A 57671-nucleotide genomic window follows, 5' to 3' on the forward strand; every position below is an offset into this window, starting at 1 on the left:
ACTGCGGCATACGGGACAGGGTCAGCAGGAAATTGCCCGTCCAGCGGTAGTCGATTTTGACGCCTGCCAGCTGAGGGAAGGTTTTCAGCAGCTTTGGCATCACCAGGCGCTCGACATCGTCCGGATCGCGCGCGCCATAGACGACGCCACCGCCGTACAGCAGGCGGTTGTCGGCGGTGAGGCGGTAGTAATCCAGCAGATAATTGCAATCTTCCACGCAGTAGTTATTGGGGATCAGCGTGCGGGCGACCTCTTCCGACAGCGGGGCGGTGGTCACCACCTGGGTGCCGCAGGGCATGCTGCGTTTTGCCAGCTCCGGTTCTATCTTATCGCCCAGATAGGCATTCCCGGCGACGATCACGTAGCGGGCCGTGACCTGGCCATGCTGCGTGCTTACTACTGCCGGGCTGGTATGCTGAATGGCGGTCACCGGAGACTGTTCATATACACGCCCACCGTTCAGGCGAATGGCGTCCGCTTCGCCGATCGCCAGGTTTAGCGGATGAATGTGCCCCCCGCTGCGGTCCAGCAGCGCACCGGTATAGCGGTCGCTGTCGACTTCCCGGCGGATGGCGCTGGCGTCCAGCAACTCCAGCTGGGTGTTGCCGTAGCGTTCCCAGTTGGACTTTTGCTCCTCCAGCGTCTCCAGTTGCTTATGGTTTAGCGCCACAAACAGCCCGCCGGGACGATAGTCGCACTGGATCTGATAGCGCTGGATACGCTCCCGAATAATTTCCCCGCCTTCAAACATCATGCTCCCGAGCACTTTGGCGGCATCGGGCCCGTAGTTTTTCTCGATCACGTCGATATCGCGGCTGTAGGAGTTAACCAGCTGGCCGCCGTTGCGTCCGCTGGCGCCGAAGCCGATGCGCGCACCTTCAAGGAGTACCACGTCGTAGCCCATTTCGGCGAGATGTAGCGCGGAGGAGAGGCCGGTATAGCCGCCGCCCACCACGCACACGTCACAGCTGATCGACTCGTTAAGCGTCGGGAAAGGTTCATAAGCGTTCGCGCTGGCCGCGTAGTAGCTGGTGGTATGTTCGGTCATGATTGAGGCTCCAGGGCAATCCAGATGGTTTTCAGTTCGGTAAATTTTTCCAGCGCGTGCAGGGACTTATCGCGACCGTTGCCGCTCTGCTTATAGCCGCCAAAGGGTACGGTCATGTCACCGTCGTTGTAGTTATTGACGAAGACCGAGCCGGCTTTCAGGCGGCGGCTCATGCGGTGCGCCCGGGAGAGATCGCGGGTCCATACCGCCGCGCCAAGCCCGTATTCACTGTCGTTAGCCAGCGTTAAGGCTTCCTCTTCGGTTTTAAAACGGGTGACAACCAGCACCGGCCCGAAAATCTCTTCCCGGCACAGCGGGGAGGCAGGGTCGATGTCGACAAAAATGGTGGGACCGACTGCGGAAGGCCATGATTGTTCCCGCCCGTCCAGCAGCAGCGTACCTTTCCGGGTTCCCTCGCGAATAAACGTGTGGACGGTATCGGCGTGCGCAGCGTCGATGAGCATGCCCATCGTGCTGTCGGGGTCGAGCGGATCGCCAGGCTGCCAGTGACGGGCCTGCGCTTTCAGCCTTGCCAGAAAATCATCGGCGATGTTGTCTTCGAGCAGCAGGCGGGTACCGGCGATACAGACTTGCCCCTGGTTGTAAAAAATCCCGGCGGCGGTCGCGCTCACGGCCTTGTCCATGTCCGGACAGTCGGCAAAGATAATGTTGGCGCTCTTGCCGCCTGCCTCCAGCCAGACGCGCTTCATGTTGCTTTCTCCCGCGTCCTTCAACAGCTGCTTGCCGGTACGGGTAGAGCCGGTAAACGTCAGCACTTCGACCTCCGGATGCAGTGCCAGCGCCTGGCCCGCTTCGTGGCCGTAACCGCTTATCACATTCAGCACGCCGTCCGGCAGGCCCGCCTCTTTCGCCAGCCCGGCCAGGCGCAGGGCGGTGAGCGGTGATTTCTCCGACGGTTTTAATACCACGCTATTGCCCGCGATCAGCGCCGGGCCCAGCTTCCAGCAGGCCAGCAGCAGCGGGAAATTCCAGGGGACGATGGCCGCGACAACCCCGATCGGCTCGCGCACGATCATCGCCAGCTCGCCCGGACCCGTAGGCGCCACTTCGCCGTAGACTTTATCCGCCGCTTCGGCGTACCAGCGAATGGCGCGCGCCGCGCCGGGAATATCGTCGCGCAGGCTGTGGCGGATGGGTTTACCGGTGTCCAGCGTTTCCAGTAAGGCCAGCTCTTCGCCGTGGCGTTCCATTAAATCGGCGAGCTTATTCAGCACGGCCTTGCGCTGCGCCGGAGACGCCTGTGACCAGTCGCCGCGCTCAAATACCTCACGTGCGGCCTGAACCGCGCGGTCCACGTCCGCCTGCTTGCCCCGGGCCACGTTCGCCAGCGTCTGTTGGGTAGCGGGATTGACGGTTTCAAATGTGGCATTATCGGCGGCGTCACAATAGGCACCGTTAATAAATAACCGGGTCTCAATGGCGCTGTTTTTTGCTTTATCCTGCCAGTAAGTCAGGTGCTGAAAATGCATATTCACTCCTTTCTTTCGCAATCAGATAAATAAAGGCATGGCCGTTTCAGGCAATACGAAGCCGTGGGGCATCCCGGGAATTAACCCGTTGAATGCCGACATTGATCGTTTTTATTTGTCCCGGCGTAAGCGCGCTTACGCCGGGACTGAGTGGTAATTAGAACGTGGTGGGGGTGTGGGCACTGATAATGCGGCAGATGCCTGCCGAGGTATTGCTGAAGCTGTGCGGTATGCCGGTATTGATGGCATAGCTCTGCCCTGCAACCAGGTGATAAGGCTGGCCATTAATGGTCAGCACTATTTCACCTTCCAGTATCGTACCGATCTCCTCACCCTGATGTTTGATCCTCTCTCCGGTCGTGGTTCCAGGCTGGTAAGTTTCAAAAATCATCGCCAGCGTACGGTTCGGATTTCCGTTATGAACCAGCTTCATCGAAACCCCCTGACTGCCTATTTCGATAAGGTCTTCCTGATTAATAACCACCTGCGGTTCATCAGGTTTTTCCGGTTCCGAAAAGAATTCCGAGAGCGACAGCCCATAGACTTTCAGCAGCTTTTGCAGCGTACTGATGGCAGGACTCACTTTGTCCTGCTCAATGGTGCTGATGGCACTGTGTGTTAACCCAGACAGTTCGGCGGCACGCCGCTGCGAGAGACCCAATTGCTGGCGGATCTCAGACAGACGTTTCCCTGGCGCCAGTCCGTCATCGCTCATAGTTGCATTTCCTTTACGGTAGTGGTCAAAGCCGTTGCTTCTCGGCAATGTGGCTTTGACAGGCGGTGATAAAACCATCAAACAACATACGTGAGAGGGCGTACTCGCTGCTGTTCCATTCGGGGTGCCATTGCACGCCGAGGGCAAAAGGGTGGTCATGAACGCTGACCGCTTCCACCAGCCCGTCCGTCGAACGGGCCTCCACGCGAAGCCGTGGTCCTAACGTTCGTGCACCTTGTCCGTGTAACGAGTTTACCCAAAATGTGTTACAGCCTGGTATTAATTGAGACAGCAGTCCTCCCTCCTGAACCTGAACCTCATGAGAAGGGGCGTATTGTAGCTCAACCGGCAGTTCAGGATCTTCCCGGTGTTCAAGCAGGTCGTTCTGCTCGAACAGGCGGCGATACAGCGTTCCTCCCGTCGCAACAACCAGTTCCTGCAGCCCCCGGCAGATGGCGAAAATGGGGATGCGCCTTTCGAGCGCGGCGGCAATCAGCGCCATACTCAGAAGATCTCGCCCGGGATCGGCGTCAGGCTCATCGCCGTTTTCACCATAAAGGTGCGGCTGCACGTTACTTGGGCTGCCCGGCAGGTAAATCCCGTCCAGGGTTGGCAGCAGAGCGGTAAGTAGCTCTGGCTCTGCCAGCGCATGGGGTAAGGCAATCGGTAAGCCCCCCGCGTTAATAATGGCATTCAGGTACTTTTCTTGCAGGGTCTGGGTCTCATGACCCTTAAGCCTGTTTCTGCACATCACTACGCCAATAACTGGCTTGTTCATTATATTTTCCATGATCGCCCTCACAAAGTGGACTAAATTTAGGCCATTCTCGCCTGTAAAACGGCCTTTTCGTTCAATATTTTCTCAATCTAGCAACGAGATCTGCCTTTTGCAAACTTAATTTAACATTTGACAAACAATTTGTTTGCATACAGATTCGATAGGGTGGACATTATATTTGACAGTCCAGAGCAGCGAACGCAAATCCCAAAAACGGTGGTAAATCATGGAAACCAATATCGTAGAAGTTGAGAACTTTGTGCAGCACACGGATGAGAGGCGGGGCAGCGCCTTTACGCAGGAAGTGAAGCGCTATTTAGAAAAGTATCCTGACACCCAGTTTATTGATGTCCTTCTGACCGACCTGAACGGCTGTTTTCGCGGCAAGCGCATCCCGGTTGCCGGACTGAGCAAGCTTGAAAAAGGCTGCTATTTCCCGGCATCGGTTTTCGCTATGGACATTTTGGGTAACGTCGTGGAAGAGGCGGGCCTGGGGCAGGAGCTCGGCGAGCCGGACTGTATCTGCGTGCCGGTGCCGGGTACCCTGACGCCGTCCGCCGCCGACCCGGAATACATTGGTCAGGTGCAGCTCACCATGGTCGATGAAGATGGCGCTCCCTTTGACGTTGAGCCGCGGAACGTACTCAACCGACTCTGGCAGCAGCTGCGCCAGCGCGGTCTGTTCCCCGTGGTAGCGGTAGAGCTGGAGTTCTATTTACTTGACCGTAAGCGCGATGCCGACGGCTATCTGCAGCCACCCTGCGCGCCGGGCACCGACGTACGCAACACGCAGAGTCAGGTCTACTCGGTTGATAACCTGAACCACTTTGCTGACGTGCTGAACGACATTGACGAACTGGCGCAGCTGCAGCTGATCCCCGCCGACGGGGCCGTGGCTGAGGCCTCCCCGGGCCAGTTTGAGATAAACCTGCACCATACGGAAAATGTGCTCGACGCCTGCGATGATGCGCTGGCGCTAAAACGTCTCGTCAGGCAGATGGCGGAAAAACATAAGATGCACGCCACGTTTATGGCAAAGCCGTATGAAGAGCATGCGGGCAGCGGGATGCATATTCACATCAGCATGCAAAACAACCGAGGCGAAAACGTGCTCGCAGACGCCAGCGGCGAGGATTCCGCGCTGCTGAAACGCGCGCTGGCCGGGATGATCGATCTGATGCCCGCGTCCATGGCGCTGCTGGCGCCGAACGTCAACTCCTACCGCCGCTTCCAGCCGGGAATGTACGTACCGACGCAGGCGTCATGGGGACACAATAATCGCACCGTCGCCCTGCGTATCCCCTGCGGCGATCGCCATAACCATCGGGTCGAGTACCGGGTGGCGGGCGCTGACGCGAACCCGTATCTGGTGATGGCGGCGATTTTTGCCGGCATTCTACACGGGCTGGATAACGATTTACCCCTGCAGGAAGAAGTGGAAGGCAACGGTCTGGAGCAGGACGGACTGCCGTTCCCGATTCGTCAGAGCGATGCGCTGTGGGAATTTATGCAAAACGATAGCCTTCGCGAGCGGCTGGGCGAACGTTTCTGCCACGTCTATCACGCCTGCAAAAATGATGAATTACTGCAGTTTGAACGCCTGATTACCGAAACAGAAATTGAGTGGATGCTGAAAAACGCCTGATGACGTGCCCCGGTAAGGGGCCGCTTTGTTTCATCGCATACGTATCACCAAACGGCCTGCGCGGAGCCTGGCCGAAACGTTCGCTGGCACGCCAGCTATCTCCCGGGAGTCGCGTTATGGAGCGCAGGCGGCACAGGGACTTTCTTAACGACACTGTGTGACGAGGTAGGAAATGATGCAGATGTTCAACTATCCGCAGGGCGAAGGGGGCCAGTCAGGCGCCTGCTATGAGTGCGAGCGAGAGACGCTGCGCTGGTACGATCGCGTATGTTCTTTACAACTTCCCCCTTTGCTAAGCAGGTTTGCGTTACGGTCAACGCGATTGCAAACCACGGTAAGCATGGGGGGGATGGTTTATGGCGACTAACACCTCTCTTGACTCGCCGCGCATGGCCGGAAGAACCCGGCTGCGCAGTTCCCTCAAGCTCTGGCAGGTGGTCATGATGGGGCTGGCTTACCTCACTCCCATGACCGTGTTTGATACCTTCGGCATTGTGTCCGGTATCAGCAACGGCCACGTGCCCGCCTCGTATCTCCTGGCGCTGGCGGGCGTCATGTTTACCGCCATCAGCTACGGCAAACTGGTGCGACAGTTCCCGGAAGCGGGCTCCGCGTATACCTACACTCAGAAATCGATCGGCCCCCACTTAGGCTTTATGGTCGGCTGGTCATCGCTGCTGGACTATCTCTTCCTGCCGATGATCAACGTGCTGCTGGCGAAGATCTACCTTTCCGCGTTGTTCCCTGAAGTCCCGCCCTGGGTCTGGGTGGTGGGTTTTGTAACGATCCTGACGCTGGCGAACCTGAAAAGCGTTAACCTGGTCGCCAACTTTAACACCCTGTTTGTGCTGGTGCAGGTCGCCATCATGGTGGTCTTTGTCATACTGGTAGTGCATGGACTGCACAAGGGGGAGGGGGTTGGCACCGTCTGGTCGCTCCAGCCGTTTATCAGCGAGAACGCGCACCTGATTCCGATTATTACCGGCGCGACTATCGTCTGCTTCTCTTTCCTCGGCTTTGACGCGGTCACCACGCTGTCGGAAGAGACGCCAAACGCGGCGCGGGTGATCCCCAAAGCGATTTTCCTGACCGCACTGTATGGCGGGCTGATATTTATTGTTGCCTCGTTTTTCATGCAGCTCTTTTTCCCGACGATCGCGCGCTTCAAGAACCCGGACGCCGCGCTGCCGGAAATCGCGCTGTACGTGGGCGGCAAGCTCTTCCAGTCGGTGTTTCTGTGTACCACGTTTGTGAATACGCTCGCTTCAGGCCTGGCCTCGCACGCCAGCGTCTCTCGCTTACTGTATGTGATGGGGCGTGACAACGTGTTTCCGGAGCGGGTGTTTGGCTACGTGCATCCGAAGTGGCGCACTCCGGCCCTGAACGTCATTATGGTAGGGATAGTGGCGCTGTCGGCCCTGTACTTTGATCTGGTGACCGCGACGGCGCTGATCAACTTTGGCGCGCTGGTGGCGTTTACGTTTGTTAATCTCTCGGTGTACAACCATTTCTGGCGGCGTAAGGGGCTGAACAAAACGTGGAAAGATCGGCTCCACTATTTCCTGCTGCCACTCATTGGTGCCGCAACGGTCGGCGTGCTGTGGATCAACCTCGAAGCGACGTCCCTGACGCTTGGCCTCATCTGGGCGGCACTGGGTGTCCTTTACCTGACCTGGCTCACGCGCCGCTTCCGAAAACCGCCTCCACAGTTTAAAGCCGGTAAGATAGAGCAGGCCTGGGATTCCTGAACGTGAAACGGCACCAGTAAGCTGGTGCCGTTTATCTGGATAGGGCATCAGCCCGCAGGATGATTATCTCAGGCGTTTATGAAGGCTTGCGCCCACCAGCAGTGCGGCACAGAGCATCAGCGCGATAAACCCGCCCACGCCGTTCCAGCCGTAGTTATGCCAGAACACGCCGCCCAGCGTCCCCGCGATGCTTGAGCCCAGATAATAGCTAAACAGATACAGCGACGATGCCTGTCCTTTGGCGCGACGCGCACGCGGGCCAATCCAGCTGCTGGCGACGGAGTGAGCGGCGAAGAACCCTGCGGAGAAGAGCAGCATCCCGGCAAAGATAAGCCACAGAGAGGAGAAGAGCGTCAGCAGCAGGCCGAGCAGCATCACCGCGGTAAACACCAGCATCACCGGCCCGCGGCCAAAGCGTGCCGTCATCGCCCCGGCTTTCGGCGAACTCCACGTACCGGTGAGATAGGCCACGGAAAGCAAACCCACAACAGCCTGATTCAGATGCCACGGCGAGAGCATCAGCCGGTAGCCAATATAGTTAAACAGCGTCACGAAGGAACCCATCAGCAGGAATCCCATCAGAAACAGTCGCGGTAAACCTTTGTCACGCCAGTGAAGGCGGAAGTTGATAAACAGCGTTTTCGGGCGCAGAGACGTCGGGCGAAAATGGCGCGATTCTGGCAGGATTTTCCAGAACATCAGGGCCGATGCCAGCGCAAAACAGCCGATCACCGCCAGCGCAATGCGCCAGCTAAAGAAGTCCGTGAATACCCCGCTCAGCAGACGCCCGCTCATGCCGCCAATCGAGTTCCCGCTGATGTACAGCCCCATCGAAAAGGCAACGAAGCTCGGGTGGATCTCCTCGCTGAGATAGGTCATCCCGACTGCCGCCACGCCGCTGAGCGAGAGCCCGATCAGCGCGCGCATCATCAAAATGCCGTGCCAGCTGGTCATCATTGTCGAGAGTAACGTACAGACCGAGGCCAGCATCAGGGCGGTTACCATCACCTGTTTACGGCCAATGGCGTCGGAGAGCGGGCCGGTAAAAAGCAGGCCAATTGCCAGCATCCCGGTTGAAATGGAAAGCGAAACGCTGCTGCTGGCAGGCGATACGCCAAATTCATGGGAGAGAACGGGCAGGATCGGCTGAACGCAGTAGAGCAGGGCAAACGTTGCCAGACCGGCGGAAAAGAGCGCCAGCGTGACGCGCATAAACTGGGGGGTACCACGTTTGATGAACTGAACCGGCTGCGATGCTACAGGCAAATCATTAATATCTCTGGCCGGCTCGATATCAATGGTAGATGTACGACTCACACAGTTTCCTTGCTTAAACATCCCCGTGATTTCTGGTGACGGGTATGACCACACCTTCAGGGTAGGAAAATGTAAATATTCTGTCTAATATATTAATAATCTCAAATGATACTTTAAAAATATGAATATCGAGCTGCGTCATCTTCGCTACTTTGTCGCCGTCGCTGAGGAACTGCATTTCGGCCGCGCGGCGGCACGGCTGAACATTTCTCAGCCGCCTTTAAGCCAGCAGATTCAAATCCTCGAACAGCAGGTCGGGGCGCGTCTTCTGGCCCGCACCAACCGCAGCGTGAGCCTGACGGCAGCGGGTAAGCAGTTTCTTATCGACAGCCGACAAATTCTGAGCATGGTCGACGACGCCGCAGCCCGGGCGGAACGGCTCTATCTTGGGGAAGCCGGAGAGCTGCGGATCGGGTTTACCTCGTCCGCGCCGTTTATCAGCGCCGTCTCGCAGACGCTTTCGTCCTTCCGCCGTCATTTTCCGGACGTGCATATTCAGACTCGCGAAATTAATACCCGCGAGCAGATTGCGCCGCTTAACGAAGGTGCGCTCGATCTGGGGCTTATGCGTAATACCCAACTGCCGGACACGCTGGCGTGGGAGGTTATCCTGCGCGAACCGCTGATGGCCATGATCCCGAACGATCACCCGCTGGCGTCGCGTCCGGCGGTTTCGCTGGCGGAGCTGGCAAAAGAGCCGTTTGTCTTTTTTGACCCGCAGGTCGGGACGGGCCTGTATGACGATATTCTGGGGCTGATGCGCCGCTACGATCTGGCGCCGATCATTACCCAGGAAGTGGGAGAGGCGATGACCATTATCGGCCTGGTCGCCGCCGGGCTGGGCGTGTCGATACTCCCGGCCTCCTTTAAGCGGGTACAGCTGCGCGAGATGCGCTGGGTTGCTATCGCCGAGGAGGATGCCGTTTCGGAGATGTGGCTGGTGTGGTCAAAACATCGCGAACAGAGTCATGCTGCCCAGCGCTTCAAACAGCGGTTAATCCAGGCTTCCGCGGTCTGATATTTCCCTGGAAAACGGGTAAAAATGTGCGGTAAATCACAAGGCTAAGTAAATATTTGACGACACCCATGGAAGTGCTTCACCATAGCCAACAGTTTATTTCGAAGCTCGAAAATAAGGGAGTACGAGGTGGTTGCTGATAGTCAGCCAGGGCATATTGATCAGATTAAGCAGACCAACGCTGGCGCGGTGTATCGCCTGATTGATCAGCTTGGTCCGGTTTCGCGTATCGATCTGTCGCGCCTGGCACAGCTGGCACCTGCCAGTATCACCAAAATTGTCCGCGAAATGCTGGAAGCGCACCTGGTCCAGGAGACGGAAATTCAGGAGCCGGGCAGCCGTGGTCGTCCGGCGGTCGGCCTGGTGGTCGAGACGGAAGCCTGGCACTACCTCTCGCTGCGCATCAGCCGCGGAGAGATCTTCCTTGCGCTGCGCGATCTGAGCAGCAAGCTGGTGGTGGAAGACCGGCTTGAGCTGCCGCTCAACGCCGAGGAACCGCTTCTCGATGCGATTGTCTCCCATATCGATCGCTTCTTTATTCGCCATCAGCAGCGGCTTGAACGCTTAACGGCGATTGCCATCACCATGCCCGGCATTATTGATACCGAAAATGGTATTGTTCACCGCATGCCGTTTTACGACGATGTTAAAGAGATGCCGCTGGGCGAAGTGCTGGAAAACCATACCGGCGTGCCGGTCTATATTCAGCACGACATTAGCGCCTGGACGATGGCGGAAGCGCTGTTCGGCGCGTCGCGCGGTGCGCGGGATGTCATTCAGGTGGTTATCGACCATAACGTCGGGGCGGGGGTGATCACCGACGGACGGCTTCTCCACGCCGGGAGCAGCAGCCTGGTGGAAATTGGTCATACCCAGGTCGACCCGTACGGTAAACGCTGCTACTGCGGGAACCATGGCTGTCTGGAGACGATCGCCAGCGTGGAAAGCGTGCTAGAACTGGCGCAGGTGAGGCTCAGTCAGTCCATGAGCTCCTCGCTTCACGGCCAACCCTTAACGGTGGATTCCCTTTGCTCCGCCGCGCGTCAGGGGGATCTGCTGGCGAAGGACATTATTACCGGGGTGGGTAGTAACGTAGGCCGCATTCTGGCGATTATGGTGAACCTCTTCAATCCGCAAAAAATCCTGATCGGCTCACCGCTCAGCCAGGCGGCGGAGATCCTTTTTCCGGCGATTACGGCCTGTATTCAGCAGCAGTCGCTTCCTGCCTACAGCAGAAATATTGCGGTAGAAAGTACCCAGTTTTCCAACCAGGGCACAATGGCCGGCGCGGCGCTGGTCAAAGATGCCATGTACAACGGCTCGCTGCTTATCCGCCTGTTACAGGGTTAACTCTTTTCCGCAGATGTAAGAAAAATTGCGCTATCTCAAGCCGGGTAGCGCACGCATCCCGTAGACTTCCTCCACTGAATTATTTACCTGGTTGATATTTTCGAAGCATACCCAAGAGGTGGAGTGAGTCATGCTTAAGCGTTTCTTTGTTACTGGTACAGATACCTCTGTCGGCAAGACCGTTGTATCCCGCGCATTGCTGCAGGCTCTGACAGCAAGCGGTAAACGCGTCGCTGGGTACAAACCGGTCGCAAAAGGGAGTAAAGAGACGCCAGAGGGATTGCGAAATAAAGACGCCCTGGTGCTGCAAAGCGTCTCGTCGCTGGAACTGCCTTACCACGCGGTCAATCCCATTGCGTTAAGCGAAGATGAAAGCAGCGTGGCGCACAGCGGCCCGATCAATTATTCCCTGTTATCCGACGGGCTGGCGAACCTGAGTGAGCAGGTCGATCACGTAGTCGTCGAAGGAACGGGCGGCTGGCGCAGCCTGATGAATGATTTACGCCCGCTGTCTGAATGGGTCGTGCAGGAGCAACTGCCGGTAGTGATGGTGGTGGGGATCCAGGAAGGGTGTATCAACCACGCGTTGCTGACGGCGCAGGCGATTGCTAATGACGGCCTGCCGCTGGCTGGCTGGGTGGCAAACCGTATTAATCCAGGCCTCGCGCACTACGCGGAGATCATCGACGTACTGAGCACCAAACTGCCTGGCCCGCTGGTGGGCGAGCTGCCTTATCTGCCTCGCGCCGAGCAGCGCGAGCTAGCGCAGTACATCGATCTCTCTGCCCTCGGTGGCGTGTTGACCGTAGATCGAGTCGTGGCGTAACGTCCGCGACAGTACGGACGCTATCACGCAGGCGACCAGTAAACCGGGCAGTAAAAAATACTGCCCGGTCATTTCACAGACCATCAGCGCCGACATAATCGGCGCATGCGTGGTCGCAGCGAGCAGCGTTGCCATCCCGGTCAGCCCCAGCAACATGGCCGTCTCAGAACCCGGCAGCCACAGCGCGAAAAGCTGCGCGAACAGCATCCCCGTAGCCATACCGACAAACAGCGTAGGCGTAAATACCCCGCCCGGCGCACCCGAACCGCTGCTTGCCAGCACCGCCAGCAATTTACAGATGAACACGCCGGCAATCACCGACAGCAGCGGCGGGGCGAGCAGAAAAGCCTGAACCACGCTGTAGCCGTTTCCCCAAACCTTCGGCGTCAAAAGTGAAAGCAGCCCGACAATCAAGCCGCCGAGCGCTAATTGCGACGGCGGCGAAAGTTTGAGGCGCAGGAACAGCCCGTGGCTGAACGCCATCAGCCACATCAGCAGCGGTCCGCAGAGACCTGCCAGCAGCCCCATCGCGACCAGCAGGGCATAATCTGCCGCGGTGAGAATGCCGCTCAGATGGACCTCGTAGAGCGTACCGGCACCCGGCGCAAGGAGTTGTGTCGTAAGAAGCGCCACCACCGCCGCAATCACCACGGGGCCGAGCGAGGCCAGCATCAGCGTGCCAAACAGAATCTCTGCAATGAACAGGCTTCCGGCTAACGGAGCATGGTAGGCGCTGGCCATCCCGGCGGCGGCGCCACAGGCGATCCAAAGCTTCCATTCCGATTTGGGCGTAAAGCGCCGGGCAAAAAAGGAGGCGGCGAGGGCGGCAAGCAGGATCATGGCCCCTTCGCGGCCGATGGCGCTTCCGCTGGCAACGACCAGCAGCGAAGCAAGAGATTTAACGAGGCTCGCGCCGTAATCAAACTGACCGTCGCCGGTCTCCAGCGCTTCCATATAATCGGTGGGGGCATGAGGCCGCTGGGCGGTCAGGCGCTGCCATCCCCAGAGCAACAGCCCGGCAGCCAGCCCGCCCAGCGCGGGTGTCAGCGCGCGCCTCCAGGGGGAGAGCGACGCGGCGGCATTCACCAGGCTGCCGCTGTCATTGCTCAGAAGCAGCCACTCCAGCAGGTACATGCTGTGGCGGAACACCGCAACGGCCAGCGCGGCCAGCACGCCGGTGACGGTGGCAATCAGGAGTCGGCGAAACATCGCACGGATGTCGGGGTACGTATGAAGACGTTGCATGGGTCGCGAGTAAACGGGGATGATGTCCTATTGTGGTTGGAACTCAACCAGTATGCAAATGAGCTTTTATAGGGTGTTCTATATATATTATTTATTTTTCTTTGTCATTTATTTGATTATTAAATATTAACCAGAAGTGCTGAATAAATCTGGTGAACTCGTCTTCATAGTAAAATTGCTTTTTTATTTACAGGAAGGAAAAGGAAATTCTTTATGAGTAACGAACTCACTAATTACCGGAGCGTAATGCATGGGTTACCGTACCGATAATTATGGTCGGGGGCAGGCGCTTGAGAATGATAAAACGACTACCGGTGCCAGGTGTATTGCGTCTATAACGGACAGCACCGAATTTGGGCGCAGGATACTCCGGGTAGGTGATAAAACCACTCCCTGCCCCAAATGCGGGAAACAGGGCGTCATTGTATCAGGTGAAGAACGCGTGACATTTCACGGGGTGCCCGCAGCCGTTCACGGTTCAAAAGTACACTGTGATTGCCCGCCGGGTTCGAACCGGGTGATTGCTCCGGCAGGTCAGTGGCTGGGACGGGGACGGGACCCGGTTGAGGTTGCCAGGGAAGAACACGCTGCCAGGCTGGTTGCAGAAAAGCAAGCCGAAGAAAAACGCAGAGAGGAAGAAAGGGAGCGTAACCGGGTATTCGCAAAATCCTGCCTGCGCGGTGAGGGGTGTAATGATGCCGGTGACCAGCGCGAGCCTCACACCAATTTTGCTGATATGGCTTTTTTTCAGGCCATGCCCGCCAGCGACCCTGCAACCGATTCAGACACCCCGCAGCACGCCCGGACCGCAAAAAAGAAAAAGCCAGAGGATATCCCCAAACCGAAGAAGCGCAGCGCCCTTTATCGCTGGTGGAACGGTAACCATGAGGCGATGGATTATCAGGCCGCCGTTGCTGCCGCAGCTGCAGCTTCACGTGCACAGACGGCCACGGCAGGCGCAAGCCTGCTGGAGCTGATAAGCGGCAGGGCGCTGACATACGGCACCTGGGCGGTACGTGGTGCCGCCGGGCTGGGTGAGACAGCCGCCGCCGGAGCGTGTGCATCCGTGGCCGGGCTGCTGGTGGGAATGATGCCCGGCAGGCTGAACGACGGCGAACAGGATTTTATCGACCGTATGCGCCTGGAGCAGATGCGTGAAGCCCCGAGCCGGGTGCGCTATACGTGGGAGAACGACAGCAGGGGGAACCCGGTTCCGTGTGGCTGGCACACACCACCCGGCCGGGACAGTGTTCGCGTCAGAAAAATGGAGTACGACAACAGCGCGCAGGCGTACACGTTCACCACCGAGGAAGAACCGCGCATCACCATTGTGTGGACGCCTGACCGGACAGACGAGAATAAACCCTGGAATACCGGCAACCAGGCGCGTCCGGTGTTGCCGAACCCGGTGATAGTTGACCCGCTGCCGGATAACACCAGCATAACGGCGACCACCAGCCCGGCCCCGGAGGAAAAACGTTTCGCGGATTACATTCTGATCCTGCCGTTCCCCGACCTGCCGCCGATTTATATTTACCTGAGCAAACCGCCGGTGGAGTTTCTGGAGGTTGAGTTATACAGTGACTTCAAACGCCGTTCTCGACAGGGGATTTACGAGGCTGATCACATGCCGTCAAGAGCGGCAGTTGATGCATATCTAAAAGCTAATTATCCGTTGCTAGATGATGACGAGATATTTGCACTGACTGATAAAGTTGCAGCCATCGTGATCCCGAAAGATATTCATCAAAAAATAAGCGAGACATATGGTGGACGTAATACGCCTACACATATTGATCTTGACTCAAGGAACCTCAGGGCAGCAGTGGATCGCAATCTGGATGCCATAAAACCGGCATTGAAAGAGCATGGAGCGACCGAAATCCAGATCGAAGCAGCAAGGGTGAAAATACATACAATTAACAGTGAAGCGGGGCTTTACAAATGACGATAGACGTTGAGGCGCTGATATATAGTCTTGGTAAGTCTTATCAATATATGCTTGGTAAGGACTTAATTCCGTATAAGTCTCCTCCAAAGGGATCTTCTGGAACACCGACCCTCAACCTCGAAATGGCTCAGGAAGGGATTTTTCTTTCTTTTTGGCGAGAGGGGCGGATTTTGAAATCTGTCACACTCAGAATTCAGCACGAACCTGCGTCCAGTTGGACATTTCCTAATGAACTACCAGCACCCTTGCAGGCGTCTATGTCTCGTAAATGGGTTAATGAAACTCTTGGTGAGCCGCTAAGAAGTGCGCCGCCTTACACTGTGATGAATAAGGATTATGGTTGGACAGACCTTTATGAGGTAAAGGATCACGATATTCCTACGAGCATGCAGATTAACTATGACCTAGAGGATCGCGTGAGGTCTGTAACCTTCATGCCAACCTCAGAGCTTCGCTGGTAATGCGCAACACAAGCCCCGGGAGGGGCTTTTTGTGCTCGCGTGCAATAAAGCCACCATTAAAAAAGCATGGTGCGACGGAAAGTCAGATTGAAGCTGCAAAGGTTAAAATTCACGAATTGAATCGTAATGTGGGGTTATACGAATGACCGTAAATGTAGAAGCACTGAGCCGTAATCTGGGCAGGAGCTAAAAAGAATTAGTGGACAATGAAATAATCACTTATAAAACTGACACTAAAGAGGCAGTAAGTTGTGGAAGGGTAACGATGAGGAGGTGGATTATCAGGCTGCCGCAGCTGCGGCTAAAAGGCGAGTAGATGAAGCCTGCCGACCAATCCAGAAAGGTTGAAAAAAGAAGATTGTCTAAGCTATTGATATTTATAGTAAAGAAACAGAAATCTTGCTTTTCGAGATAGAAATTCCATCTGAAAAAGCACATGTAATGGCAGATATTTTGGGATTAAATGCGAGAGACCGAGAAGAATTTATGTGTGGAATTGGAGTGTACAACTTGACAAAAAACCAGGTTCACGAGTTTGAATTATTGGTAGGTAAAACGTTTTATTCAGATGATGTGACCTTGCAAATTTCTGGTGGAGAAATATGAGGGCCGGGTTCTTCAACCCACCAGCGAATTGTTGCTGGTGGGTTGAAATTGCCGGGAAGAAATTACGTTGTCTCTTCAGCGTGATGACGTAAAGGGATGAGGCTTCACGAATGAACTCCCTACACAGCTCTAGCCGAACCTGTCTCGCGCATGGATTCAAAAATATAATTCTCAGCTCTCACTATGAATATTCAGCGCCCGGCGCGTACGCCCTGAGCTCAGGTATTCGGCAATATAATCCTGCGAAATCTCGCCGTTGTAGCGCCCGTCCTCATCCACGATCGGCATCCAGCTGGTGTTGCTCTCATACAGGCGTGACAGCACCACGCGCAGGTTGTCTTCGGCTTTGCCGGTCATGCGGAACGGATGCAGGATGTCGGCGCAGGTCCCGCTGGCGTTACGCGCTTCGCGACGCTTCACAAAGCCCAGCGGCTTGCCGTGCTCGTCAACCACGGTAATCGCGCGAATATCGTTATCGTCCATGGTTGCAAAGGCTTCCGGGAGCGGAGTCGAACCCCGTACGGTAATGGTCGGCTGCTGGTCGGTGACGTCGCCGGCGGAGACCAGCAGCAGACGCTTCAGCGTGCGGTCCTGACCGACAAACGAGCCGACAAACTCGTTCGCCGGTTTCGCCAGCAGCTCGTCCGGGCTGGCACACTGGACGATTTTCCCCTGACGGAAGACCGCGATGCGGTCCCCGAGCTTCAGGGCTTCGTCGATATCGTGGCTCACCAGCATGACGGTTTTTTTCAGCTTGCGCTGCATCTCGAGGAACTGGTTCTGGATCACCTCACGGTTGATCGGGTCCACCGCGCCGAACGGTTCATCCATCAGCAGTACCGGAGGATCCGCCGCCAGGGCGCGAATAACGCCAATACGCTGCTGCTGGCCGCCGGACATCTCGCGCGGATAACGGTGGAGGAACTTGTGCGGATCCATTGCCACCATATCCATCAGCTCTTCGGCGCGGGCTTTGCAGCGCGCTTTATCCCAGCCCAGCATGCGCGGCACGACGGTGATGTTCTCTTCAATGGTCATGTTCGGAAACAGGCCAATCTGCTGGATCACATAGCCGATGTTGCGGCGCAGGGTCACGGTGTCCATCCCGTTGGTGTCTTCGCCGTTGATCAGGATCGTCCCGCTGCTGGGTGTTATGAGACGGTTAATCATCTTCAGGGTGGTGGTCTTTCCGCAGCCAGACGGGCCGAGCAGGACGCACATTTCCCCTTCTGGCACGTTCAGGTTGACGTTATCGACGGCCTTAAAGGTCTGGCCGTGCTTCTGTGAAAATTGTTTGGTGAGGTTTTCCAGTTTTATCATTATCGAATCCCCTTTGGAGTCAGAACCACCTGCAGACGGTGCAGCAGCCAGTCGAGCACAATCGCTAAAAGACAGATCATCAGCGCGCCCGCAATCAACATACGAATATCGCTTCCGCCGATGCCGTTAAGCAGCAGCAGGCCAAGTCCGCCCGCGCCAATCACGGCGGCAATCGCCATCACGCCGATGTTCATCACCACGGCGGTGCGGATCCCGCCGAAAATCACCGGCAGCGCCATCGGAATTTCCACCCAGCGCAGACGCTGCCAGAACGTCATGCCGATGCCGCGTCCGGCTTCGCGCAGGCCCGGCGGCAGGCTGTCGAGCGCCGTGTGGGTGTTACGCACGATCGGCAGCAGCGAGTAGAGAAACACCGCCGTGATTGCGGGCAGGGCGCCAATCCCCTGACCGATCAGCGAAAACAGCGGGATCATCAGGCCAAACAGGGCAATGGACGGGATGGTCAACACGATGGTGGCAATCCCCAGCACCGGCGTCGCCAGCCACTTGTGGCGCACAATCAAAATGCCCAGCGGGACGCCGATGATAATCGCTAAGCCCACGGCCAGCGCCACCAGCCACAGATGCTGCAGCGTGAGGGTTAACAGATAGTCCCAGTTGTCCAGAATGTAGTGAACGGTATCCATAGCGCCTCCTACAGCAGCTGTTTGCTACGCAGGAAATCGCGGGCGACCTGCTGCGGTGACTGATGGTCAATATCCACCTTCTTGTTCAGCTCGGTGATAACGTCGTTGTTGAGCTGGGCCGAGAGGGTATTAAGCGCCTCTTCCAGACCGGGATTGGCCTCCAGGGTGTCCTTGCGCACCACCGGGGTGACCGCGTAGCTCGGGAAGAAGCCTTTATCATCTTCCAGCACTTTGAGATCAAAGCCCTTCACGCGCCCGTCGGTGGTATAAACCAGCCCGGCGTCGACGAAGCCGTCGCGCACGGCGTTATAGACCAGACCCGGGTCCATCTGGCGGATTTGCGGACGGTCCAGATCCATCTTATAGGCCTCCTGCAGTGGCTTCATGCCGTCGCTGCGCCCGGCAAATTCAAGGTCTAAGCCCAGCAGCCAGTTTTTGTCCGGGTTGGTTTTGCGAACCTGTTCAATTTTCGCCACCATCTCCGACATGGTGTTGATATGCTCCGCTTCGGCGCGCTTGCGCTGCATGGCGAAAGCGTAGGTGTTGTTCATATCGGCGGGTTTGAGCCACACCAGACCGTGCTTCGCATCCAGGCGCTTCACCGTCTCCCAGGACTCCTGCGGCGACATGCGCTTGTTGATGTGGTTGAAGATGATCAGCGACGTGCCGGTGTACTCCCAGGTCATATCAATCTGCTTGTTGATCATCGCGTTGCGGGAGATCACCGTGGCGATATTGGTTTTTGGCTGAACCTGAAAACCTTTCTTTTGCAGGTACTGTACGGTCATCGCCGAGAGAATGTGCTGTTCGGTAAAGCTCTTGGTCGCCAGAATCAGCGGGGCTGCCATCGCCTGGCCGGTGAACAGCGCCGCGGCACACAGCGCCGCAAGGCTGGATATCAGTCTCATAAAAGCTCCTTGTTATTGTTATCGAGCGAGATGGGGACTCATCACGCGACCCAGCGCCGCCAGCAGGGTGTCGAGGATCAGGGCGAACAGGGCGGTGGCCGCCGCGCCGAGGATCAGGGTTGGGAAATCGTTCAGGTAAATGCCCGGGAAAATCAGCTCGCCGTAGCTGCTGGCGCCAATCAGAAACGCCAGCGGCGCGGTACCGACGTTAATGGCGGTGGCGATGCGGATCCCCGAGAGCATAACCGGCCAGGCGTTGGGCAGCTCAACCTGGCACAGGCGCTGCCATTTGGTCATCCCAATCCCGTTTGCCGCTTCCAGCAGCGACGACGGGACCGAGCACAGCCCGGCGTAGGTATTGCGCACAATCGGCAGCAGCGAGGCGAGGAACAGGGCGATGATGGCGGGCGTATCGCCGATACCAATCACCACCATCGCCAGCGCCAGCACGGCCAGCGGCGGCAGGGTGTTGCCGACATTAAAGATTTGCATCACGTATTCGGCGACGCCCCGCGCGGCCGGACGGCTCAGCAGAATACCGGCCGGAATGCCCACCAGCAGGGCAAAAAACATCGACGAGAAAACCAGAATCATGTGCTGTTGCCCGAGGTAGACCAGGTCAACCTGACGCGCCTTGATTGTCTCAAGCCCGATTCCCCAGACGAGGAGGGCGAGGACCACGAGAATGGCGCCGACAAATAGCAGCGAGCGTTTGAGTAATGGGTGCATTGCGGTGTGTCTCCCTGTGCGCATGCGTTATAGCAACCACCGGTTGCCTGTTGTTATGCCATGTTTCGGCAGGGGTAATTGACCTATAGCAAGCGTTTGGGAAGGGTTCCAGCGAAGGGGGGAAATCAGTAACCCTATGAAATTAGTGACAACCTTAATTAAAGCCTTATGGCGTAAGGGCTGGTTGCGTGCCGGGCAGAATAGTCCTAAAGCGAATTTTCAATAGTGACAGTGTCACATATCAAAGGGCGCCCTTACGCCGAGAGTCGTTCGTTATTTAGATAGAGGCACGAACCCGGCGAACGCGAACCGAGATGCTAATGATAGAAAAAATGGCAACAATCGCGAGCAGCAGCCCAAGCGCCAGCATGGCGTTAAACCCAATCCATCTGAACAGCAGCAGACCAGCAATCCCTCCGCTCATAAACGAGAAAATGGTGGTTAAGTGAGTTTTCAGCTGACTTTTTTGTGCCGCGGTATCCTTCGAGTAATCCCTGCGAAGCATCGCCACCAGCACGGAGGCCAGCGATATGCCTGCATCCGTTAGCGTGCCGGTAATGTGCGTCGATCTCACCCGCCCTCCGGAGAGCTGCGTGGAGGTTGAATTATGAATGCCCATCAGGCCGCACAGAAAAATAATAATCTCGCGGTTGCTCGTGAGGGCGTGGAAATACATCTCGTAGAGAGAGATGCCGGTCAATAGTACCCCCTCGACAAAAAGGATTTGGCAAAAAACCAGCCTGATATTGTGGATAATGCCCCAGAGTACAATAAGACGGGCAAGGATGGCGCCGGTGACAAAAGAGAGAATAATCGAGCCAAAGAAAATCATATCGCTCAGATCGGTGGAGGAGACTTCGCTGGATAATTGTGAGGTATTGCCGGTCATGTGAGAGGGGAAAAAGCCAAATGCCCCAAGGGCGATGGCGTTAAGCAAACCTGCCGAGGTCGCCAGCCAGAGGGCAAGCCGACGATCCTCCTTATGCGTTCGTTCTTTCTTGAGTCTAATCAGCAAGAATACCTCCGGGTTGAGCTTTGCCTGAATAGTCAGGCTAGCAAAGCGGTGCAACGGGCTGTCCAGGATATGGCTTAATTATTATTCCCTCTGACGCCAATCAGGGTTTAGTAATTAAATAAAATATCCTTACTCAAGGTGTGGGCGTAAATAATTTATATCATGCCGTTATTGCCGTGACGCAAAAACGCGGGGCGCTGGTTAAGGCGCTCATACCAGGCCTCAATCGCCGGCACGTGGGGCTTGTCAAACGGCGTCATCTTCCAGCGATTCACCGACAGCCCAAGCACCACGTCCGCAAGGGTAAACGTCTCGCCCGCCGCAAAGGCCCCGGTGCGCTGCAGCTGGTTTTCCAGAATGGTGATGCAGTGGTTCCACTCTTTTATTCCCGCCGCAATGCGCGCAGGGTCGTTAAAGTCCGGGTTTTTTCGTCCCAGCGCCGGGAAGACATAGCGCCAGGCGTTATTGAATTCAGTTGCCTGCCAGTCCATCCAGCGCTCAACGTTGGCGCAGGCCTGCGGCTCTGCAGGCAGCAGATCGTGACGTCCGGCCTTGCGCACCAGATAGCGGCAGATGGCGTTGGACTCCCACAGCACGAAATCGTCATCCATCAGCACCGGCACCATGGCGTTGGGGTTCAGCGCGCGGAAGTCATCCGTTTCTGTTGAGGCAAAACCGCTGCCGTAGTCTTCCTGCAGGTAAGGTATGCCCGCTTCTTCACAGGTCCAGAGCACTTTACGAACGTTGATGGAGGTGGTTTTACCAAGGATGTTAATCATGACGCTGTTTCTCTTCAGGGGGATTAATCATTTAAAAACAATACACCCTTTGCGCGAAGAGGGAGGGATAATATTGAGTGAGGAGTGCTTTGTACGGGCAGGTCAGCGCGTTTTAAGCGGAAACGTTACGTCTTCAGGGTGCGTAATGGCGGTTATTCCGCGCCGTTTTCTCCAGAGGCGCCTGCTTGCTTAATGCCTGGAAAAAATTTAGGCTAACCTCAGAGATATGCTTGCTCATTAAAGGCTTAGAAATGGAAAAAATAACCCCTGAATATACGTCCGTTGACTTATCTCGTTGGGCAAGGAAGGAACATTTTGAGATTTTTCAGGGGTTCGCTCAGTCGACGTTTAACCAGACGGTTTTAATCGATATTACTGCGTTGTTAAAACATATCAAAGCGGTCGGCTGGAAATTTTACCCGACTATTATTTTTCTCATTTCTAAGATCGTCAACAGTCATCCTGAGTTCCGTATGGCCATGAAAGACAATGAGCTTATTATATGGAACGAAGTTCATCCAAACTATACCATTTTCCATAATGAAACAGAGACCTTTTCATCATTATGGAGCCATTATGATGGCAATATTCAGCACTTCCAGAAGACCTACGCTGAAGACATTGCGCGCTACGGTAATAATTTTGCTTATTGGCCTAAGGACGAATCCCGGGAAAATATTTTTTTCATATCGGGTATCCCCTGGGTGAGTTTTACCAGCTTTAACGTCAACGTTGCGCACATGAAGAACTTTTTTGCCCCTATGTTTACGCTTGGAAAATACTATGAACAAGATGGCAAAGTATTATTGCCCCTTGCCGTTCAGGTTCATCATTCCGTGTGCGATGGTTTCCATGTGGCAAGACTGTACAATGAACTACAAGAGATGATTGATGCCTTGCCGCAATCCGGCGCGTGACGTTAATAAAAAAGCCGCAAGCAGCATGCTGCTTGCGGCGTCAGGCTCGGTGACGATGTGGCAATCAGGCAGCTTTTACCGCTCTGATTTTTTTACTGTCAGCCGCAGGGGCATCGAGAGCAGGGAGCTTGCTGGTGCGCAGAATATGCTGCACGGTCTCTTTCTGCTCGGCGAGATACAGACCAAGATTTTCAGCCTGCGTTTCATCCATCTGCATTCCGCTTTGCAACAGCCAGTCGGTGAACGCGTCTGCCATATCGAGCAGCTTGTCGTGAGCGTCAGCCTCTTTCTTACTGGCAAATGTCATTTTCTCTTCACCTTTTCTTACGACAACATATTTTATTTCAACAGCCATCACGCACCTCTCATACTGTATTTATATACAGTATAACAGCTTCGGGATGATGTTGCAGTAAAAAGTGAGCTACTGGTGCATCGGTTGCGTTTCACGGCCGCCGATACTGCGTCGCCATGCGCCAGGTGCCTGACCGAATTGGCGCTTAAAGCTGCGGTTGAACGACTGCTGAGAGTCAAACCCGAGCGCGATTGCCACGTTCAGGATGGGCTCATCGCTGTGGGCTAAGCGCTCAACTGATTTTTGCAGCTTTTGCGCGCGAATATAGCCGGCGAGGGGATAGCCCGTATGCTCTTTAAACAGGCGCTGGAGGTGCCATTTCGAGTAGCCGGAGCGCCTGGAGACGGTCTCAATGTCCAGGCGACTGTCGAGGTTGTTATCAATCCAGTCGAGTAAATCATGCATAAATGCGCCAGTGTTCATCAGGTTTCCCCCACGCAGCGATAGAAAGGTATCTTTATCTGTTGCATTTTAAGGTGGCCTGGTTTCACGATAATTGCAAGTTTTATTGTTGCATTTAAATCCTTGCCCGAAACGGGCCTTTTATCGCCGCCTCAAATAGCACATAAAGTGCAACAATTATTCTTGCACTTAGTTAGGCGCATTCCTACAATCGCCGCGATAGTGTATTCGAAACTGTTACAGTTTTGTGGCGATGAACGACACAAATGGCCTTAAGCCAGCCCGGACAAAGGAAGTGGCGCGGCGCCTCCCGCTGCGTCTTGCCCGGCGGCTACAATTACCGGAATAAAAATAATGAGCCTGCAAAAAACCTGGGGAAACTATCATCTGAATGCGCTGGGAGCGATGCTGCTCTCCGTGCTGCTCGTCGGATGTGATGACAGCGTCGCGCAAAACGCCGCGCCGCCCGCGCCCGCCGTTAATGCTGCAGACGTGGTTGTGAAATCCATTAGCCAGTGGGATAGCTTTAACGGACGGATTGAAGCCGTGGAAAGCGTGCAGCTTCGTCCCCGTGTCTCTGGCTACATCGACAAAGTGAATTTCACCGACGGCCAGGAGGTGAAAAAGGGCGAGGTGCTGTTCACGATTGATGACCGAACCTATCGCGCCGCGCTGGAGCAGGCGCAGGCGACGCTGGAGAGAGCCAAAACGCAGGCCAGCCTGGCGCGAAGCGAGGCTAACCGTACCGATAAACTCATCAATACCAACCTGGTATCCCGTGAAGAGTGGGAGCAGCGCCGTTCGGCCGCCATTCAGGCGCAGGCCGATATTCGCGCGGCCCAGGCTGCGGTAGACGCCGCGCAGCTGAATCTCGACTTCACCAAAGTGACGGCTCCTATTGATGGCCGCGCCAGCCGGGCGTTAATCACCAGCGGCAATCTGGTCTCCGCGGGCGACAGCGCCAGCGTGCTCACCACCCTGGTCTCGCAGAAGACGGTTTACGTCTACTTCGACGTGGATGAGTCAACCTATCTTCACTATCAAAATCTCGCCCGCAACGGGCAGGGGGCGTCCAGCCACCATACGGCGCTACCGGTTGAGATCGGCCTTGCCGGCGAGGAGGGCTACCCCCATCAGGGTAAAGTGGATTTCCTTGATAATCAGCTCACGCCGAGTACCGGTACGATCCGCATGCGCGCGCTGCTGGATAACGCGCAGCGTCAGTTCACGCCGGGACTCTTTGCCCGCGTGCGCCTGCCGGGCAGCGCGGAATTCCAGGCCATGCTTATTGACGACAAAGCGGTACTGACTGACCAGGATCGCAAGTATGTCTATATCGTGGATAAAGAGGGTAAAGCGCAGCGTCGCGATATTACGCCGGGGCGTCTGGCCGACGGTTTACGCATCGTGCAGCAGGGGCTGAAACCTGGCGATAAGGTCATCGTTGACGGTCTACAGAAAGTGTTCATGCCGGGTATGCCGGTGAACGCGAAAACCGTCGCCATGACCGCCAGCACCGCCCTCAACTGATCACTTGACCTGAGAATCCTTCCCATGGACTTTTCCCGCTTTTTCATCGACAGGCCGATTTTCGCTGCCGTACTGTCGATTCTGATTTTTATCACAGGATTAATCGCCATCCCGCTTCTACCGGTGAGTGAATATCCTGACGTCGTACCGCCAAGCGTACAGGTGCGCGCGGAGTATCCGGGCGCCAACCCGAAAGTGATTGCCGAGACCGTGGCGACGCCGCTGGAAGAGGCGATCAACGGCGTCGAGAACATGATGTACATGAAATCCGTTGCCGGCTCGGACGGCGTGCTGGTTACTACCGTCACGTTCCGTCCGGGTACCGATCCGGATCAGGCGCAGGTGCAGGTGCAAAACCGCGTCGCGCAGGCCGAGGCGCGTCTGCCGGAAGACGTGCGGCGCCTGGGCATCACGACGCAGAAGCAGTCGCCAACGCTGACGCTGGTGGTGCATCTGTTCTCGCCCAACGGCAAGTACGATTCACTGTATATGCGCAACTACGCCACGCTGAAGGTGAAGGACGAGCTGGCGCGTCTGCCCGGCGTCGGCCAGATTCAGATTTTCGGCTCCGGTGAATACGCGATGCGCATCTGGCTGGATCCGAACAAGGTCGCAGCCCGCGGGCTGACCGCCTCGGACGTGGTCACGGCAATGCAAGAGCAGAACGTGCAGGTCTCTGCCGGGCAGCTTGGCGCCGAGCCGCTGCCGAAAGAGAGCGATTTCCTGATCTCCATTAACGCCCAGGGTCGTCTGCATACCGAAGAAGAGTTTGGCAACATTGTCCTGAAAACGTCGGAGGACGGTTCGGTCGTCCGACTGCGCGACGTGGCGCGTATCGAAATGGGTTCCGGCAGCTATGCGCTGCGTTCCCAGCTTAACAATAAAGACGCGGTCGGGATTGGTATCTTCCAGTCACCGGGGGCGAACGCCATTGATTTGTCTAACGCGGTGCGCGCCAAAATGGACGAGCTGTCCACCCGTTTCCCGGAAGATATGAAGTGGGCGGCACCTTACGATCCGACGGTTTTCGTGCGCGACTCCATCCGTGCGGTGGTGCAAACCCTGCTGGAAGCGGTGGTGCTGGTTGTACTGGTGGTGATCCTGTTCCTGCAAACCTGGCGCGCGTCGATCATTCCGCTGATCGCGGTGCCGGTGTCGGTGGTGGGGACGTTCAGCATTCTCTATCTGCTGGGCTTTTCGCTTAACACCCTGAGTTTATTCGGGCTGGTGCTGGCGATTGGTATCGTGGTGGACGATGCCATCGTGGTGGTGGAAAACGTCGAGCGAAACATTGAAGAGGGGCTTGCGCCGCTTGCGGCGGCGCATCAGGCGATGCGTGAAGTTTCCGGGCCCATTATCGCAATTGCGCTTGTGCTGTGCGCGGTGTTCGTGCCGATGGCGTTCCTCTCCGGCGTAACCGGTCAGTTCTACAAGCAGTTTGCGGTGACGATAGCGATTTCGACGGTGATCTCCGCCATCAACTCGCTAACGCTCTCTCCGGCGCTGGCCGCGCTGTTGTTAAAACCGCACGGCGCGCCGAAAGACTTCCCGACCCGGCTTATCGATCGCCTGTTCGGCTGGATTTTCCGTCCGTTTAACCGCTTTTTCCATCGTAGCTCTAACGGCTATCAGGGGCTGGTGGGCAAAACGCTTGGCCGACGCGGCGCGGTGTTTGTGGTGTATCTGCTGCTGCTGTGTGCCGCGGGCGTCATGTTTAAAGCGGTACCCGGCGGGTTTATTCCGACACAGGATAAGCTCTACCTGATTGGCGGCGTGAAGATGCCGGAAGGCTCGTCGCTGGCTCGCACCGACGCGGTGATCCGCAAAATGAGCGAAATCGGCATGAATACCGAAGGCGTGGACTACGCGGTAGCTTTCCCGGGGCTGAACGCGCTGCAGTTTACCAACACGCCGAATACCGGGACGGTGTTTTTTGGCCTGAAGCCGTTTGACCAGCGCAAGCACTCTGCGGCGGAAATTAACGCGGAGATCAACGCGAAAATCGCGCAAATCCAGCAGGGCTTTGGTTTCTCCATTCTGCCGCCGCCGATTCTGGGGCTGGGTCAGGGGTCTGGCTACTCGCTGTATATTCAGGATCGCGCGGGTCTGGGCTATGGCGCGCTGCAAAACGCGGTGAACACCATGTCCGGTGCGATTATGCAGACGCCGGGAATGCACTTCCCGATCTCAACCTATCAGGCTAACGTTCCGCAGCTCGACGTGCAGGTTGACCGCGATAAGGCGAAAGCGCAGGGCGTGTCGCTGACCGATCTGTTCGGTACGCTGCAAACCTATCTGGGCTCGTCGTACGTGAACGACTTCAACCAGTTCGGGCGCACCTGGCGCGTGATGGCGCAGGCAGACGGGCAGTTCCGCGACAGCGTGGAAGATATTGCGAATTTACGCACACGGAATAGCCAGGGCGAAATGGTGCCGATTGGCAGTATGGTGAAAATCACGACCACCTACGGACCGGATCCGGTTATCCGCTACAATGGCTACCCGGCGGCGGATCTGATTGGCGATGCCGACCCCCGCGTGCTCTCGTCCGCGCAGGCGATGACGCAGCTGGACGCGATGTCTAAGCAGATCCTGCCGAACGGAATGAACATTGAATGGACGGATCTGAGCTTCCAGCAGGCCACGCAGGGCAATACGGCGCTGATCGTCTTCCCGGTCGCGGTACTGCTGGCGTTCCTGGTGCTGGCGGCGCTGTATGAAAGCTGGACGCTGCCGCTGGCGGTGATCCTCATCGTTCCGATGACCATGCTTTCCGCGCTGTTTGGCGTCTGGCTGACCGGGGGCGATAACAACGTCTTCGTGCAGGTGGGGCTGGTGGTGCTGATGGGGCTGGCCTGTAAAAACGCGATTCTTATCGTGGAGTTTGCCCGCGAGCTGGAAATTCAGGGGAAAGGCATCATGGAAGCAGCGCTGGAAGCGTGCCGCCTGCGTTTACGTCCGATTGTGATGACCTCCATCGCCTTTATCGCCGGGACCATTCCGCTGATCCTCGGCCACGGCGCGGGCGCAGAAGTGCGCGGCGTCACCGGGATTACGGTCTTCTCCGGGATGCTGGGCGTGACGCTGTTTGGTCTGTTCCTGACGCCGGTCTTTTACGTGACGCTGCGTAAGTTCGTGACGCGCGGCAAAGAGGAAAGAGAGGTTCTGCCTGCGTAGGGATATCGCAGATAATAAAAAACCGCACTCACTATGAGGGCGGTTTTTTTTTGCGTAAATTACTGGGCTTTTTTGTACTGGGCAATCAGTTCAGGTAAAGGATCGCACCCGCTGGTATCGGCTTTCTTGACCTCGTCCAGCGCGCTTGCCACGGTGTGGCGCGCTAATACCGCGAGCGAGGCCTGCTCTGCTTCTTCGGAAATAGATTTGAAGTACCAGCAGGCGTTCGCGCTGACCACGCAGCGGGCCGGCACGTCCGGGCGCGACGCCCACAGTTTTTTATCTTCGGTGACTGAAAGGTAGATATCGCGCAGGGTAATCTCTTCCGGCGGACGTCCAAGATGAATTGAGCCGTTGCGGCCAAGCGTTGAGACGATAATGCCGTCACGCGTGAGTGGAACCATCAATTTGCGGATAAAGCTCGGGTTGGCTTCCAGGCCGTAGGCCAGAATCGCACTCGTCGAACGTTCACCTAGTTGCTCCGCCATTGCTACGCTGAGAACCATCTGCAAAGCTGTCGGGAAGCGGTAATCTAACATTTCTCTTTCCTGGGTTGCGGTGAATCTTGTTCTTTTTGGCACCGCAGAGGTGAATAAGCAATAAACAACAATATAACAAATACGGTAATTTTTTTGAAGCAATCTGCGGCATTTGCGATCAAACACCCTGTTCCGGTTTAGCTATACGTGCGGTTCGGGAAGTCAACCGTCACCAGCAGGCCACCTTCTGCGGAAGTACTCAGGTTTACGCTGCTGCCGTGCTGCTGTGCAACGGCTTTGACAATGGCAAGCCCCAGTCCGCTCCCGCTTTGCAGCTGATTGGGGTCGCGGAAAAACCGGTCGAATACGCGCTCGCGCAATTCAACCGGGATACCCGGCCCCCGATCGGAGACGCGTAGCTGGGCTGATTTATCTGCTGAGCGTACCTCTACCTGAATCCGCCCGCCCTCAGGACTGTACTTCACGGCGTTTTCAATGAGATTGTCGATCAGCGACATCAGACGCTCCCTGACGCCAGCGATCCAAATCTCATCCTCAGCGAAGAATTCCAGCTCAATCTTGCGCCCGGACGCTAGCGGCTCCAGCGCAGCCATCCGCTCTTGTATGAGCGAGGTTAGCGGCACGGGCTCCATCGCGGTGTCAATGCGCGCTTCACTATGCATCATCAGCAGCAGCTGGTTGACAAGACGGGCCGCCCGGCTATTGCTGCGCACAATCCCTGCAAGCAGCTGCCGCTGGCTCTCGCTGCTCACCCAGGACTGCAGCGCCTCCACGTTGATGCGCATCGCGGCCAGCGGCGTACGCAGCTCGTGCGCGGCGTCCGCAATGAAAACCCGTTCGCGTTCAGCGCTTTCCCGCACTCTGGCAAGAAAATCATTAATCGCGTCCACCATCTGGCGGAGTTCCTTATGCCCGGGAACAGCCTTTAAAGGGGAGAGATCGTCAGGCGAACGTAATGAGATCTCATTAACCACCTTGCTCCAGGGGCGCATCGCAATGCGGATTGACAGCCACGCAGGAAACAGAAGAAAAGGAATACATACCAGCAGCGGCATAATGTAGTAGCCCCGCGAGTTCAGGTAGATAAAGAAGTTCCAGCTTCCGGCAGGGGTGAAAAGGGTAACCTCCACGTTGGAGTGGGGGGATTTAAGCGTGCGGCTCGTCCAGGCGTGACCTTCACTCTGAACGCGCTGCATTTCGCCCAGTCTGGTGTTTTTTACCCCCGTAGGTGCACCATCAGAAGAGAAAATAACCTCGTTGTTTTCGCGAACGATCAGGTTAATCGACAGCTCCGGATCTTCACCGCCGCCATAGCCTTCCCGCAACGCTTTGCTGAATGCTTCCAGGACATCATTACGAGCCTGCGGGCGCTCGTCACTGAGATCAACCAGAGTAAAAATGGTTTCGTAAGTCTTACTTCCCGTGAGTATCGGAGGGCTACGCAGGTCTTCCAATAAAATAAAGGTTAAAAAAAGACACCACAGCAGGGTAAGCAGCAGCATCTGGGCGATGATAATTCGCCGTACCAGCGTTGGGCGCCTCAGTTGGTGCCAGACATTTCGCATTAATCTGTTACCTTCTGGATAGCGACGGTATCAATGACATACCCGACGCCCCGCACCGTTCGTACATAGCCGTCACCAATTTTTCGCCGCAAATTCCCCATATGCACGTCGAGCGCATTGCTGAGATTTTCCTTCGCGCCAAATATCCTCTCTTCCAGGAACCGCCGCGTGATCACCCGGTCAGCGCGCAGCATCAACGTTTCAAGCAGCGCATATTCACTGGCCGTCAACTCAACGTGACGCGCGTTCACCGTTACGCGACGCGTCGGGATATGAAGCGATAAGCTCCTGATTTCTATCGCTTCATTTTCAAAACCGTAGCTGCGTCGCGCAAGGGCTCTGACTCGCGCCAGCAGTTCGGCGAGAACGAAGGGTTTGACAAGATAGTCGTCTGCGCCAGCATCCAGCCCGCACAGGCGATCCTGCAGGGTGCCTCGCGCCGTCAGGATAATGACGGGGATCCCCTTAAGCTGCTGGCGCAAACGCGTCATCAGGCTCATGCCGTCGCCGTCGGGCAGCCCCAGGTCGAGCAGAATAAGTTCCGGCACGCCGACCTCAAGCTGATGCAGCGCATCCTCTTTACGGCGAACCCATATGACATCAAATCCTTGATCTGAAAGGGCGATACGTACGCCATTGCCGAGATCCAGGTCGTCTTCGATTAGTAAGATTTTCACATTGGTAACTGTATCAACAGTGAATGAAGAACAACTTAAGAAAAAAACGGTAGCAGGAAATCCGTTCGGTTGACAGCGCACGCACGCGCTTCAGCCTTTCTTCATTTTCGGCTCATAAGAACCTCAGGGTGAGTATTCAGAATGAGTGCTCTGGCGTGTAAACCGCTTGCATTGCAATCATTTGAATCCAAAGGACTTCTTCAATGAGTAACATCGAACTGCGTCATACTTTCCCCTATTTACTTCCGAGCCGCAGACTGAAAAACATCGTGCCGGGCGTTATTCTGGCGTTACTGGCTACCCCGGTACTGGCGGCAGAGCAGAAACAGGGCAATGCCTTAACCCTGGGGGGAGGCGTGGACGTCGCGCCACGCTACTCGGGTTCGGATAAAAGCCGGGTCTCGGCAGCTCAGGTAGTAGATTATTCCATGGCAAATGGTTTCTTTATCAGCACCACGCGGGGTATCGGTTACGGAAACAACATTGGCAACCTGGATTACAACGCCGCAGTGAGCTACCGAACAGGCCGTAAAGATAAAGACGTGAGCAGTGATTCGATCAGCTCCGGCAGCGACTACCTGCGGGGGATGGGCGATATCAAAGGTTCCGCTATCGTAGTGCCGGGTCTGGGGTATAAGGTGACCGACTGGCTCAATCTGCAGCTGCAGGCTGAGATCCCGGTTTCTGAGAGAGACAACGGTGAGGCGGTGCATTTCGGCATTTCCAGCCCGCTCTACACATCGTCGAAAAATGCGGTGACGCTGGGGCTGACGGGCAGCTGGGGTTCCGGCAAGTACATGCAAACGTACTATGGGGTTAATGCTGCCCAGTCCGCCGCATCGGGGTTTGCCCGACATGACGCCGGAGCGGGAATTTACGCCTGGTCGATGAACCTTGACTGGACCTACAGGCTCACCTCGCGCTGGAGCGTTCTCACCTCCGCGGGCGTAACGCAGCTGACGGGGGATGCGGGTGATAGCCCGATCGTGCAACGTAAAACGTCGCCAACGGGAAGCCTGAAGGTGACGTACAGTTTCTGATTGCGGGTTGCTTATAGATATGAGCGCGCAATAGCGACGAATTTGAGCCGCCCCGGAAAGATGATGGGGCGGTAGTTTTTAAATGATGTTTAACAGCAGTCAGAATAATGAGTTGACTGACGTTTTATTAAGAACTGAGAGGCATCGACCTGACTCCGGAGCATTTGGAAACCAGAACCTCACTGAGAAGTGTGCCAATATTACGTGGCTATCATCCCTGTCCGGAGAATAAAGTGCTCGGAAAATTATTGTTAAAGTACATGCCAGGGTTACAAAATTTGTTAGCCTACGATAAAAGCTGGCTAAAACATGATGTTAAGGCTGGATTATCCGTTGCGGCTGTAGCGCTACCCGTTGCTATTGCTTATGCTGAATTGGCGGGTGTTGGGGCAATAGTGGGGCTCTATTCCTGCGTTTTACCGATGATAGCTTATGCACTGTTTGGTTCTTCACGTCAGCTTATTGTTGGCCCTGATGCAACGACCTGCGCCGTGATTGCAGCCGTCGTGTTTCCTCTTTCTGCAGGCAATCCTGAACTTCACTGGCAACTGACGATCGTCATGACATTGATGATGGGCGGGTGGTGCCTGCTTGCCAGTAAATTCCATCTGGGTGCACTTGCCGATCTCCTTTCTCATCCCATTCTTACAGGGTTGCTTAATGGCGTAGCCGTGACGATTATTGTCGGGCAATTAGGCAAGGTTTTGGGGATCAAGCTCGATGAAGCGCAGGTTATTGAGAAAATACTGGCCTTGCCAGGCCGACTTTTTGACAGCCATGTATTAACAATAGGGATATCACTTTTAACGTTAATTATTTTAATGGTTATCAAAACGTATCGCAGCCACTGGCCAGCACCTCTGATTGCCATTGTGATAACAACGATACTGGTATGGGGAACATCTGCGCAACAGTATGGTATTGCCACGATTGGGGGGGATGGCTTCCAGCCTGGTTTACCCGTCGTTAACTGGGGGGCGTTCCAGCCCGGTCCGATGCGAGAATTAGTGATCCCGGCGCTGAACCTGGCTTTAGTAAGTTTTGTCAGTCTGATGCTGACCGCTCGCAGTTTCGCCGCGAAAAATGGCTATGAAATTAATGCTGATGCAGAGTTCCGGGCACTGGGTATTGCGAACATTATGTCTGGGCTATCTCAGGGATTTGCCATCAGTGGAGCCGATTCCCGGACCGCGGTTAATGATTCCGTTGGGGGGAAAAGTCAGCTGGTTTCCATAGTCGCAGCCTTACTGATAGGTTTAGTGGTGGTATTTTTCACGCAGCCATTACAATTTATTCCGGTATCTGCATTAGGTATTGTTCTAATGTATGCATCGTGGTCATTAATTGATTTACGTGGGTTATGGAACCTGAGGCGAAGAAATAAACAGGCATTTCGCCTGGCCTTCTTCACGTTTGGCTGTGTTTTAATCATCGGTGTAATCCAGGGAATCGGTCTTGCGGTGTTGCTTGGCCTGTTACAGTTCCTGCGTACGGTATTTCGTCCCTCTGAGCACTTACTGGGGACTGACGAAAATGGAATGATCCACTCATTAGGGAATACAACCGATATTAAAATGGTCCCGGGCGTGCTGATGTATCGATTTAACTCACCGTTGACCTATTTTAATGTGGCTTATTTTAAACGTCGGGTATTGAACCTGGTTGATGGTGCAGCAGTACAACCTAAATGGGTGGTTATTGATGCCGTGGCTTGCTTCACCTATTCAGATATCAGTGTCCTGGCAAGCATTAATGAGTTAAAGCGTGACCTGAAAGCCCGACAGATTATGTTAATCCTTGCGGGCAGGAAAACGGAATTAACACGTTGGTTTAAAGAAAGTCGGCCAACGATGAATGATGATGACATGATTCTGGCGCCAGACCTCTATTTGGCACTCCGGTTCATTCAAAGCAAAGAGAGTGTGAGTGAATCAGGTGGTGATGCACAACCAAACCCTGGTTAAAGGCTTGCTCGCCACCCGCGGGCAAGCCATATCCCTTAGCGGTACAACGTCTTTTCCGCAACCGGAACAACCAACGCCGATCGCCAGTCCGCCAGCGTCAGCTGCGCAAGCCTGCCGAGCGCGATATAGAACGGATGCCCGGCATTGTCGACAAACACCGACAGAAAGCGGGTGCTCCACGGCAGCAGATGCCACGCCAGAAGCCGATCGCACTCCGACTCGCGGCCATTCTCGGCCAGCCATGCCGCAAGCAGCAGCAGGGTGCCGAAATGATCTTCCGGTTCATTTTGCTGCATCTGAAACGCGATATTGTTTTCCCGCATCCACTGGCGCAGCGCGAGGGTCGAATCGCCAAACAGCACGGATTCACGGTCCAGCCAGACGGAACCCCACGGCGGAGCGGGCAGGGCATAAGGACCAATAAACAGCCGTTGCCAGGCATCCGTCAGCGGCTCATCGGAAGATGAGGCAAAGGTTTCGGCAACGGGCAGCAGCGTTTCGGGCGGCAGGGGCCAGTCCTCTATCCATTCGCCAGCGGTAAGTGCCTGCACCAGAGGGGCTGTCTGCTCGCTGTCTGGGGCGAAGTAAAACAGCGCGCCCAGTACGCGGGCGCTGAACGCGAACGAGTCACGGTGTGAGACGTCTTTCATTAAACCTTCCTTGCTCGCGCGGTTATGTCCGCGCGACGTGATTAACCATTAATACAGACCAAAGCATAAACCAGGGTCATAGAATTCACCCCTTACACCTTCTCAATCTGCACCAGATTGGTGTGCTGCGGGTTGCCTTTTGCCAGCGGTGACGGGCGGTGCGTGGTCAGGGTGTTGATACACGAGCCGTGGTCGATACGATCGCCATTCATATTGGCATCGTGCCAGGCTCCCTGGCCCATGGCACTTACGCCTGGCATGATGCGCGGCGTGACTTTCGCTTCTATTCTCACCTCACCGCGATCGTTAAAGACGCGCACCGTATCGCCGTTTTTAATGCCACGTTTCGCGGCATCAACGGGATTCAGCCAGACCTCCTGGCGGCAGGCCGCTTGCAGCACGTCGACGTTACCGTAGCTCGAGTGGGTGCGGGCTTTAAAATGGAAGCCAAACAGCTGCAGCGGGAACTGCGTGCGCTCGGGCGCATCCCAGCCGTCAAAGGTAGATGCGTAGACGGGCAGCGGGCTGATGGTCTCATCTTTTGCCAGCTCCCAGGTCGCCGCAATATCCGCCAGCTTGCTGGAATAAATTTCAATCTTGCCTGAGGGCGTTTTCAGCGGGTTGGCTTCCGGGTTATCGCGGAATTTTTTATAGGCCACAAAGTGTCCGTTCGGATCTTTGCGCTTATAGATGCCCATTTTTTTCAGCTCGTCATAGGACGGCAGTGTGGGATCTTTAGCGAGCATTTTGGCATACAGATACTGCAGCCACTCTTCCTGCGTTCGTCCTTCGGTAAATTTCTGATGGATATCCGGTCCGAGGCGTTTCGCCACTTCGCTCATGATCCAGTAGATAGGCTTGCGTTCGAACTTCGGCGCGGTCACGGGCTGGAGAAAAATCAGGTAACCCATGTTCCCGGCGTAATCGTTAGGGATAATGTCTTCCTGCTCGACGGTCATTAAATCTGGCAGCAGGATATCGGCGTATTTCGCCGATGAGGTCATAAAGTTGTCGATCACCACGATGGTTTCGCACTTGCTTTCGTCCTGCAGAATATCGTGGGTTTTATTGATATCGGAGTGCTGGTTAATAATGGTGTTGCCCGCATAGTTCCAGATGAACTTAATCGGCACGTCCAGCTTATCTTTACCGCGTACCCCGTCGCGCAGAGCGGTCATTTCCGGGCCGCGGGCGATGGCGTCCGTCCAGCTGAAGCAGGAAATTTGCGTTTTGACCGGGTTTTCCGGTAGCGGCATACGTTCGATAGTGATGGTGTAGGTCGACTCACGGGCGCCGCTGTTGCCGCCGTTGATCCCCACGTTGCCGGTCAGAATCGGCAGCATCGCGATGGCGCGGGAGGTCAGTTCACCGTTCGCCTGACGCTGTGGTCCCCAGCCCTGGCAGATATAGGCCGGCTTCGCGGATCCAATCTCGCGGGCCAGTTTAATGATGCGGTCTGCAGGAATGCCGGTGATGCGCGAGGCCCACTCCGGCGTTTTCGCCGTGTTGTCCTCACCCTGGCCGAGAATGTACGCTTTGTAGTGACCGTTAGCGGGGGCACCTTCCGGCAGCGTTTTTTCGTCGTAGCCAACGCAGTATTTGTCCAGGAACGGCTGGTCAACCAGGTTTTCGTCGATCAATACCCAGGCAATCCCCGCCACCAGGGCGGCATCGGTACCCGGACGGATCGGGATCCACTCGTCTTCGCGTCCGGCTGCCGTATCGGTATAGCGCGGGTCGATGACAATCATGCGTGCGTTAGAACGCTCGCGGGCCTGCTCCAGATAGTAAGTAATCCCGCCGCCGCTCATGCGCGTTTCCGCCGGGTTATTGCCGAACATCACCACCAGTTTGGTATTTTCGATATCCGAGGTGCTGTTGCCGTCGTTGCTGCCATAGGTATAAGGCATCGCGCAGGCGATTTGCGCCGTGCTGTAGGTGCCGTAGTGGCTCAGGAAACCGCCGTAGCAGTTCATCAGGCGCGCCACCAGCGAAGCGTAAGGGGAGGAGCGGGTGATATTGCCGCCGACAATCCCGGAGGAGTAATTAATATACACCGCTTCGTTGCCGTACTTGCTGACCACGTCTTTCAGACTGGCGGTGATGGCGTTCAGCGCTTCGTCCCAGCTGATGCGCTCGAACTTGCCTTCACCCCGCTTACCCACGCGTTTCATCGGGTAGTTCAGACGGTCAGGGTGGTTGATGCGGCGGCGAATGGAGCGCCCGCGCAGGCAGGCCCGGACCTGGTGATTGCCGTAGATATCCTCACCGGTGTTATCCGTTTCGACCCAGTACACTTCGTCATCGCGGACGTGCAGACGCAGCGCACAGCGGCTGCCGCAGTTGACCGAACAGGCGCCCCAGACCACTTTATCTTCTGCCGGTTTCATTGCATTTTGTACCGCGGCTGCGGCGCTTTTCAGTCCAAAAGGCAACGAAATTCCGCCAGCGGCAAGCGCCAGAGAACCTATCGCCGTAGATTTCACGAGTGTTCGACGGCTTATCCCGCCGTGATGTTCGATATCGGACATGGCTCACCCCACCATTGTGATTACGTATTATTTTTCCCGAAATGATAACCGGGCTAATGATGGGGTGAGTGTTACTTATTTGGAGGTATTAAATATTAATCCTTGTCAAATCAAAGGGGATTGACGGTGATTTACTGAGGTTCAGCCGGCGCATTATCCTGATTGCCGGCCGCCGCTCCGCTGCCCGTACGGGTGTACAAAATTTTAAAGGTGTCGTTGGCACAGTGGCCCACCACCTGAGCGTCCGGCTGGTCAGCCTGATCGTTCGGCACAATGTTCAGCGTAAAACCTGACTCCGGCACGCCGTTGTTGATGATCTTCTGCTGAATGTCGCTTTTCACGCGCTCGCAGGAGTCCGGTGCCGCCAGCGCGGCCGTTGAGGCACTCATTAACAGCAGGGCGGTAATCCAGGGTAACCGTTTCATCTGTAGCTCCTTTTCTCTGTGTAGAGATTAATTTTAGCAGGCTTCGTGTAAACAACTGTATTTGCTAATATGATTGGGAATAATCTCTCTGTATTGGTAAAGAATGTGAAGAAATATGCAGCGATAACGCTCCTGGCAGCTACTCTCGCAGGGTGTGATAACAACTCCGCGCCGCTGTCGTTTACGCCCGAGATGGCGAGTTTTTCGAACGAATTTGATTTCGACCCTCTTCGCGGCCCGGTCAAGGATTTTACCCAGACGCTGTTCAACGAGAAGGGTGAAGTGTCCAAACGGGTCACCGGCACTGTGTCGGCGGAAGGGTGTTTTGATACGCTGGAGTTGCACGACCTGGAGGCTAACACGGGTGTAGCGCTGGTGCTGGATGCAAACTACTACATCGATGCAGAAACCCAGCAGCGTAAGGTGAAGCTGCAGGGCAAATGCCAGCTGGCCGAACTGCCGTCAGCCGGGGTGACGTGGGATACCGACGACAACGGCTTCGTGGTGGCCGCACATGGTAAAGAGATGGAGGTGAAGTACCGCTACGATGCGGATGGCTACCCGCTGGGCAAAACCACCGTCTCCGGGGATCAGCATTTATCGGTACAGTCGACGCCGTCTAAGGATCTGCGCAAAAGAATGGATTACTCGGCCGTGAGCCTGTTAAACGATAAGCCGCTGGGCAACGTGACGCAGAGCTGCGACTACGATCGCCACAATAACCCGGTGAGCTGCGATCTGACGATCACGGACGACAGCGTCAAACCCGCCGTTGAGCGCAAGTACACCATCAAAAACACGATTGAGTATTACTGAGAATGAAACCGCGCAGGCTACTGCGCGGTTGGTTTCAGCAGGCTGGCACCTGACGGCTTGTGACCGGCCAGATGCTGATGCTGGAAAATGCACATGCGGATGGTATTCCGGTATTCACCGTTGATAAAGAACTCATGAATCAGCTCGCCTTCTACCATAAAGCCCAGCTTGCGGTAGATATGGATCGCTTTTTCGTTCTCTTTATCCACGATCAGATAAAGCTTGTAGAGATTCAGTACGTTGAATCCGTAATCCATCGCCAGCTTCGCCGCCCGGGAGGCCAGGCCTTTCCCCTGGTGCTCCGGCGAAATAATGATCTGGAACTCCGCCCGGCGGTGAACGTGGTTGATCTCAACCAGCTCCACCAGCCCGGCTTTGTCGCCTTCACACTCCACCACAAAACGACGTTCGCTCTGATCGTGAATGTGCTTGTCGTAAAGATCCGACAGCTCGACAAAGGCCTCGTACGGCTCTTCGAACCAGTAGCGCATCACGCTGGCGTTATTGTCGAGCTGGTGGACAAAGCGCAGGTCTTCACGCTCCAGCGGCCGGAGTTTTACGTCACAGGGCGCCGACATTATGGGGCTACCGTACGACCAGTGCGGCGATCCAGGCAGCGCAGGGTGTTCGGCTCCCAGTAGGCATTGACGTTCGCACTTTGCTGACACTTATCGCGTGCGTCAAAGGCGACATCTTCTTTGTCCCACTCTTTTTCAGCACGTTTGTTGACCTTCTGACGAAGGCTGCGGGTGTCATTCCATTGTTCTTTGTCCATCGCGGCGTTCTGGCGGCTTTGCGCGCTGTCACCAGACTCAATAATGAGCTTGCTGGTTTCCGCTGTCGCAGAGGCGGCAAAGGCGAACGATGACAGCGCCAGCAGGGCTGTCAGACAAAGGCGTTTGCTTAATGTAGTCATAGCGTTTCCTTTTAAATGGGTGCAGATGAGCAAGTTTCCCCGTTCAGATTCTACACCAAAGAGCAATAACGGCATACCCGCGACACGGGTATGGAAAAGTAAAAGATATCTTCAGGTACGCTGCCTAAATGAATCGTCACCTGAAGTGAAACAGGCACAAAATGATGGGTTTTAGGGGGACGAGCAGGCGACCGTTTTTGTGATCGTTAGCCGATTTTATGATCATCATACTTGTATGGTAGTTATGTGAGTGGGTAAATTTCCGTCATCACAACGAACGATGTAAGGAAAGGAATTATGAAGATTGTCGCGGCTGACGTGTTTGTTACCTGCCCGGGGCGGAACTTTGTCACCCTTAAAATCACTACCGATGAAGGGATCGTTGGCCTCGGTGACGCCACGCTGAACGGGCGTGAGCTCTCCGTTGCTTCCTACCTGAAAGATCATCTCTGCCCGCAGCTGATTGGCCGCGACGCGCACCGCATCGAAGATATCTGGCAATTCTTCTATAAGGGCGCCTACTGGCGCCGCGGGCCGGTCACCATGTCGGCAATTTCCGCCGTGGATATGGCGCTCTGGGATATCAAAGCCAAAGCGGCCAATATGCCGCTCTATCAGCTGCTGGGCGGCGCATCCCGTGAGGGCGTAATGGTCTACTGCCACACCACCGGGCACACCATTGACGACGTGCTGGAAGATTACGCCCGCCATAAGGAGATGGGCTTTAAGGCGATCCGCGTCCAGTGCGGCGTGCCGGGTATGAAAACCACCTACGGCATGGCTAAAGGGAAGGGGTTGGCCTACGAGCCCGCCACCAAAGGCGACTGGCCGGAAGAGCAGCTCTGGTCCACCGAGAAATACCTCGATTTCACGCCAAAACTGTTTGACGCGGTGCGCAGTAAATTTGGCTTCAATGAGCATCTCCTGCATGACATGCACCACCGCCTGACGCCCATCGAAGCGGCGCGCTTCGGCAAGAGTATCGAAGCGTTCCGCATGTTCTGGATGGAAGACCCAACGCCTGCGGAAAACCAGGAGTGCTTCCGCCTGATCCGCCAGCATACCGTCACGCCAATTGCGGTGGGCGAGGTGTTCAACAGCATCTGGGACTGCAAGCAGCTTATCGAAGAGCAGCTTATCGACTATATCCGCACCACTATCACCCATGCGGGGGGGATCACCGGGATGCGCCGCATCGCGGACTTCGCGTCGCTCTATCAGGTGCGTACCGGCTCGCACGGCCCGTCCGATCTGTCGCCGATCTGCCACGCGGCCGCGCTGCATTTCGACCTGTGGGTGCCGAACTTCGGCGTGCAGGAATATATGGGATACTCCGAACAGATGCTGGAAGTCTTCCCGCACAGCTGGCGCTTTGATAACGGCTATATGCACCCGGGCGAGAAGCCGGGGCTGGGCATTGAGTTTGATGAAAAGCTGGCGGCGAAATACCCGTACGATCCGGCCTATCTGCCGGTGGCCCGTCTCGAAGACGGCACGCTGTGGAACTGGTAACCGAGGAGCGAACGATGAAAAGCGTAGTGATTCAACAGCCGAACCAGCTGGTGATTGAAGAGCGTCCGCGCCCGGAGCCAGGCGCAGGGGAAGTCCGCGTCAAAATCAAGCTGGCCGGGATCTGCGGGTCAGACAGCCACATCTACCGCGGGCATAATCCGTTTGCAAAATATCCGCGCGTGATTGGCCACGAGTTTTTTGGCACGATCGACGCCGTGGGCGAGGGCGTAGAACCGTCCCGGTTAGGGGAGCGCGTTTCGGTGGATCCGGTGATCAGCTGCGGGCACTGCTACCCGTGCTCCGTCGGCAAGCCTAACGTCTGCACCTCGCTGGTGGTGCTGGGCGTCCACCGCGACGGCGGATTCAGCCAATATGCCGCCGTGCCCGCTAAAAATGCCTGGCGCATCCCGGATGCGATCCCGGATAAACACGCCGTGATGGTTGAACCTTTCACCATTGCCGCCAACGTGACGGGGCAGGCTAGCCCTACCGAACAGGACGTTGCGCTGATCTACGGCGCAGGACCGATGGGACTGGTCACCGTACAGGCGCTGAAGGGCGTCTACAACGTGAAGCAGGTTATCGTCGTCGACAGAATCAATGAGCGTCTGGCTATGGCCCAGCGCAGCGGCGCGGACTGGGTCTTTAATAACGGCGAAAAGTCGCTGCAGGCCGCGCTGGACGAAAAAGGCATCAAGCCGACGCTGATTATTGATGCCGCCTGCCATCCGTCGATTTTGCAGGAGGCGGTCACCCTGGCTTCCCCGGCGGCGCGCATCGTGCTGATGGGCTTCTCCAGCGAGCCGAGCCAGATAGTCCAGCAGGGGATTACCGGTAAAGAGCTGGCGATCTTCTCCTCGCGCCTCAATGCCAACAAATTCCCGGTCGTCATCGACTGGCTTGAAAAAGGGCTGATCGACCCGGAAAAACTGATCACCCATACCTTTGACTATCACCATGTAACAGACGCCATCGAACTGTTTGAAAAAGACCAGCGGCAGTGCTGCAAGGTTTTACTGACGTTCGGGCAATAACCCTACACGCGGTTAAGAGCCCGCGAAGACGGGCTCTCAGTGGTACGCATCTTACCTTTTAGAGATAGCCATTATGACGCAAGCACAACCTCAAAGAACCACCTCAGATCTGGTGAAAGCCGCCGTCTCCGGCTGGCTGGGCACCGCGCTGGAGTTTATGGATTTCCAGCTCTACTCGCTGGGGGCGGCGCTGGTATTTCATGAAATCTTCTTCCCGGAACAGTCGGCCGCGATGGCGCTGATTCTGGCGATGGGAACCTACGGCGCGGGCTACATCGCGCGTATCGTCGGGGCCTTTATCTTCGGCAGAATGGGCGACAGCATTGGTCGTAAAAAGGTGCTGTTTATCACCATCACCATGATGGGGATCTGCACCACGTTGATTGGCGTGCTGCCGACCTACGCGCAGATCGGCATTTTTGCGCCCGTACTGCTGGTGACGCTGCGTATCATTCAGGGGCTGGGCGCCGGGGCGGAGATCTCCGGGGCCGGGACCATGCTGGCGGAGTACGCCCCGAAAGGGAAACGCGGCATCATCTCCTCGCTGGTGGCTATGGGGACTAACTGCGGGACGCTGAGCGCCACGGCGATCTGGGCCATTATGTTCTTCGCCCTCGATCGTGAACAGCTGCTCGCCTGGGGCTGGCGCGTGCCGTTCCTTGCCAGCGTCGTGGTGATGATCTTTGCCATCTGGCTGCGAATGAACCTCAAGGAGAGCCCGGTCTTTGAGAAAGTAAACGATGCAGAAACCGTGCAGCCGGACACCTCGCTGGGTTCAATGGTGAAAAGTAAATCCTTCTGGCTAGCGACCGGCCTGCGCTTCGGTCAGGCGGGCAACTCGGGGCTGATCCAGACCTTCCTCGCGGGTTATCTGGTCCAGACGCTGCTGTTCGATAAAGCGATTCCCACCGACGCGCTGATGATAAGTTCTATTCTCGGGTTTATCTCCATCCCGCTGCTGGGCTGGCTTTCCGACAAAGTGGGGCGCAGGCTGCCGTACATTATCCTCAATATCTCCGCCATTATTCTGGCGTACCCGATGCTGTCGATTATCGTCGATAAGAGCTATGCGCCGGGGACAATCATGCTCTCGATCATCGTTATCCATAACTTCGCCGTGCTGGGGCTGTTTGCGCTGGAAAATATCACCATGGCGGAGATGTTTGGCTCGCGAAATCGCTTTACCCGTATGGCTATCTCCAAGGAGGCGGGTGGTCTGGTGGCGGTGGGCTTTGGCCCGGTACTGGCGGGGATTTTCTGCAATATGACGGGTTCCTGGTGGCCGATTGTAGCCATGCTGGTGGCCTATTCCGTGATTGGGCTGGTTTCGGCGTTCCTGATGCCGGAAGTCCGCGACCGCGACCTTAGCGCGGCTGAAGATGCAGCAGAGGCCGCGCCGAAAGAGCGCGTGGGTTACGGTGCGGTCTCCACGCGACGCTAGTGGTTTATATCTTTCGTGACTTATCACACAACTTTTTGTTTATGTCACACCACCTGAGCAAAAGTTAATATAAATCAAAAACTCAAACGGCAGTATCAGTATGGTTGATGGCAGTAATTTTTTACCCCGACTGCCATTCTAGTTGGTGTAGTCAGCAGGCGCTGCCGCTCTGGACTGGGGGCGGCAGCGATCCACAGCTTTCTAATTAGCGAGTCTTAATCATGGAAAACACCTTATTACAGGCCAACGCGACGCTGCCTCAGTACGATCGCGACAGCCTTAAAGCACGCATTGTACATTTAGGCTTCGGCGCATTTCACCGCGCGCATCAGGCGGTGTATGCGGACATCCTCGCGGCTGAACACGGCAGCGACTGGGGGTACTGTGAGGTTAACCTGATTGGCGGCGAGCAGCAGATTGCCGACCTGAAGGCGCAGGATAACCTCTACACCGTAGCGGAAATGTCTGCCGATGCCTGGACGTCCCGCGTGGTTGGCGTAGTCAAAAAGGCCCTGCACGCGCAGGTCGACGGGCTGGAAAGCGTGCTGGCGGCAATGTGTGAACCGCAGGTGGCGATTGTCTCGCTGACCATCACCGAAAAAGGCTACTGCCACTCTCCGGCAACCGGGCAACTGATGCTCGATCATCCTTTCATCGTTGCCGACCTGCAAAACCCGCATCAGCCGAAATCCGCGCCGGGCGTGGTGGTGGAAGCGCTGGCGCGCCGTAAAGCGGCGGGGCTGCCCGCGTTTAGCGTGATGTCCTGCGACAACATGCCGGAGAACGGTCACGTGATGCGCAATGTCACCTGCGCTTACGCCCGGGCGGTAGACGGCGAGCTGGCGGACTGGATCGAGGCTAACGTCACCTTCCCGTCAACCATGGTGGACCGCATCGTACCGGCGGTCACACCCGATACGCTGGATAAAATCGCGCAGCTGACCGGCGTACGCGATCCGGCGGCGGTGGCCTGCGAGCCGTTCCGCCAGTGGGTTATCGAGGATAACTTTGTGGCCGGGCGTCCGGAATGGGAAAAAGCCGGAGCCGAACTGGTTTCAGACGTGATCCCGTTTGAAGAGATGAAGCTGCGCATGCTCAACGGCAGCCACTCTTTCCTGGCCTACCTGGGCTATCTGGCCGGTTATCAGCACATTAATGAGTGTATGGAAGACGAACACTATCGCGTCGCCGCGCACGCGCTGATGCTCAACGAGCAGGCGCCGACCCTGAAAGTGAAGGGCGTCGATTTAGAACGCTACGCTGACCTGCTGATCGCCCGTTACAGTAACCCGGCCCTGCGCCACCGTACCTGGCAAATTGCGATGGACGGCAGCCAGAAGCTTCCGCAGCGGATGCTGGATCCCGCGCGCTGGCACCTGGTGCACCAGACGCCTTTCCCACTGCTGGCGCTGGGTGTGGCTGGGTGGATGCGCTATGTCGGCGGCGTGGATGAGCAGGGTAACGCCATCGACGTGAGCGATCCGCAGCTGGCGGTGATTCAGGCGGCGGTGAAGGGAAGTGCCGAAGGGGAAAGCCGGGTTAACGCGCTGCTCGGCATTGAGGCCATTTTTGGGAAAGAGTTGCCGCGAGAAAAAGCCTTCACAGATGCCGTGATGAGCGCGTATCAGACGCTGCTGCAGAAGGGAGCAAAGACCACGGTGGCGGAGTACGTGTCGCACCTGTAATTCAATACATGCCGCCGTTCGCGGCGGCATGTCGGCGCACAATTTAGTGCATACCCAGACGAATCAGTTCAATTGGTTCGAACTTACCTTCGCATCCTTCCACTTCCACCGTTTTGCCACGGCGCACCTGCGCGGCATCCAGCCCGTCGCTGTGGATCGCCTTAATCACGCCGGTTTTGCCAGTGCCGCTAATCATGACGCGGCTGCCGGTGGTGATTGCATTGCGGTTACGGTCGTATGTCATCATGGTATTTTCTCCTCTCTAAACTTTCCGTTACGGCGCTATTTCAGGTTTTGCCGTTCACGGGGCACTATAAATACGCCTGTCTGCCAGTCATGTTTTTGTTTTTGATCAAACTCACACTTTTTTCTTTATTACATGGGGCGTTGACGCTTCACGACGGCAATTTACAAAGCAGACCGTTATTTTCACTTATTGATAGTTTCTACAGGGAAGCGTTGAGGATTGGTTTATATTCCCGATGCCATTCTGGTTGCAGGAAATAACCCTTCATCGGAATAAGGAGTCAGGCTTATGTATAAGAAGATTTTGATGCCTGTTGACGTGTTTGAAATGGATTTAAGCGACAAAGCGGTTCGCCACGCGGCTAACCTCGCGAAGGCCGAGGGCGCGTCGATTACCCTGGTCAATATTCTGCCTGCCAGCAGCCGGTCTCTGCTGCGCGGATTCAACGCCGATATTAAAAAGTTTGAAGAGTATATGAGCGCAGAATCCGGGAAGAAAATGAACGAGTTAAAACGACTGTTCGATATCTCCCCGGAGAATATCCACACTCTGGTTCGTTTTGGCAGCGTCCGCGATGAAATTATCAAGCTGAGCAAAGAAGGGGAATATGACGTGATTGTCATCGGGTCAAGAAATCCGGGCATCACCACCCATCTGCTGGGGTCAAATGCGGAATCTATTCTGCGCTACGCCACAATTCCGGTGTTAGTCGTTCGCTAATTACGGCGCCGCCCGCGAAAAGGGCGGCAAATATCACTCTTCGCTAAACCACTCGCTATTTTCCTGACGAATAAGCTGCACGGATTCGCCTATCTCCTGCAGATGCAGGGTCATCGCTTTTTCCACGCCGTCCGGGTCGCGTTTTTCCAGCGCGCTGAAAATATCGTGATGCTGGCGGAGCAGCATTTCCGGCGGGGAGACGTGATCGAGGCTCATGTAGCGCACCCGGTCAATGGTGGCCTTGATATTCTCGATGGTATCCCAGGCCAGCTGGCAGTCTGCAATTTGCGCCAGCTTCTGGTGAAACTCATCATCAAGCTGGAAGAAATCGTTGAGCTGTTTACGGTCAATCGCAATGCGCTGCTGATGCAGGTTTTGCTCCAGCAGGTAACACTGGTTGTCATTAATGAGCGTCGTGGCACGGCGCACCACAGCGCATTCAATCGCCTGGCGTACGAAACAGCCGTTGCGCACCTGTGAGAGTGAAATTTTGTTCACGTAGCTGCCGCGCTGCGGGCGGATCTGAATCAGGCCGTTCTCCGCAAGCTTAATAAATGCTTCACGCACCGGCTGACGGGACACGTCAAATCGCACGGAGACCTCTTTTTCAGAAAGCGGCGTTCCCGGTGGGATCAGGCAATGGACAATATCACGTCGCAAAATGCGATAGATTTGCTGGTTTACGGGCTGGGTGGGATTGAGTTGCGATTCAGCGGCCATGAGTTGTCATTTCTCAGAGAGTTAGCCCGAACATACTACCATTCTTTTATGACCCGAAACAGACCCGGCCCGCGGGCCGGGAAGGGCTTATTTAGCCACGATGGACGCTAAGTCCGGCAAAACTCTGGCTGACCGGCATCATTTCCACGGTATTGATGTTGACGTGTTTTGGCAGCGTTGCGACCCACCATACCGTTTCGGTGACGTCTTCCGGCGTCAGGGCGTTGGCATTTTCGTAGGTTTTATCCGCTTTCGCGTCATCGCCCTTGAAGCGCACGTTGGAGAATTCGGTGCCGCCTACCAGCCCCGGCTCGATATCGGTGACGCGAATAGCGGTGCCGTGCAGGTCGGTGCGCAGGTTCAGGCTGAACTGGCGCACAAACGCTTTGGTCGCGCCGTAGACATTACCGCCCGCGTAAGGCCAACTCCCGGCGGTAGAACCGATGTTGATAATGTGGCCGCGGTTGCGCTCGACCATGCCCGGCAGCACCGCGCGGGTCATGTACACCAGCCCTTTGTTGTTGGTGTCGATCATGTTTTCCCAGTCTTCAACGCTGGCTTTGTGGGCAGGCTCCATGCCCAGCGCCAGACCGGCGTTGTTGACCAGCACGTCGATGGCACGCCACTCTGCCGGCAGGCTGGCAATCATCTCTTCAATGGCCGCACGGTTACGCACGTCCAGCTGCGCGGTCAGGATACTGTCACCTAAATCGTCCTTCAGCTCCTGAAGGCGCTCCTGACGACGACCCGTTGCAATCACCTTATGCCCGTTGGCGACGAAGCGACGCGTGATGCTTTCACCAAAACCTGCCGTTGCCCCGGTAACTAAAATAATCATCTCACTGTTCCTCAACGCTTTTTGTGTGGTACTAACATAGCACGCCCGCAGAGGGTGCGTTAAGGCAACATTTGTATGACGGCGTTGCAGGCGATGGCGGCCTGGCCTACTCTGGGAAGATATTCGTTCGGAGGAGTGAAAGATGACGGCCACCAACCCCTTTTTTGACATCAGCCTGCTGCCTTACCAGGCTCCCCATTTTGATACCATCAAAGACGAGCATTATCGTCCGGCCTTCGATGAAGCGCTTCGCCAGAAGCGGGCGGACATAGAGGCGATAGTCTCTCACACCGCTGCGCCAGACTTCACTAACACCGTGCTGGCGCTGGAGAAAAGCGGCGTCATGCTTGCGCGCGTCAGCAGCGTTTTCTTCGCCATGACCTCCGCGCACACCAATGCGTACCTGCAAGAACTGGAGGAGCAGCTCTCCACCGAACTTGCCGCGCTGGCGAACGACATCTGGCTGAACGACACCCTTTTCGCCCGCGTCGAGAGCGTCTGGCAGGACCGCGCCGCGCTGGATGCCGAATCCCGTCGGCTGGTCGAGGAGACGTACCAGCGCTTTATTCTGGCCGGCGCGCGCCTGAATGAAGCGGAAAAAGCCGAGCTGAAGGCGCTGAATACCGAGGCCGCGTCCCTGACCAGCCAGTTTAACCAGCGCCTGCTGGCCGCTAACAACGCGGGCGGGCTGGTGGTGGATTACGCGCACCAGCTTGAAGGCCTGAGCGCCGAAGAGATTGCCGCCGCGGCGCAGGCCGCCGCGGAAAAAGGGCTTAACGACCGCTGGCTGATCCCGCTCCTGAATACGACACAGCAGCCTGCGCTAGCCGCGCTGCGCAATCGGCAGACGCGCGAAAACCTGTTCAACGCCGGCTGGACGCGCACCCAGAAAAGGGATGAAAACGACACCCGCACGCTGATCCTGCGCCTTACGGCGCTGCGGGCGCGCCAGGCCCGTCTGCTCGGCTTTGAGGATTACGCCAGCTGGAGCATTGCCGACCAGATGGCGAAAACCCCGGCCGCCGCGCTGGAATTTATGCGCGGCATTGTGCCTGCCGCCCGCGCCCGCGCGGAACGCGAGCAGGCCGATATTCAGAAGGTCATCGACGACGAGCAGGGTGGCTTCACCGTGCAGGCCTGGGACTGGGCCTTTTATGCCGAGCGCGTGCGTCAGGCGAAATATGCCCTCGATGAATCGCAGATTCGGCCCTATTTTGCGCTCAATACCGTATTGCAGGACGGTGTATTCTGGGCGGCCAGCCAGCTGTTTGGCATTCGTTTTGTGGAGCGTTTCGACATTCCGGTTTATCACCCTGACGTCCGCGTATGGGAAATTTTTGACCATACCGGTGAGGGCATGGCGCTGTTTTACGGCGACTTCTTCGCCCGCGATTCCAAGCAGGGCGGGGCCTGGATGGGCAATTTCATCGAGCAGTCCTTTGAGCTTGCTGCCCGCCCGGTGATCTACAACGTCTGCAACTACCAAAAGCCGGGTAACGGCGGCGTCGCGCTTCTCTCCTGGGATGACGTGATAACCCTGTTCCACGAGTTTGGCCATACCCTGCACGGTCTGTTTGCCAGCCAGCGCTTCGCCACGCTGTCCGGTACCAATACGCCGCGTGATTTCGTTGAATTCCCGTCGCAAATCAATGAGCACTGGGCCAGCCATCCTCAGGTGTTTAGCCACTATGCCCGTCATTACGAAACCGGTGACCCCATGCCGGACGCGCTGCGGGAAAGCATGCTCAACGCGACCCATTTCAACAAGGGCTATGACATGACGGAGCTGCTGAGTGCGGCGCTGCTGGACATGAACTGGCACGGCATCAGCGAGGCCGTGTCGAGCGTTGAAGAATTCGAAGCCGCCGCGTTGAAAAAAGAGGGGCTGGATCTGCCCGCTGTACCGCCGCGCTATCGCAGCAGCTACTTTGCCCATATTTTTGGCGGCGGCTACGCGGCGGGGTATTACGCCTACCTGTGGACGCAAATGCTGGCGGACGATGGCTATCAGTGGTTCGTGGAGCAGGGTGGATTGACGCGTGAAAACGGACAGAAATTCCGCGAGGCGATTTTGTCCCGTGGTAACAGTACGGACTTGGCTGAACTGTATCGCAGCTGGCGCGGGCACGATCCGAAGATTGAACCGATGCTGGAGAATCGCGGGTTGAGCGCATAAAGTCACTTTTAGCTAAAAAGATAACCGGGCCCCGCGCCCGGTTTTTTTAAGGTCTGAAAGCCCAGAAATGGTCAAAAAAAGAACTAAAGTTTACATTTATTAATGTTTTGAAATATATTTATATTAAATGTGCTTAAATTTAGGCGCTTTTACCAATCTCAAATTTATAATGCTCGCAAGTTTATTTAATTATTTATGCTGACTGGAGCATGGCCGTTTATTGCATATAAGAATCATCGCAAAAAGATGATTATTATATTTTTACCTCAGCCTAAAGTATTAATTTTCTCTGCCGATTAGCATGGGTGTGGTCGTGGTGGAAACCCATTTCCATTAACCACAAAAAATAAGCCGTTATTAAAATTCATCTCCAGAAGATGAACCTATGCTAATTATTAAGGAAGAGTCATGTTTAAAAATCTCAACATCGGCACCCGGCTTACCATAGCATTTGGCGCAATTGTGGTTTTAATGTCAGTCGTCTGCGGGCTGCTCTATTTGAGCTTTGACAGAGTGACTGCCGTCAGCAAGCTCAACGTTCATAGCTATAAAGTGGTCGATAACCTTCGCTCCGTAACCGAAAACCTGATCAACATGGAAACCGGCATTCGCGGTTTTGCGCTCACCGGCAATCAGGACGTTCTTCAACCCTTCACGCAGGGGGATGAGAGGTTTAAAAGCAAAGTTGACGAAATTGCAGGGCTTACGCGTGATAACCCGTCGCAGCAGCAAAAATTAACCACCCTCTCCAGGCTTGAAGAAGAATGGAAAAAGTCATTTGCGCTGCCGTTAATCCAGCGAAGAGAGAGCGTATCCCGCGGGGGGGAAGAGATGGATGCGTTCATCAGTAGCCTGGAGCGTAATACCGGAAAAGAGCAAATGGACGCCATGCGGGGTGTTATTCAGCAAGCGCTGAACGACGAGTACCGCATTATGGCTGAACGTCAAACCCGACTGGCTGAAGAACGCTTCCGTACGCGCATGATGATAATCCTGGGAATGATTGCGGCGGTTGTCACCGCGCTGCTGACGGGCATTTTGCTGTCGCGCAGTATTCTCCGACCGCTAAAGCAGGCCGTGAATACGGCGAACACCATTGCCGCCGGCGATCTCACATCAACCATACATATTACCCGGATGGATGAAACCGGCACGCTGCTTGCGGCTCTGGACAACATGCAGACCCAGTTGAAAACCCTTGTCACTGAAATCAAAGAGGCCGCGACGTCGGTGGATCTGGCTGCCGGTGAGATCGAGCAGGGCAATATGGAGTTATCGTCTCGTACCGAGGAGCAGGCCGCGGCGTTGCAGCAGACTGCCGCCAGCATGGAACAGCTGACGATGACCGTTCGGAACAATACCGAGGTCGCGGAGCATACGGCAACGTCAGCAAGAAAGACGGAAGCACTGGCACGTGAAGGTGAGTCTGCCGTGGGCGAAATGAGCGAAACGATGCAGAATATCTCGGCTAACGCCCTGAAGATAAAGGAAATCACCAGCGTTATAGAAGGGATTGCTTTCCAGACTAATATTCTGGCGCTGAATGCGGCGGTCGAGGCTGCACGTGCCGGTGAGCATGGTCGTGGCTTCGCCGTGGTGGCGACGGAAGTCAGAAATCTCGCTCAGCGCAGCGCAACGGCGTCCAAAGAAATTGGGGCGCTGATTGAGCATGCCGTTGAGGATGTCGATAACGGTGTGTCGGTGGCATCCAGAACGGCAGAGACGATTTTGCGGGCTGCGAGCAACGTGGCTACGCTTGCTGAAACTATGGACAGTCTTTCAATGGCCTCGGTTGAGCAAATGCAGGGCATCATGCAAATCAGCGCAGCTGTCACCCAGATGGATGGCGTGACGCAGGGTAATGCGGCGCTCGTTGAGCAGTCCGCAGCGGCATCGCAGGCGCTGACCGAGCAGTCCAGGGCACTGAAGCAGATGACGGAAAACTTTGCTATTTGAGCAGCAAAAGCATAATCAAAAGGTAAAGCTCCGGCGTTTTAAACGCGAATTTTAATCAAACCAGCAACGGGGGCGCTAATAAAAAGGGGCGTCCCCGTGAATAATGAAGAAAATAGCCGAGCGTCAGTGACAAATTAAAAATACTGACTACGATTTCGTAAAACGAAAATTTAAAAGGAGTTTCTGATGGCGATTGCTGTGGTGACAGTTTTACTCTTCCTGTTGATGTTCCCGGCGGCTATTCACATTTTGCTACAGCTCGTTGGAGGCTGGTGTGACGAGTAGCCTCCCCGGTTAATCCGGTCTTTTGGGCCGTCATCTGATTTTCAATAAGCAGCGCTACGCTACATTTTAAATTTTATTGTACGATCGTCTGGACGCGGGTCATCGCGAAACGCGAGCCGGATAATTTACAGGCAGGAAGTATGTCTCTTCGTTCGCTGCGGGCGTTATGCCTGACAAGTTTTTTCATTGCGGATGTCCGTGATGGCCTTGGTCCTTTTCTCGGTATCTTTCTGACAGAACGCCACTGGCGTCCCGATGATATCGGCATCCTGATGACTGCCGGTGGGCTGGCGGGATTGCTGGCTACGCTCCCGGCGGGGGTAATTACTGACACTTCGCGGAACAAACGCGCCGTACTGGCGCTGCTCTGCACTTTGATCACTCTCAGCACGCTGCTGCTCTGGTTTAGCCAGCAGACCAGCGTTGTTGCCGTCTCACAAATGGTCACCGGCATCTGCGCGGCGTTTGTCGGGCCGCTCGTCGCCGGGATTACGCTGGGCCTGACCGGCCAGCGCGGGTTCAGCGCGCAGATGGGCAAAAATGAGGCGTTTAATCACGGCGGCAATTTTGTCACCGCAGTGATAGCAGGCGGCATTGCCTGGTACTGGGGCGTCGGGGGGATTTTCCTGCTGATGACCTGCACGACGCTGCTGACGCTCTGCGCGCTGCTTGCCATCCGCAACGGGGACATTGATAACGATGCGGCGCGAGGGCTTTCATCCTCAGGTAGCGTTCCTGTCCCCGGCTTCGCGGTGCTGATTAAAAACCGGGCGCTGTTTGTGACCGGGCTGACGCTGCTGCTGTTCCACCTTGCGAATGCCGCACTGCTGCCGATGCTGAGCATGAGGGTGGCCGCGACACCCGCCTCGATCAACCCTGGCCTGTACGCGGCAGGCACCGTCATCATCTCGCAGGCGGTGATGATCCCCGTTGCCATCTGGGTTGCAGGCCGAATAGAACGCTACGGCTACTGGCGCTTGATTATGCTGGCGCTGCTGGTTATGCCGGTGCGCGCGGCGCTGGCGGCATCGACCGACGCGCCGTTAATGATGATCCCGGTACAAATTCTCGACGGTCTCGCCGCCGGGATCCTGGGTGTCGTCGTACCGTCGTTTATTGTGGTGCTGCTGCGCGGAAGCGGGCACGTAAATGCCGGGCAGAGTGTGGTGATGCTGATGCAGGGAGTGGGGGCAGCCATGAGCCCTGCGTTAACCGGGACGATCGCCGGTCATTACTCGTTTGCGACGGCATTCAGTGTCCTGAGCGCGATTGCGCTGGCCGCCGTCCTGCTCTGGTGGCGCGTTGCTCACCGAAGCTGGGAAATAAACGCGCCGGATGAAGCTTAGCCTCACCCGGCGTAGCATTTAAGCCAGTTCGTTAGGACACGGTTCACCCTTTTCTAACTGCTGAAGATTCCCCAGCGTGGTTTCCGAAATGCTGATCAGCGCTTCGGCAGTCAAAAACGCCTGGTGGCCGGTAAACAGGACGTTATGGCAGGCAGACAGACGGCGGAACACGTCGTCCTGGATCACATCGTTGGACTTGTCTTCAAAGAACAGATCGCGCTCGTTCTCATACACGTCCATCCCCAGCGCGCCAATTTTCTGGGTTTTCAGCGCTTCGATAGCAGCCTGAGAGTCAACCAGACCGCCGCGGCTGGTGTTGATGATCATCACGCCGTCTTTCATCTGGTCAAACGCCGCCTGGTTAAGCAGGTGGTAGTTTTCCGGCGTCAGCGGGCAGTGCAGGGAGATCACGTCGGACTGCGAGAACAGCGTTGGCAGGTCGACGTACTCCACGCCCAGATCCAGCGCTGCGGCGCTCGGGTACGGATCGAATGCCAGCAGACGCATGCCGAAGCCTTTCAGAATGCGCAGGGCAGCCACGCCAATTTTACCGGTGCCGATCACGCCCGCGGTTTTGCCGTACATGGTAAAGCCGGTCAGCCCTTCCAGCGAGAAGTTGGCGTCACGCGTACGCTGATAAGCGCGGTGAATACGACGGTTGAGCGACATCATCATGCCAATCGCATGTTCTGCTACCGCTTCCGGGGAGTACGCCGGGACGCGAACCACCTTCAGACCCAGCTCTTTTGCCGCGTCGAGATCCACGTTGTTGAAGCCGGCGCAGCGCAGGGCGATATACTTCACTCCCTGCTTTTTCAACTCTTCCAGCACCGGACGACTGCCGTCATCGTTAACAAAAATGCAGACGCCTTCACAGCCGTGCGCCGTTTTGGCGGTTTTTTCGGACAGCAGAAAGTCGAAAAATTCAAGCTCAAACCCGTAAGCTTCGTTAACATGTTGCAGATACTTTTTGTCGTACTGCTTTGTGCTATATACCGCGAGTTTCATAAGACTTTCTCCAGTGATTTTGCATTCACGTTAGCATGATTAAAATTATCTTACAATTTCTAAAATATTATTGAATTCAATAAGTTCTATCAATTATTCTAGAGCATATATACACCCTAACTCCATGATATTCTTAGTACGAGAAATCTTCGGCGCGACTCGGTTCAAATCAGGTTGGGCAAAACGGAGTGGGTAACGGGTGCGAAAAACGCATATCGGTATTACTTGAAAGAATGGCAATAGGGTATGAAAACTGCAATCCTTCCGGATGTGATGGGACGATATTAGGAACCGGATGAGTTTCTGAAAAGAGGGAGAATGATGCATGTCGCAACAAGTGGAGTTATCCTTATCTGCGCCGATGTTGCCTGTTTTGTACTATTTTATAGCATCTATTGCGGTTTTCTTCTTACTGTTGATTGGAAAACTCAAGGTCAATAGGCTCCGTAAATATCCATTGTTCATTGCCTATACGCTGTTTGTGATAGCGATTGCAGCCATCCAGATTAATGTTTTTGCCAACGGCTATGGGTTTGTTCGCGGTTTTTTACATATCGATTTTGATCCATGGCGGTACGATTCAGTGTATTGGGGGTCGTTGATATTCGCCATGCTCTACCTATTGGCAATGCCCAGGAACAGGTATTAGTTACGCAGTGTTTTCCCGTTTTTACGTCTGAGATAACGCGTAACCCATTGAATCTAAAATGTGTTCTGTAGGTTACGCATAGCAAAAAGTTTTCTCATACTCTTTACAGCATCTATCCTTTATCTTGGGGTTAACTTCAACTCAACCGCCAAACATGCGACAATATTCGGCATTGCCAGCTTAATTCTTTCGAAAAATCAGGACATTAACTGCCCATGAAGGGTAAATACAAAGCCGCCATTGCGGTTTTACTGCTGTTGATTTTGGTGCCGCTGACGCTGCTGATGACGCTCGCCCAGTGGGTGCCGACGCTCGCCGGAATCTGGCTCCCCGTCGGGACGCGCATTGCTTTCGAAGAAAGCCCAAAACTGACTCGCCACGCGCTGGTGATCCCCGATCTTCGCTATCTGGTGGAAGACTGCGAAATTGCCCGCATCGATAACGTGACGCTGTCACATCCGAGCCGCTGGAAACTGGATATCGGCGCGCTGGATCTTAACACCGTCTGCCTGAGCAAAATTCCCCAGTCTGCACCCTCAACGGTCGCCCCCAAAACGCTGGCCCAGTGGCAGGCTGTGTTGCCCAATACCTGGCTCACCATTCACCGTCTGACGCTCTCGCCCTGGCAGCAGTGGCAGGGCGAGCTTAATGCGTCACTGACGCCCTCCAGCCAGGAGATCGCTTACCGAGGCGAACAGGTCAGCATCAAAGGCACGCTTCGCGGCCAGACGCTCTCGGTCAGCCAGTTTGATGTTCAGCTCCCTGACCAGCCGCAGCCGATTAAGCTGGTGGGCGAGTTCACTTTGCCGCTGGTGCCGGACGGCGTGCCGGTGAAAGGCCATGCGGTCGCGACCTTTAACGTGCCACAGTTAACGTCTCTGGTCGATGCCGATCTCGACTGGGAAGACAATCAGGGACAGCTGGTGGTGATGGCGCGGGATAACCCCGATCCGCTTCTCGACCTGCCGTGGCAGATCACGGCGGAACAGCTGAACATCAGCGACGGGCGCTGGAACTGGGATCTTTCGGGTATGCCGCTGAGCGGACGGGTGTCCCTTCGCGCCGACAACTGGCAGCAGGGGCTGGAGAAAGCCACCCTGACCGGACGACTGAACGTATTGACGCAAGGCGATGCGGGTAAAGGTAACGCGGTACTGAACATTGGGCCCGGCAGGCTCAGCATGGAAAATAGCAACATGCCGCTGCATCTGAGCGGCGAGGCGAAGCAAAACGATCTCATTCTTTACGCCAAATTGCCCGCCACACTGACCGGCAGCCTGTATGAACCGCAGCTTGCTTTTGAGCCCGGCGCGCTGCTCCGCTCGCGCGGGCGCATTATTGACTCACTCGATATCGATGAAATCCGCTGGCCGCTGGCGGGCGTGAAGCTCACCCAGAAGGGCGTGGACGGGCGTCTGCAGGCTATTCTGCGTGCCCATGAAAACGAGATGGGCGGTTTTGAACTCCACCTGGACGGTCAGGCCAACGACTTTTTACCTGATAACGGCCTGTGGCAGTGGCGCTACTGGGGAAAAGGCGGCTTTACGCCGATGCATGCTCGCTGGGATGTCGCCGGGAAAGGCGAGTGGCGAGACAACCTTATTGAGCTGACGGCGCTCTCCACCGGTTTTGACAAGCTTCAGTACGGCACCATGGAGGTCAGCAAGCCGCGTCTGGTGCTGGATCGGCCTGTACGCTGGCTGCGCGATGCCGAAAAACCCGCATTCAGCGGCGCGCTGTCGCTGAATGCCGGGCAAACCCGGTTCTCCGGCGGCAGCGTATTGCCGCCCTCGGTCCTGACCTTCAGCGTCGACGGTACCGACCCGACTGTTTTTCAGTTTAAGGGCGACCTCCATGCGGACAACATCGGCCCGGTACAGGTGAACGGACGCTGGGATGGCGTGCGCCTTCGCGGGCAGGCCTGGTGGCCGAAACAGTCGCTCACCGTCTTCCAGCCGCTGGTTCCGCCGGACTGGAAAATGACGCTGCGTGACGGAGAACTCTATGCGCAGGTTGCCTTCTCGGCGGCCCCCGATCAGGGCTTTGAGGCGGGCGGACACGGCGTGCTGAAATCCGGCAGCGCCTGGATGCCGGACAACCAGATCAACGGCGTCGATTTTGTGCTGCCGTTCCGCTTCAGCGAGGGAACCTGGTCCCTGGGCACGCGCGGCCCTGTCACGTTGCGCATTGGCGAAGTGGAAAACCTGGTGACCGCGCGCAACATTACCGCGGACCTGCAGGGGAATTACCCCTGGACGGAGGACAACCCGCTGCTGCTCACCAACGTTAAGGTAGAAACGCTCGGCGGGAAGATCACCATGCAGCAGCTGCGGATGCCGCAGCACGATCCGGCCCTGCTGCGCGTGGACAATATCTCCTCAAGCGAGCTGATCAGCGCCGTCAACCCGAAGCAGTTTACCCTGTCGGGCCCGGTGAGCGGGGCGCTGCCGTTCTGGCTGGACAATGAAAAATGGATCATTAAAGATGGCTGGCTGACCAACCCGGGGCCAATGACGCTGCGCATCGACAAAGATACGGCAGACGCTATCGTGAAGGATAATATGGTCGCGGGCGCAGCGATTAACTGGCTCCGCTACATGGAAATTTCGCAGTCGTGGACGAGAATCAATTTAGACAACCTGGGTGAATTAACCATGCAGGCGACCATCAAGGGGACCAGCCGCGTGGACGGCAAAAGCAGCTTCGTCAATCTGAACTACACCCATGACGAGAATGTCTTTACCCTGTGGCGCAGCCTGCGTTTTGGCGACAACCTGCAAACCTGGTTTGAGCAACACGCGGCGATTCCCGGTCTCCGCAGTTCGACTGGCAAGGAAAGTGAGGAACAACAATGAAAAAGATGGCTGGTGCGCTCACCGTTGCCGCGCTACTGACCGGCTGTACGCCGCGCATTGAAGTCGCTGCGCCAAAGGAGCCGATTACCATCAATATGAATGTCAAAATCGAACACGAGATCCACATCAAGGTCGATA

Annotated in this window: 51 protein-coding genes (2 of these 51 only partly in view); 25 read left to right on the forward strand and 26 right to left on the reverse strand. The window is 55.9% G+C overall.

Annotated elements, in window-relative coordinates; translation table 11 throughout:
- The 4 genes from IM284_RS04330 to puuD form a co-directional block, all read right to left on the reverse strand.
- Positions 1-1048, reverse strand: partial view of an FAD-binding oxidoreductase gene (locus tag IM284_RS04330; protein WP_047368448.1) — the 5' portion only. Its footprint begins 233 nt before the window's first position; the window shows 1048 of its 1281 coding nt (coding positions 1-1048); it begins with the start codon at positions 1046-1048; the stop codon falls past the left edge of the window.
- Complete coding sequence (puuC, locus tag IM284_RS04335; protein ID WP_047368449.1) at positions 1045-2538, reverse strand: aldehyde dehydrogenase PuuC; 1494 nt, start codon at positions 2536-2538, stop codon at positions 1045-1047. The genes IM284_RS04330 and puuC overlap by 4 nt, the downstream gene beginning before the upstream one ends.
- A 157-nt stretch (positions 2539-2695) precedes the next feature.
- Complete coding sequence (gene puuR / locus IM284_RS04340) at positions 2696-3253, reverse strand: HTH-type transcriptional regulator PuuR (protein ID WP_013096835.1); 558 nt, start codon at positions 3251-3253, stop codon at positions 2696-2698.
- A 25-nt stretch (positions 3254-3278) separates the two neighbouring features.
- A complete protein-coding gene (gene puuD, locus IM284_RS04345) occupies positions 3279-4043 on the reverse strand; it encodes a gamma-glutamyl-gamma-aminobutyrate hydrolase (protein ID WP_028012974.1) in 765 nt (254 codons plus the stop codon).
- A gap of 214 nt (positions 4044-4257) precedes the next feature.
- Here puuD and IM284_RS04350 point away from each other — a divergent pair, with 214 nt between their 5' ends.
- Both IM284_RS04350 and IM284_RS04355 read left to right on the forward strand, forming a co-directional pair.
- Positions 4258-5676 carry a glutamine synthetase family protein gene (locus IM284_RS04350; RefSeq protein ID WP_047075214.1) on the forward strand — a complete coding sequence of 473 codons (1419 nt, stop codon included), beginning with the start codon at positions 4258-4260 and terminating at the stop codon, positions 5674-5676.
- A 356-nt stretch (positions 5677-6032) separates the two neighbouring features.
- Positions 6033-7424, forward strand: coding sequence for an APC family permease (locus IM284_RS04355; protein ID WP_193055734.1), 1392 nt, complete (start codon positions 6033-6035; stop codon positions 7422-7424).
- 63 nt (positions 7425-7487) lie between these two features.
- Here the strand turns inward: IM284_RS04355 and IM284_RS04360 are convergent, their stop codons facing one another.
- On the reverse strand, positions 7488-8741 hold the full coding sequence (locus tag IM284_RS04360; RefSeq protein WP_028012977.1) for an MFS transporter: 1254 nt from the start codon (positions 8739-8741) through the stop codon (positions 7488-7490).
- Between the two features lie 121 nt (positions 8742-8862).
- On the opposite strand from IM284_RS04360, the gene IM284_RS04365 reads away from it, so the two are divergent.
- From IM284_RS04365 to bioD, 3 genes are all read left to right on the forward strand, one after another.
- A complete protein-coding gene (locus IM284_RS04365; RefSeq protein ID WP_047368451.1) occupies positions 8863-9759 on the forward strand; it encodes a LysR family transcriptional regulator in 897 nt (298 codons plus the stop codon).
- A 129-nt stretch (positions 9760-9888) separates the two neighbouring features.
- The gene (gene mlc / locus IM284_RS04370; protein WP_047368452.1) at positions 9889-11109 is read left to right on the forward strand and encodes a sugar metabolism global transcriptional regulator Mlc; all 1221 of its coding nucleotides are present in this window, start codon (positions 9889-9891) and stop codon (positions 11107-11109) included.
- A 130-nt stretch (positions 11110-11239) separates the two neighbouring features.
- Positions 11240-11935, forward strand: coding sequence for a dethiobiotin synthase (gene bioD / locus IM284_RS04375; protein WP_028012980.1), 696 nt, complete (start codon positions 11240-11242; stop codon positions 11933-11935).
- Here the strand turns inward: bioD and clcB are convergent.
- Complete coding sequence (clcB, locus tag IM284_RS04380) at positions 11870-13180, reverse strand: voltage-gated ClC-type chloride channel ClcB (RefSeq protein ID WP_047368453.1); 1311 nt, start codon at positions 13178-13180, stop codon at positions 11870-11872. The genes bioD and clcB overlap by 66 nt on opposite strands.
- A gap of 250 nt (positions 13181-13430) precedes the next feature.
- Here clcB and IM284_RS04385 point away from each other — a divergent pair, with 250 nt between their 5' ends.
- From IM284_RS04385 to IM284_RS04395, 3 genes are all read left to right on the forward strand, one after another.
- Complete coding sequence (locus tag IM284_RS04385; RefSeq protein ID WP_047368454.1) at positions 13431-15128, forward strand: S-type pyocin domain-containing protein; 1698 nt, start codon at positions 13431-13433, stop codon at positions 15126-15128.
- Positions 15125-15592, forward strand: a complete 468-nt coding sequence (locus tag IM284_RS04390) for a DUF6392 family protein (protein WP_047368455.1) — start codon at positions 15125-15127, stop codon at positions 15590-15592. The genes IM284_RS04385 and IM284_RS04390 overlap by 4 nt, the downstream gene beginning before the upstream one ends.
- A gap of 441 nt (positions 15593-16033) precedes the next feature.
- Positions 16034-16198 (forward strand): hypothetical protein, encoded by a 165-nt coding sequence (locus IM284_RS04395; protein WP_165587526.1) that lies wholly within the window; start codon positions 16034-16036, stop codon positions 16196-16198.
- Positions 16199-16369: 171 nt separating this feature from the next.
- Here IM284_RS04395 and osmV read toward each other — a convergent pair whose 3' ends face one another.
- From osmV to IM284_RS04425, 6 genes are all read right to left on the reverse strand, one after another.
- Positions 16370-17518 (reverse strand): osmoprotectant ABC transporter ATP-binding protein OsmV, encoded by a 1149-nt coding sequence (gene osmV / locus IM284_RS04400; protein ID WP_047365325.1) that lies wholly within the window; start codon positions 17516-17518, stop codon positions 16370-16372.
- Positions 17518-18165: an osmoprotectant ABC transporter permease OsmW gene (gene osmW, locus IM284_RS04405; protein ID WP_028012983.1), complete on the reverse strand. Its 648-nt coding sequence runs from the start codon at positions 18163-18165 to the stop codon at positions 17518-17520. Before osmW ends, osmV begins: the two co-directional genes overlap by 1 nt.
- Positions 18166-18173: 8 nt before the next feature.
- Positions 18174-19073: an osmoprotectant ABC transporter substrate-binding protein OsmX gene (osmX, locus tag IM284_RS04410; protein WP_041910236.1), complete on the reverse strand. Its 900-nt coding sequence runs from the start codon at positions 19071-19073 to the stop codon at positions 18174-18176.
- An 18-nt stretch (positions 19074-19091) separates the two neighbouring features.
- Positions 19092-19802 carry an osmoprotectant ABC transporter permease OsmY gene (gene osmY, locus IM284_RS04415; protein WP_028012985.1) on the reverse strand — a complete coding sequence of 237 codons (711 nt, stop codon included), beginning with the start codon at positions 19800-19802 and terminating at the stop codon, positions 19092-19094.
- Positions 19803-20079: 277 nt separating this feature from the next.
- The gene (locus tag IM284_RS04420) at positions 20080-20817 is read right to left on the reverse strand and encodes a YoaK family protein (protein WP_041912015.1); all 738 of its coding nucleotides are present in this window, start codon (positions 20815-20817) and stop codon (positions 20080-20082) included.
- A 155-nt stretch (positions 20818-20972) separates the two neighbouring features.
- Entirely contained in the window at positions 20973-21596 is a 624-nt protein-coding gene (locus tag IM284_RS04425) for a glutathione S-transferase family protein (protein WP_041910232.1), read from the reverse strand.
- Positions 21597-21847: 251 nt separating this feature from the next.
- On the opposite strand from IM284_RS04425, the gene catA reads away from it, so the two are divergent.
- Positions 21848-22513 carry a type A chloramphenicol O-acetyltransferase gene (gene catA / locus IM284_RS04430; RefSeq protein WP_047368456.1) on the forward strand — a complete coding sequence of 222 codons (666 nt, stop codon included), beginning with the start codon at positions 21848-21850 and terminating at the stop codon, positions 22511-22513.
- Positions 22514-22577: 64 nt separating this feature from the next.
- Here catA and IM284_RS04435 read toward each other — a convergent pair whose 3' ends face one another.
- Together IM284_RS04435 and IM284_RS04440 are read right to left on the reverse strand one after the other, a co-directional pair.
- The gene (locus tag IM284_RS04435; protein WP_028012989.1) at positions 22578-22868 is read right to left on the reverse strand and encodes a YebG family protein; all 291 of its coding nucleotides are present in this window, start codon (positions 22866-22868) and stop codon (positions 22578-22580) included.
- Positions 22869-22937: 69 nt separating this feature from the next.
- Complete coding sequence (locus tag IM284_RS04440) at positions 22938-23291, reverse strand: helix-turn-helix domain-containing protein (protein WP_028012990.1); 354 nt, start codon at positions 23289-23291, stop codon at positions 22938-22940.
- A gap of 333 nt (positions 23292-23624) precedes the next feature.
- Here IM284_RS04440 and IM284_RS04445 point away from each other — a divergent pair, with 333 nt between their 5' ends.
- Together IM284_RS04445 and oqxB are read left to right on the forward strand one after the other, a co-directional pair.
- The gene (locus IM284_RS04445; protein WP_047368457.1) at positions 23625-24800 is read left to right on the forward strand and encodes an efflux RND transporter periplasmic adaptor subunit; all 1176 of its coding nucleotides are present in this window, start codon (positions 23625-23627) and stop codon (positions 24798-24800) included.
- Positions 24801-24824: 24 nt separating this feature from the next.
- Positions 24825-27977 (forward strand): multidrug efflux RND transporter permease subunit OqxB, encoded by a 3153-nt coding sequence (gene oqxB / locus IM284_RS04450; protein WP_045261448.1) that lies wholly within the window; start codon positions 24825-24827, stop codon positions 27975-27977.
- Positions 27978-28036: 59 nt separating this feature from the next.
- Here the strand turns inward: oqxB and IM284_RS04455 are convergent, their stop codons facing one another.
- The 3 genes from IM284_RS04455 to IM284_RS04465 form a co-directional block, all read right to left on the reverse strand.
- Positions 28037-28516 (reverse strand): Rrf2 family transcriptional regulator, encoded by a 480-nt coding sequence (locus tag IM284_RS04455; protein ID WP_028012993.1) that lies wholly within the window; start codon positions 28514-28516, stop codon positions 28037-28039.
- Between the two features lie 137 nt (positions 28517-28653).
- Positions 28654-30042 (reverse strand): HAMP domain-containing sensor histidine kinase, encoded by a 1389-nt coding sequence (locus tag IM284_RS04460; RefSeq protein WP_047368458.1) that lies wholly within the window; start codon positions 30040-30042, stop codon positions 28654-28656.
- Positions 30042-30719, reverse strand: a complete 678-nt coding sequence (locus IM284_RS04465) for a response regulator (RefSeq protein WP_028012995.1) — start codon at positions 30717-30719, stop codon at positions 30042-30044. The genes IM284_RS04460 and IM284_RS04465 overlap by 1 nt, the downstream gene beginning before the upstream one ends.
- Positions 30720-30922: 203 nt before the next feature.
- Between IM284_RS04465 and IM284_RS04470 the strand changes: the two genes are divergently transcribed.
- Both IM284_RS04470 and IM284_RS04475 read left to right on the forward strand, forming a co-directional pair.
- A complete protein-coding gene (locus IM284_RS04470) occupies positions 30923-31759 on the forward strand; it encodes a MipA/OmpV family protein (RefSeq protein WP_047368459.1) in 837 nt (278 codons plus the stop codon).
- Between the two features lie 233 nt (positions 31760-31992).
- Positions 31993-33723 carry a SulP family inorganic anion transporter gene (locus IM284_RS04475; RefSeq protein WP_047368460.1) on the forward strand — a complete coding sequence of 577 codons (1731 nt, stop codon included), beginning with the start codon at positions 31993-31995 and terminating at the stop codon, positions 33721-33723.
- A gap of 35 nt (positions 33724-33758) precedes the next feature.
- On the opposite strand, the gene dmsD is transcribed toward IM284_RS04475, so the two are convergent.
- The 3 genes from dmsD to IM284_RS04490 form a co-directional block, all read right to left on the reverse strand.
- Complete coding sequence (gene dmsD, locus IM284_RS04480) at positions 33759-34373, reverse strand: Tat proofreading chaperone DmsD (protein WP_028012998.1); 615 nt, start codon at positions 34371-34373, stop codon at positions 33759-33761.
- 92 nt (positions 34374-34465) lie between these two features.
- A complete protein-coding gene (gene ynfE, locus IM284_RS04485; RefSeq protein WP_047368461.1) occupies positions 34466-36904 on the reverse strand; it encodes a selenate/tellurate reductase subunit YnfE in 2439 nt (812 codons plus the stop codon).
- A 131-nt stretch (positions 36905-37035) separates the two neighbouring features.
- A complete protein-coding gene (locus tag IM284_RS04490) occupies positions 37036-37329 on the reverse strand; it encodes a DUF1161 domain-containing protein (RefSeq protein ID WP_047368462.1) in 294 nt (97 codons plus the stop codon).
- A 69-nt stretch (positions 37330-37398) separates the two neighbouring features.
- Between IM284_RS04490 and IM284_RS04495 the strand changes: the two genes are divergently transcribed.
- Positions 37399-38145 (forward strand): YnfC family lipoprotein, encoded by a 747-nt coding sequence (locus IM284_RS04495; protein ID WP_032644870.1) that lies wholly within the window; start codon positions 37399-37401, stop codon positions 38143-38145.
- Positions 38146-38162: 17 nt separating this feature from the next.
- Here the strand turns inward: IM284_RS04495 and speG are convergent, their stop codons facing one another.
- On the reverse strand, positions 38163-38723 hold the full coding sequence (gene speG / locus IM284_RS04500) for a spermidine N1-acetyltransferase (RefSeq protein WP_041910220.1): 561 nt from the start codon (positions 38721-38723) through the stop codon (positions 38163-38165).
- Positions 38723-39061, reverse strand: a complete 339-nt coding sequence (locus IM284_RS04505; RefSeq protein WP_008502414.1) for a DUF1283 family protein — start codon at positions 39059-39061, stop codon at positions 38723-38725. Before IM284_RS04505 ends, speG begins: the two co-directional genes overlap by 1 nt.
- 297 nt (positions 39062-39358) lie before the next feature.
- On the opposite strand from IM284_RS04505, the gene manD reads away from it, so the two are divergent.
- The 4 genes from manD to IM284_RS04525 all read left to right on the forward strand — a co-directional run bounded on the left by manD (position 39359) and on the right by IM284_RS04525 (position 44733).
- Positions 39359-40573 carry a D-mannonate dehydratase ManD gene (gene manD / locus IM284_RS04510; protein ID WP_028013004.1) on the forward strand — a complete coding sequence of 405 codons (1215 nt, stop codon included), beginning with the start codon at positions 39359-39361 and terminating at the stop codon, positions 40571-40573.
- Between the two features lie 14 nt (positions 40574-40587).
- On the forward strand, positions 40588-41607 hold the full coding sequence (locus tag IM284_RS04515) for a Zn-dependent oxidoreductase (protein ID WP_047368463.1): 1020 nt from the start codon (positions 40588-40590) through the stop codon (positions 41605-41607).
- A 73-nt stretch (positions 41608-41680) separates the two neighbouring features.
- Positions 41681-43048, forward strand: a complete 1368-nt coding sequence (locus IM284_RS04520; RefSeq protein WP_028013006.1) for an MFS transporter — start codon at positions 41681-41683, stop codon at positions 43046-43048.
- A 221-nt stretch (positions 43049-43269) separates the two neighbouring features.
- Positions 43270-44733, forward strand: a complete 1464-nt coding sequence (locus IM284_RS04525; RefSeq protein ID WP_047368464.1) for a mannitol dehydrogenase family protein — start codon at positions 43270-43272, stop codon at positions 44731-44733.
- Between the two features lie 43 nt (positions 44734-44776).
- Here IM284_RS04525 and ydfZ read toward each other — a convergent pair whose 3' ends face one another.
- Positions 44777-44980, reverse strand: coding sequence for a putative selenium delivery protein YdfZ (ydfZ, locus tag IM284_RS04530; protein ID WP_028013008.1), 204 nt, complete (start codon positions 44978-44980; stop codon positions 44777-44779).
- A gap of 288 nt (positions 44981-45268) precedes the next feature.
- On the opposite strand from ydfZ, the gene IM284_RS04535 reads away from it, so the two are divergent.
- The gene (locus IM284_RS04535; protein WP_028013009.1) at positions 45269-45700 is read left to right on the forward strand and encodes a universal stress protein; all 432 of its coding nucleotides are present in this window, start codon (positions 45269-45271) and stop codon (positions 45698-45700) included.
- Between the two features lie 33 nt (positions 45701-45733).
- Here the strand turns inward: IM284_RS04535 and IM284_RS04540 are convergent, their stop codons facing one another.
- Both IM284_RS04540 and ydfG read right to left on the reverse strand, forming a co-directional pair.
- Entirely contained in the window at positions 45734-46420 is a 687-nt protein-coding gene (locus IM284_RS04540) for a GntR family transcriptional regulator (RefSeq protein ID WP_047368465.1), read from the reverse strand.
- Between the two features lie 91 nt (positions 46421-46511).
- Entirely contained in the window at positions 46512-47258 is a 747-nt protein-coding gene (ydfG, locus tag IM284_RS04545) for a bifunctional NADP-dependent 3-hydroxy acid dehydrogenase/3-hydroxypropionate dehydrogenase YdfG (RefSeq protein ID WP_028013011.1), read from the reverse strand.
- A 142-nt stretch (positions 47259-47400) separates the two neighbouring features.
- On the opposite strand from ydfG, the gene dcp reads away from it, so the two are divergent.
- From dcp to IM284_RS04560, 3 genes are all read left to right on the forward strand, one after another.
- Entirely contained in the window at positions 47401-49434 is a 2034-nt protein-coding gene (gene dcp, locus IM284_RS04550; protein WP_047368466.1) for a peptidyl-dipeptidase Dcp, read from the forward strand.
- A gap of 408 nt (positions 49435-49842) precedes the next feature.
- Positions 49843-51390 carry a methyl-accepting chemotaxis protein gene (locus tag IM284_RS04555; RefSeq protein ID WP_047368467.1) on the forward strand — a complete coding sequence of 516 codons (1548 nt, stop codon included), beginning with the start codon at positions 49843-49845 and terminating at the stop codon, positions 51388-51390.
- A 425-nt stretch (positions 51391-51815) separates the two neighbouring features.
- Positions 51816-53021: an MFS transporter gene (locus IM284_RS04560; protein WP_047368468.1), complete on the forward strand. Its 1206-nt coding sequence runs from the start codon at positions 51816-51818 to the stop codon at positions 53019-53021.
- Positions 53022-53039: 18 nt separating this feature from the next.
- Here the strand turns inward: IM284_RS04560 and IM284_RS04565 are convergent, their stop codons facing one another.
- Positions 53040-54029 carry a 2-hydroxyacid dehydrogenase gene (locus IM284_RS04565; RefSeq protein ID WP_028013015.1) on the reverse strand — a complete coding sequence of 330 codons (990 nt, stop codon included), beginning with the start codon at positions 54027-54029 and terminating at the stop codon, positions 53040-53042.
- A gap of 325 nt (positions 54030-54354) precedes the next feature.
- On the opposite strand from IM284_RS04565, the gene IM284_RS04570 reads away from it, so the two are divergent.
- The 3 genes from IM284_RS04570 to IM284_RS04580 all read left to right on the forward strand — a co-directional run.
- Positions 54355-54678, forward strand: a complete 324-nt coding sequence (locus tag IM284_RS04570; RefSeq protein WP_047368469.1) for a hypothetical protein — start codon at positions 54355-54357, stop codon at positions 54676-54678.
- Positions 54679-54893: 215 nt separating this feature from the next.
- Complete coding sequence (locus IM284_RS04575) at positions 54894-57533, forward strand: YdbH family protein (protein WP_047368470.1); 2640 nt, start codon at positions 54894-54896, stop codon at positions 57531-57533.
- Positions 57530-57671 carry the 5' portion of a YnbE family lipoprotein gene (locus IM284_RS04580; protein WP_028013019.1) on the forward strand. 44 nt of this gene lie beyond the right edge of the window, so the window shows 142 of its 186 coding nt (coding positions 1-142); it begins with the start codon at positions 57530-57532; its stop codon lies beyond the right edge, outside the window. The genes IM284_RS04575 and IM284_RS04580 overlap by 4 nt, the downstream gene beginning before the upstream one ends.

The organism is Enterobacter cloacae complex sp. P12RS (assembly GCF_014895875.1).
Taxonomy (GTDB): domain Bacteria; phylum Pseudomonadota; class Gammaproteobacteria; order Enterobacterales; family Enterobacteriaceae; genus Enterobacter; species Enterobacter bugandensis.

What these genes read in the sequence shown, in the direction of transcription:
- puuC (WP_047368449.1), bottom strand. Translation starts at nt 2,538, where the DNA reads ATGCATTTTCAGCACCTGACTTACTGGCAGGATAAAGCAAAAAACAGC.
- puuR (WP_013096835.1), bottom strand. Translation starts at nt 3,253, where the DNA reads ATGAGCGATGACGGACTGGCGCCAGGGAAACGTCTGTCTGAGATCCGC.
- puuD (WP_028012974.1), bottom strand. Translation starts at nt 4,043, where the DNA reads ATGGAAAATATAATGAACAAGCCAGTTATTGGCGTAGTGATGTGCAGA.
- IM284_RS04350 (WP_047075214.1), top strand. Translation starts at nt 4,258, where the DNA reads ATGGAAACCAATATCGTAGAAGTTGAGAACTTTGTGCAGCACACGGAT.
- IM284_RS04355 (WP_193055734.1), top strand. Translation starts at nt 6,033, where the DNA reads ATGGCGACTAACACCTCTCTTGACTCGCCGCGCATGGCCGGAAGAACC.
- IM284_RS04365 (WP_047368451.1), top strand. Translation starts at nt 8,863, where the DNA reads ATGAATATCGAGCTGCGTCATCTTCGCTACTTTGTCGCCGTCGCTGAG.
- bioD (WP_028012980.1), top strand. Translation starts at nt 11,240, where the DNA reads ATGCTTAAGCGTTTCTTTGTTACTGGTACAGATACCTCTGTCGGCAAG.
- clcB (WP_047368453.1), bottom strand. Translation starts at nt 13,180, where the DNA reads ATGCAACGTCTTCATACGTACCCCGACATCCGTGCGATGTTTCGCCGA.
- IM284_RS04385 (WP_047368454.1), top strand. Translation starts at nt 13,431, where the DNA reads ATGGGTTACCGTACCGATAATTATGGTCGGGGGCAGGCGCTTGAGAAT.
- IM284_RS04390 (WP_047368455.1), top strand. Translation starts at nt 15,125, where the DNA reads ATGACGATAGACGTTGAGGCGCTGATATATAGTCTTGGTAAGTCTTAT.
- IM284_RS04395 (WP_165587526.1), top strand. Translation starts at nt 16,034, where the DNA reads ATGGCAGATATTTTGGGATTAAATGCGAGAGACCGAGAAGAATTTATG.
- osmV (WP_047365325.1), bottom strand. Translation starts at nt 17,518, where the DNA reads ATGATAAAACTGGAAAACCTCACCAAACAATTTTCACAGAAGCACGGC.
- osmW (WP_028012983.1), bottom strand. Translation starts at nt 18,165, where the DNA reads ATGGATACCGTTCACTACATTCTGGACAACTGGGACTATCTGTTAACC.
- osmX (WP_041910236.1), bottom strand. Translation starts at nt 19,073, where the DNA reads ATGAGACTGATATCCAGCCTTGCGGCGCTGTGTGCCGCGGCGCTGTTC.
- osmY (WP_028012985.1), bottom strand. Translation starts at nt 19,802, where the DNA reads ATGCACCCATTACTCAAACGCTCGCTGCTATTTGTCGGCGCCATTCTC.
- IM284_RS04425 (WP_041910232.1), bottom strand. Translation starts at nt 21,596, where the DNA reads ATGATTAACATCCTTGGTAAAACCACCTCCATCAACGTTCGTAAAGTG.
- catA (WP_047368456.1), top strand. Translation starts at nt 21,848, where the DNA reads ATGGAAAAAATAACCCCTGAATATACGTCCGTTGACTTATCTCGTTGG.
- IM284_RS04435 (WP_028012989.1), bottom strand. Translation starts at nt 22,868, where the DNA reads ATGGCTGTTGAAATAAAATATGTTGTCGTAAGAAAAGGTGAAGAGAAA.
- IM284_RS04440 (WP_028012990.1), bottom strand. Translation starts at nt 23,291, where the DNA reads ATGAACACTGGCGCATTTATGCATGATTTACTCGACTGGATTGATAAC.
- IM284_RS04445 (WP_047368457.1), top strand. Translation starts at nt 23,625, where the DNA reads ATGAGCCTGCAAAAAACCTGGGGAAACTATCATCTGAATGCGCTGGGA.
- oqxB (WP_045261448.1), top strand. Translation starts at nt 24,825, where the DNA reads ATGGACTTTTCCCGCTTTTTCATCGACAGGCCGATTTTCGCTGCCGTA.
- IM284_RS04455 (WP_028012993.1), bottom strand. Translation starts at nt 28,516, where the DNA reads ATGTTAGATTACCGCTTCCCGACAGCTTTGCAGATGGTTCTCAGCGTA.
- IM284_RS04460 (WP_047368458.1), bottom strand. Translation starts at nt 30,042, where the DNA reads ATGCGAAATGTCTGGCACCAACTGAGGCGCCCAACGCTGGTACGGCGA.
- IM284_RS04470 (WP_047368459.1), top strand. Translation starts at nt 30,923, where the DNA reads ATGAGTAACATCGAACTGCGTCATACTTTCCCCTATTTACTTCCGAGC.
- dmsD (WP_028012998.1), bottom strand. Translation starts at nt 34,373, where the DNA reads ATGAAAGACGTCTCACACCGTGACTCGTTCGCGTTCAGCGCCCGCGTA.
- ynfE (WP_047368461.1), bottom strand. Translation starts at nt 36,904, where the DNA reads ATGTCCGATATCGAACATCACGGCGGGATAAGCCGTCGAACACTCGTG.
- IM284_RS04490 (WP_047368462.1), bottom strand. Translation starts at nt 37,329, where the DNA reads ATGAAACGGTTACCCTGGATTACCGCCCTGCTGTTAATGAGTGCCTCA.
- IM284_RS04495 (WP_032644870.1), top strand. Translation starts at nt 37,399, where the DNA reads ATGATTGGGAATAATCTCTCTGTATTGGTAAAGAATGTGAAGAAATAT.
- speG (WP_041910220.1), bottom strand. Translation starts at nt 38,723, where the DNA reads ATGTCGGCGCCCTGTGACGTAAAACTCCGGCCGCTGGAGCGTGAAGAC.
- IM284_RS04505 (WP_008502414.1), bottom strand. Translation starts at nt 39,061, where the DNA reads ATGACTACATTAAGCAAACGCCTTTGTCTGACAGCCCTGCTGGCGCTG.
- manD (WP_028013004.1), top strand. Translation starts at nt 39,359, where the DNA reads ATGAAGATTGTCGCGGCTGACGTGTTTGTTACCTGCCCGGGGCGGAAC.
- IM284_RS04515 (WP_047368463.1), top strand. Translation starts at nt 40,588, where the DNA reads ATGAAAAGCGTAGTGATTCAACAGCCGAACCAGCTGGTGATTGAAGAG.
- IM284_RS04520 (WP_028013006.1), top strand. Translation starts at nt 41,681, where the DNA reads ATGACGCAAGCACAACCTCAAAGAACCACCTCAGATCTGGTGAAAGCC.
- IM284_RS04525 (WP_047368464.1), top strand. Translation starts at nt 43,270, where the DNA reads ATGGAAAACACCTTATTACAGGCCAACGCGACGCTGCCTCAGTACGAT.
- ydfZ (WP_028013008.1), bottom strand. Translation starts at nt 44,980, where the DNA reads ATGATGACATACGACCGTAACCGCAATGCAATCACCACCGGCAGCCGC.
- IM284_RS04535 (WP_028013009.1), top strand. Translation starts at nt 45,269, where the DNA reads ATGTATAAGAAGATTTTGATGCCTGTTGACGTGTTTGAAATGGATTTA.
- IM284_RS04540 (WP_047368465.1), bottom strand. Translation starts at nt 46,420, where the DNA reads ATGGCCGCTGAATCGCAACTCAATCCCACCCAGCCCGTAAACCAGCAA.
- ydfG (WP_028013011.1), bottom strand. Translation starts at nt 47,258, where the DNA reads ATGATTATTTTAGTTACCGGGGCAACGGCAGGTTTTGGTGAAAGCATC.
- dcp (WP_047368466.1), top strand. Translation starts at nt 47,401, where the DNA reads ATGACGGCCACCAACCCCTTTTTTGACATCAGCCTGCTGCCTTACCAG.
- IM284_RS04555 (WP_047368467.1), top strand. Translation starts at nt 49,843, where the DNA reads ATGTTTAAAAATCTCAACATCGGCACCCGGCTTACCATAGCATTTGGC.
- IM284_RS04560 (WP_047368468.1), top strand. Translation starts at nt 51,816, where the DNA reads ATGTCTCTTCGTTCGCTGCGGGCGTTATGCCTGACAAGTTTTTTCATT.
- IM284_RS04565 (WP_028013015.1), bottom strand. Translation starts at nt 54,029, where the DNA reads ATGAAACTCGCGGTATATAGCACAAAGCAGTACGACAAAAAGTATCTG.
- IM284_RS04570 (WP_047368469.1), top strand. Translation starts at nt 54,355, where the DNA reads ATGTCGCAACAAGTGGAGTTATCCTTATCTGCGCCGATGTTGCCTGTT.
- IM284_RS04575 (WP_047368470.1), top strand. Translation starts at nt 54,894, where the DNA reads ATGAAGGGTAAATACAAAGCCGCCATTGCGGTTTTACTGCTGTTGATT.